The sequence below is a fragment of the Erythrobacter sp. CCH5-A1 genome, assembly GCF_001557115.1.
In the GTDB taxonomy this organism is placed as follows: domain Bacteria; phylum Pseudomonadota; class Alphaproteobacteria; order Sphingomonadales; family Sphingomonadaceae; genus Erythrobacter.
Map to the genome: position 1 here is coordinate 1 of NZ_LSKQ01000203.1, position 57,671 is coordinate 57,671.

At 67.4% G+C, this 57,671-nt stretch carries 46 protein-coding genes (1 of these 46 running past the window's edge); 16 read left to right on the plus strand and 30 right to left on the minus strand.

All coding sequences use genetic code 11. The features are described from left to right. The 7 genes from AX708_RS12285 to AX708_RS12315 all read left to right on the plus strand — a co-directional run. Window positions 1-695 (plus strand): MFS transporter (locus tag AX708_RS12285; RefSeq protein WP_156454572.1); only part of this gene is annotated, 695 nt, incomplete at its 5' end. Window positions 696-786: 91 nt separating this feature from the next. Further along, on the plus strand, window positions 787-1,875 hold the full coding sequence (locus AX708_RS12290; protein ID WP_066531123.1) for a YeiH family protein: 1,089 nt from the start codon (window positions 787-789) through the stop codon (window positions 1,873-1,875). Beyond that, complete coding sequence (locus tag AX708_RS12295) at window positions 1,875-3,365, plus strand: glycerol-3-phosphate dehydrogenase (RefSeq protein ID WP_082745642.1); 1,491 nt, start codon at window positions 1,875-1,877, stop codon at window positions 3,363-3,365. The genes AX708_RS12290 and AX708_RS12295 overlap by 1 nt, the downstream gene beginning before the upstream one ends. Then, window positions 3,362-3,937, plus strand: coding sequence for an NADPH-dependent FMN reductase (locus tag AX708_RS12300; RefSeq protein WP_066531124.1), 576 nt, complete (start codon window positions 3,362-3,364; stop codon window positions 3,935-3,937). Before AX708_RS12295 ends, AX708_RS12300 begins: the two co-directional genes overlap by 4 nt. Beyond that, window positions 3,934-4,557: a 3,4-dihydroxy-2-butanone-4-phosphate synthase gene (locus AX708_RS12305; protein WP_066531126.1), complete on the plus strand. Its 624-nt coding sequence runs from the start codon at window positions 3,934-3,936 to the stop codon at window positions 4,555-4,557. The genes AX708_RS12300 and AX708_RS12305 overlap by 4 nt, the downstream gene beginning before the upstream one ends. After that, window positions 4,554-5,762: a molybdopterin-dependent oxidoreductase gene (locus AX708_RS12310; RefSeq protein WP_066531129.1), complete on the plus strand. Its 1,209-nt coding sequence runs from the start codon at window positions 4,554-4,556 to the stop codon at window positions 5,760-5,762. The genes AX708_RS12305 and AX708_RS12310 overlap by 4 nt, the downstream gene beginning before the upstream one ends. Then, complete coding sequence (locus AX708_RS12315) at window positions 5,759-6,085, plus strand: hypothetical protein (protein WP_066531130.1); 327 nt, start codon at window positions 5,759-5,761, stop codon at window positions 6,083-6,085. The genes AX708_RS12310 and AX708_RS12315 overlap by 4 nt, the downstream gene beginning before the upstream one ends. 56 nt (window positions 6,086-6,141) lie before the next feature. Here AX708_RS12315 and AX708_RS12320 read toward each other — a convergent pair whose 3' ends face one another. The 8 genes from AX708_RS12320 to AX708_RS12355 all read right to left on the minus strand — a co-directional run bounded on the left by AX708_RS12320 (window position 6,142) and on the right by AX708_RS12355 (window position 18,077). After that, window positions 6,142-9,294, minus strand: coding sequence for an autotransporter outer membrane beta-barrel domain-containing protein (locus tag AX708_RS12320; RefSeq protein WP_197426173.1), 3,153 nt, complete (start codon window positions 9,292-9,294; stop codon window positions 6,142-6,144). Window positions 9,295-9,366: 72 nt separating this feature from the next. Beyond that, a complete protein-coding gene (locus AX708_RS12325; RefSeq protein WP_066531135.1) occupies window positions 9,367-11,874 on the minus strand; it encodes a TonB-dependent receptor in 2,508 nt (835 codons plus the stop codon). An 8-nt stretch (window positions 11,875-11,882) separates the two neighbouring features. Beyond that, entirely contained in the window at window positions 11,883-12,818 is a 936-nt protein-coding gene (locus tag AX708_RS12330; RefSeq protein WP_066531137.1) for a FecR domain-containing protein, read from the minus strand. 46 nt (window positions 12,819-12,864) lie between these two features. Then, the gene (locus AX708_RS12335) at window positions 12,865-13,377 is read right to left on the minus strand and encodes an RNA polymerase sigma factor (protein ID WP_066531138.1); all 513 of its coding nucleotides are present in this window, start codon (window positions 13,375-13,377) and stop codon (window positions 12,865-12,867) included. Between the two features lie 108 nt (window positions 13,378-13,485). Next, window positions 13,486-14,394 carry a helix-turn-helix domain-containing protein gene (locus AX708_RS12340; RefSeq protein WP_066531140.1) on the minus strand — a complete coding sequence of 303 codons (909 nt, stop codon included), beginning with the start codon at window positions 14,392-14,394 and terminating at the stop codon, window positions 13,486-13,488. Window positions 14,395-14,514: 120 nt separating this feature from the next. Beyond that, window positions 14,515-16,698 (minus strand): TonB-dependent receptor, encoded by a 2,184-nt coding sequence (locus tag AX708_RS12345; protein WP_066531142.1) that lies wholly within the window; start codon window positions 16,696-16,698, stop codon window positions 14,515-14,517. 174 nt (window positions 16,699-16,872) lie between these two features. Then, window positions 16,873-17,859, minus strand: coding sequence for a hypothetical protein (locus AX708_RS12350; protein WP_066531143.1), 987 nt, complete (start codon window positions 17,857-17,859; stop codon window positions 16,873-16,875). Continuing rightward, the gene (locus AX708_RS12355; protein WP_066531147.1) at window positions 17,856-18,077 is read right to left on the minus strand and encodes a hypothetical protein; all 222 of its coding nucleotides are present in this window, start codon (window positions 18,075-18,077) and stop codon (window positions 17,856-17,858) included. Before AX708_RS12355 ends, AX708_RS12350 begins: the two co-directional genes overlap by 4 nt. A gap of 230 nt (window positions 18,078-18,307) precedes the next feature. Here AX708_RS12355 and AX708_RS12360 point away from each other — a divergent pair, with 230 nt between their 5' ends. From AX708_RS12360 to AX708_RS12370, 3 genes are all read left to right on the plus strand, one after another. Further along, a complete protein-coding gene (locus AX708_RS12360) occupies window positions 18,308-18,667 on the plus strand; it encodes a hypothetical protein (RefSeq protein ID WP_067490172.1) in 360 nt (119 codons plus the stop codon). Between the two features lie 175 nt (window positions 18,668-18,842). Then, complete coding sequence (locus AX708_RS12365; protein WP_066531152.1) at window positions 18,843-19,772, plus strand: AraC family transcriptional regulator; 930 nt, start codon at window positions 18,843-18,845, stop codon at window positions 19,770-19,772. A gap of 192 nt (window positions 19,773-19,964) precedes the next feature. After that, window positions 19,965-20,936 (plus strand): hypothetical protein, encoded by a 972-nt coding sequence (locus AX708_RS12370; protein ID WP_066531154.1) that lies wholly within the window; start codon window positions 19,965-19,967, stop codon window positions 20,934-20,936. 21 nt (window positions 20,937-20,957) lie between these two features. On the opposite strand, the gene AX708_RS12375 is transcribed toward AX708_RS12370, so the two are convergent. Further along, window positions 20,958-21,821 carry an AraC family transcriptional regulator gene (locus tag AX708_RS12375; RefSeq protein WP_066531156.1) on the minus strand — a complete coding sequence of 288 codons (864 nt, stop codon included), beginning with the start codon at window positions 21,819-21,821 and terminating at the stop codon, window positions 20,958-20,960. A 212-nt stretch (window positions 21,822-22,033) separates the two neighbouring features. Here AX708_RS12375 and AX708_RS12380 point away from each other — a divergent pair, with 212 nt between their 5' ends. Further along, entirely contained in the window at window positions 22,034-22,315 is a 282-nt protein-coding gene (locus AX708_RS12380) for a DUF427 domain-containing protein (RefSeq protein WP_066531323.1), read from the plus strand. Window positions 22,316-22,324: 9 nt separating this feature from the next. On the opposite strand, the gene AX708_RS12385 is transcribed toward AX708_RS12380, so the two are convergent. The 12 genes from AX708_RS12385 to AX708_RS12440 all read right to left on the minus strand — a co-directional run bounded on the left by AX708_RS12385 (window position 22,325) and on the right by AX708_RS12440 (window position 36,841). Then, on the minus strand, window positions 22,325-23,998 hold the full coding sequence (locus AX708_RS12385; RefSeq protein ID WP_066531159.1) for a sulfatase-like hydrolase/transferase: 1,674 nt from the start codon (window positions 23,996-23,998) through the stop codon (window positions 22,325-22,327). Beyond that, window positions 23,995-24,408 carry a DUF1330 domain-containing protein gene (locus AX708_RS12390; RefSeq protein WP_066531161.1) on the minus strand — a complete coding sequence of 138 codons (414 nt, stop codon included), beginning with the start codon at window positions 24,406-24,408 and terminating at the stop codon, window positions 23,995-23,997. Before AX708_RS12390 ends, AX708_RS12385 begins: the two co-directional genes overlap by 4 nt. Continuing rightward, window positions 24,405-25,313, minus strand: a complete 909-nt coding sequence (locus tag AX708_RS12395; RefSeq protein ID WP_066531163.1) for a haloalkane dehalogenase — start codon at window positions 25,311-25,313, stop codon at window positions 24,405-24,407. Before AX708_RS12395 ends, AX708_RS12390 begins: the two co-directional genes overlap by 4 nt. A 53-nt stretch (window positions 25,314-25,366) precedes the next feature. Further along, window positions 25,367-26,296 carry a formylglycine-generating enzyme family protein gene (locus tag AX708_RS12400; protein ID WP_066531168.1) on the minus strand — a complete coding sequence of 310 codons (930 nt, stop codon included), beginning with the start codon at window positions 26,294-26,296 and terminating at the stop codon, window positions 25,367-25,369. After that, on the minus strand, window positions 26,296-26,910 hold the full coding sequence (locus AX708_RS12405) for a TetR/AcrR family transcriptional regulator (protein WP_197426174.1): 615 nt from the start codon (window positions 26,908-26,910) through the stop codon (window positions 26,296-26,298). The genes AX708_RS12400 and AX708_RS12405 overlap by 1 nt, the downstream gene beginning before the upstream one ends. Before the next feature lie 64 nt (window positions 26,911-26,974). After that, on the minus strand, window positions 26,975-27,787 hold the full coding sequence (locus AX708_RS12410) for a triacylglycerol lipase (RefSeq protein WP_066531332.1): 813 nt from the start codon (window positions 27,785-27,787) through the stop codon (window positions 26,975-26,977). Between the two features lie 35 nt (window positions 27,788-27,822). Then, window positions 27,823-29,346 carry a wax ester/triacylglycerol synthase family O-acyltransferase gene (locus tag AX708_RS12415; protein WP_082745643.1) on the minus strand — a complete coding sequence of 508 codons (1,524 nt, stop codon included), beginning with the start codon at window positions 29,344-29,346 and terminating at the stop codon, window positions 27,823-27,825. Between the two features lie 118 nt (window positions 29,347-29,464). Continuing rightward, complete coding sequence (locus tag AX708_RS12420; RefSeq protein WP_066531171.1) at window positions 29,465-30,451, minus strand: DUF2891 domain-containing protein; 987 nt, start codon at window positions 30,449-30,451, stop codon at window positions 29,465-29,467. After that, window positions 30,442-31,392 (minus strand): DUF979 domain-containing protein, encoded by a 951-nt coding sequence (locus tag AX708_RS12425; RefSeq protein WP_066531172.1) that lies wholly within the window; start codon window positions 31,390-31,392, stop codon window positions 30,442-30,444. The genes AX708_RS12420 and AX708_RS12425 overlap by 10 nt, the downstream gene beginning before the upstream one ends. Beyond that, window positions 31,389-32,060 carry a DUF969 domain-containing protein gene (locus tag AX708_RS12430; RefSeq protein ID WP_066531174.1) on the minus strand — a complete coding sequence of 224 codons (672 nt, stop codon included), beginning with the start codon at window positions 32,058-32,060 and terminating at the stop codon, window positions 31,389-31,391. The genes AX708_RS12425 and AX708_RS12430 overlap by 4 nt, the downstream gene beginning before the upstream one ends. Further along, a complete protein-coding gene (locus AX708_RS12435) occupies window positions 32,057-35,608 on the minus strand; it encodes a hydantoinase B/oxoprolinase family protein (protein WP_066531176.1) in 3,552 nt (1,183 codons plus the stop codon). Before AX708_RS12435 ends, AX708_RS12430 begins: the two co-directional genes overlap by 4 nt. A 45-nt stretch (window positions 35,609-35,653) precedes the next feature. Next, on the minus strand, window positions 35,654-36,841 hold the full coding sequence (locus AX708_RS12440) for an acyl-CoA dehydrogenase family protein (protein WP_066531177.1): 1,188 nt from the start codon (window positions 36,839-36,841) through the stop codon (window positions 35,654-35,656). Between the two features lie 229 nt (window positions 36,842-37,070). Between AX708_RS12440 and AX708_RS12445 the strand changes: the two genes are divergently transcribed. Beyond that, entirely contained in the window at window positions 37,071-38,891 is a 1,821-nt protein-coding gene (locus AX708_RS12445) for a DUF1800 family protein (RefSeq protein WP_066531178.1), read from the plus strand. A gap of 14 nt (window positions 38,892-38,905) precedes the next feature. Continuing rightward, window positions 38,906-40,357: a DUF1501 domain-containing protein gene (locus AX708_RS12450; RefSeq protein WP_066531179.1), complete on the plus strand. Its 1,452-nt coding sequence runs from the start codon at window positions 38,906-38,908 to the stop codon at window positions 40,355-40,357. Here the strand turns inward: AX708_RS12450 and AX708_RS12455 are convergent. The 4 genes from AX708_RS12455 to AX708_RS12470 all read right to left on the minus strand — a co-directional run bounded on the left by AX708_RS12455 (window position 40,354) and on the right by AX708_RS12470 (window position 45,859). After that, window positions 40,354-41,631, minus strand: a complete 1,278-nt coding sequence (locus tag AX708_RS12455; protein ID WP_082745644.1) for an amidohydrolase family protein — start codon at window positions 41,629-41,631, stop codon at window positions 40,354-40,356. The two genes, AX708_RS12450 and AX708_RS12455, sit on opposite strands and share 4 nt — an antisense overlap. After that, entirely contained in the window at window positions 41,628-43,022 is a 1,395-nt protein-coding gene (locus AX708_RS12460) for a M20/M25/M40 family metallo-hydrolase (protein ID WP_066531181.1), read from the minus strand. The genes AX708_RS12455 and AX708_RS12460 overlap by 4 nt, the downstream gene beginning before the upstream one ends. A gap of 69 nt (window positions 43,023-43,091) precedes the next feature. Continuing rightward, complete coding sequence (locus AX708_RS12465; RefSeq protein ID WP_066531334.1) at window positions 43,092-44,699, minus strand: NAD(P)/FAD-dependent oxidoreductase; 1,608 nt, start codon at window positions 44,697-44,699, stop codon at window positions 43,092-43,094. Continuing rightward, window positions 44,696-45,859 (minus strand): aromatic ring-hydroxylating dioxygenase subunit alpha, encoded by a 1,164-nt coding sequence (locus AX708_RS12470; RefSeq protein WP_066531182.1) that lies wholly within the window; start codon window positions 45,857-45,859, stop codon window positions 44,696-44,698. The genes AX708_RS12465 and AX708_RS12470 overlap by 4 nt, the downstream gene beginning before the upstream one ends. 39 nt (window positions 45,860-45,898) lie before the next feature. Here AX708_RS12470 and AX708_RS12475 point away from each other — a divergent pair, with 39 nt between their 5' ends. Beyond that, a complete protein-coding gene (locus AX708_RS12475; RefSeq protein ID WP_066531184.1) occupies window positions 45,899-46,495 on the plus strand; it encodes a TetR family transcriptional regulator C-terminal domain-containing protein in 597 nt (198 codons plus the stop codon). Here the strand turns inward: AX708_RS12475 and AX708_RS12480 are convergent. The 3 genes from AX708_RS12480 to AX708_RS12490 form a co-directional block, all read right to left on the minus strand. Next, the gene (locus AX708_RS12480) at window positions 46,492-47,775 is read right to left on the minus strand and encodes an amino acid permease (protein ID WP_066531187.1); all 1,284 of its coding nucleotides are present in this window, start codon (window positions 47,773-47,775) and stop codon (window positions 46,492-46,494) included. The two genes, AX708_RS12475 and AX708_RS12480, sit on opposite strands and share 4 nt — an antisense overlap. Window positions 47,776-47,788: 13 nt before the next feature. Further along, on the minus strand, window positions 47,789-50,158 hold the full coding sequence (locus AX708_RS12485) for a TonB-dependent receptor (protein WP_233999655.1): 2,370 nt from the start codon (window positions 50,156-50,158) through the stop codon (window positions 47,789-47,791). A 171-nt stretch (window positions 50,159-50,329) separates the two neighbouring features. Continuing rightward, the gene (locus AX708_RS12490) at window positions 50,330-52,147 is read right to left on the minus strand and encodes a tetratricopeptide repeat-containing sulfotransferase family protein (RefSeq protein ID WP_197426176.1); all 1,818 of its coding nucleotides are present in this window, start codon (window positions 52,145-52,147) and stop codon (window positions 50,330-50,332) included. A gap of 84 nt (window positions 52,148-52,231) precedes the next feature. On the opposite strand from AX708_RS12490, the gene fghA reads away from it, so the two are divergent. After that, window positions 52,232-53,068 carry an S-formylglutathione hydrolase gene (fghA, locus tag AX708_RS12495; RefSeq protein ID WP_066531193.1) on the plus strand — a complete coding sequence of 279 codons (837 nt, stop codon included), beginning with the start codon at window positions 52,232-52,234 and terminating at the stop codon, window positions 53,066-53,068. A gap of 15 nt (window positions 53,069-53,083) precedes the next feature. Here the strand turns inward: fghA and AX708_RS12500 are convergent, their stop codons facing one another. Both AX708_RS12500 and AX708_RS12505 read right to left on the minus strand, forming a co-directional pair. After that, window positions 53,084-54,214, minus strand: a complete 1,131-nt coding sequence (locus AX708_RS12500; protein ID WP_066531194.1) for a histidinol-phosphate transaminase — start codon at window positions 54,212-54,214, stop codon at window positions 53,084-53,086. 33 nt (window positions 54,215-54,247) lie between these two features. Then, complete coding sequence (locus AX708_RS12505; protein ID WP_066531196.1) at window positions 54,248-55,066, minus strand: sulfite exporter TauE/SafE family protein; 819 nt, start codon at window positions 55,064-55,066, stop codon at window positions 54,248-54,250. A 286-nt stretch (window positions 55,067-55,352) separates the two neighbouring features. On the opposite strand from AX708_RS12505, the gene AX708_RS12510 reads away from it, so the two are divergent. Beyond that, window positions 55,353-57,671, plus strand: the 5' portion of a protein-coding gene (locus AX708_RS12510) for a TonB-dependent siderophore receptor (protein WP_066531198.1). The gene runs 468 nt beyond the window's last position; only the first 2,319 of its 2,787 coding nucleotides appear in the window; the start codon lies at window positions 55,353-55,355; its stop codon lies off the right edge, out of view.

A 57,671-nucleotide genomic window follows, 5' to 3' on the forward strand; every position in this document is an offset into this window, starting at 1 on the left:
CGCGCGGGGTCGCGGGGCTGAATGCGGCCGCTGGCGCCGGGGCGACTGCCGCCGGGGCAGGAGGCGCGCCTTACGGCGCGATCCTCGCCAATCGCCAGACCTGGGCGATCGTGGTCGCCAAGGCATTGAGCGACATGACCTGGTGGTTCATCAACTTCTGGCTCGCCGATTACTACCGCAAGCAATTCGGCCTTTCGACGCTGGAACTGGCCGTCCCGCTGGCGATCGCCTTTGCCGGATCGGGGCTCGGCGCGCTGCTCGCCGGGTGGGTTTCGACACGACTGCTCGAGGCGGGCTTCAGCCCCAACCGCGTGAGGAAGGGCGTGATGCTGGTGTGCGCGCTCATCGTCGCGCCGCTACCGCTGGTGCTGGCGCTGGACAGCTTCTGGCCGGTCGCAGTTATGATCGGGGTGGTGATGGCCGGGCATCAGGGCTTCTCGCTTTCGCTGTTCTCGACCATCACCGACGTGGTGCCGGGCGAGAAGGTCGGGCGGGTGACGGCTTTCGGCGCCTTCATGGGCAATATGGGCGGGGTGGCGATCAGCCTCGTGGCGGGCCGCGTTCTCGATGCGGGGCTCGGCTACGGCCCGCTCTTCGCCTTTGCCGCCGCCTCCTATCTGGTGGCGCTGGCGTGGTTCCACCTGCTCCTCCCCGAGATTCGCCGCCCGGTGAGCGAGGCCGAGTTGTTCGACTGACACCCTCGCGCGGTTGCATTGCGGGGGGCGGCGCGGTAGGATGTGACACCGTAAGACAGGGCGCAGGACAGAAGGGCGGGACAGCAGGGCAATGAAGCGCGGGTCCACCCCGGATTTCGAGGCTTACGCGGGCGACCTGTTCGGCGAGATCATGCTCGCCGACAGCACCGCCGCGGTGAAGCCCGAGCGCAAACCGCTCTCGCGCTTCGTCCCCGGCCTTGCGATCAGCGCCATCGCGGGTGCGGCGGCGGCGTGGCTGGCGCAGAATTACGGGGTGCCGATCATCCTTGCGGGCCTCCTCATCGGCCTTGCAGTGAACTTCGCCGCCGCCGATCCGCGCACGCATGATGGGCTCGACGCCGCCAGCCGCCACGGGCTGCGCGCGGGAATCGTGCTCCTCGGCTTCCAGGTGACCGCGATGCAGGTGATGGCGATGGGCATCGTCCCCTTCGCAGGCCTCGCGCTCGTCATGGCCGCGGCCCTCGTCGCCGCCCTCGCCGCCGCGCGCGCGACCGGGCAGAGCCCCGCCATCGGTCTGCTCGGAGGCGGAGCGACCGCGATCTGCGGAGCTTCCGCAGCGCTCGCGCTTTACGGCGTGATCGGGCGCGAGCGGATCGATCAGGCGCTCTTCACCCTCACGCTCGTGATCCTCGCTGCGGCGAGCGCCATCGCGCTCGTCACCTACCCCCCGCTTACCACGATGCTGGGCTTCACCGACGCGCAGGCGGGCTTCCTCGTCGGTGCCTCGATCCATGACGTCGCGCAGGCGATCGGCGCTGGGTTCGCTGTGTCCGACGCAGCCGGTGCACAGGCGACGGTCGTAAAACTCACCCGCGTTGCGCTGCTCGCCCCGCTGGTGACGCTCGCGGCCCTGTGGATCGCGCGGGTCGAGCCGCTCCCCGCTGGCGTCGGCAAAGCGCGGGTGCCGGTGTTACCGGGCTTCATCCTTGCCTTCCTCGCGCTGGTGGGCGTCAACTCGCTCGTCACCCTGCCCGCCCCTCTCGCCGCCCACGCGCTGACTTTGTCGAAGACTTTGCTGCTGCTCGCGGTTACGGCAACGGCGATGCGCACCCGCACCGATCTGCTGCTGGGCCTCGGCTGGCGGGCGGTGATGCCGGTGCTGGCGGCGACCATCGCCAGCCTCGCGGTGGCGCTCGCCTATGCGCAGTGGGTGATCTGATGGAGCAGGTGTTCGACCTTGCGGTGATCGGCGGCGGCGTCAACGGCGCCGGGATCGCGCGCGATGCGGCGGGCCGGGGCGCGAAGGTGCTGCTGCTCGAACGCGGGGATCTGGCGGAGGGCACCTCGTCGAACTCCACCAAGCTGATCCACGGCGGGCTCAGATATCTCGAGCATTACGAATTCGCCCTCGTGCGCGAGGCCCTGTCCGAGCGCGAGGTGCTGTGGGGCATCGCCCCGCACATCATCTGGCCGCTGCGCTTCATCCTCCCCCACCGCCCCGGCCTGCGCCCGCGCTGGCTGCTGCGGCTCGGGCTGTTCCTTTACGACCATATCGGCGGGAGAAAGCGGCTTCCGGCGGCCGAGAGTGTCGACCTGACGCGCCACGAAGCTGGAGCGCCGCTCAAGCCCGAATACACCCGCGCCTTCGCCTATTCGGATGGCTGGGTGGACGATGCGCGGCTGGTCGTCCTCAACGCCCGCGACGCGGCGGATCGCGGCGCGCAGGTGCTCACCCGCTGCGAAGTGACCGCGCTGGCCCGGGAGGGGGACCTCTGGCGGATCGAGGCAGGCGGCGAAACCTTCCACGCCCGCGCCGTGGTCAACGCCGCTGGCCCCCGCGTCCTCGACCTGCTCGGCCGCGCGGGCGAGCCGACGTCGCAGCGGATGCGCCTCGTGCGCGGCTCGCACATTGTCGTGAAGAAGCTCTTCGACCACGACTATGCCTATTTCTTCCAGCTGCCCGACGGGCGGATCTTCTTTGCCATACCCTACGAGCGCGACTTCACCCTGATCGGCACCACCGATGTCGACCACAAGGCGGGGCTCGACGAGGTCAAGGCCAGCCCCGAAGAGATCGCCTATCTGTGCGAAGGCGCCTCCGAATATTTCCGCACCCCCGTCACCCCCGCCGATGTCGTCTGGACCTATTCCGGGGTGCGCCCGCTGGTCGATGACGGCTCGGGCAAGCCCGAGGCTGCAACGCGCGGCTATCGCTTCGAGATCGACGGCGGGGCGGATGGAACCGCGCCGCTGCTTTCGGTGTTCGGCGGCAAGATCACCACCTACCGGCACTTGGCGGCCGAAGCGGTCGAGCAGCTCGCCCCCTTCCTGCCTGTGCTCTCGGCCAAGGACTGGACCGGCGGCGCGTTCCTTCCCGGCGGCGATTTCGGCATGACAGAGGCGGGCGCCAAGATCGCCGAGCTGGGCGAGCGCTACCCCTTCCTCTCCCCGCGCGAGGCCGAACGGCTGATCCGCCTCTACGGCACGCGGGCTTTCGGTTTCCTGGGCGGGGCAAAGACCCGCGCCGATCTTGGCGAGGACTTCGGCCACGGGTTGACCGCTGCCGAAGCCGATTACCTTGCCCAACACGAATGGGCGCGCACTGCCGAGGACATCCTGTGGCGCCGCACCAAGCTGGGCCTGCATTTCACCCCCGAACAGACCGCGCGCCTCGCCGCCTATCTCGCTGAAAGGATCACCCCCCAATGACCCGAATCGTAGCCCTCGGTGGCACGGTCAATCCCGGCTCCTCGACCGAGCAGGCGCTGCGCCTCGCCGGGGCTATCGCGGCGGGCGAAGGGGCCGAGGTGACGGTCTTCGGCGGCGAATATTGCGCGGCGCTCCCCCATTATCGCGGCCCCGGATACACCACTGCAATGGGGGCGGAGCTGGTGGAGGCGGTGCGCGCGGCCGATGGCCTGCTGATCGCTGCCCCCGGCTATCACGGAACGATCTCGGGCGTCGTCAAGAACGCGCTCGATTACCTCGAAGATCTCGCACGTGACGAGCGGCCCTATCTTGATGGTCGTGCGGTGGGCCTGATCGCTACGGCTTTCGGCGATCAGGCGTCGATGAGCACCCTGCTCACCATGCGCGCGATCACCCATGCCCTGCGCGGCTGGCCGACCCCGATGGGCGCGACGATCCGCACCTATCAGGGCATGTTCTCCCCCGACGGCGAATGCCTCGACGAGCGCGCGCGCGGGCAGATCGAGCTGGTCGGCAAGCAGGTGGTGCTGGGCGCGAAGAGCTTTGCGGCCGGAAGGAACCTTGCGCGATGAGCGCCCAAGTCGACAACCGGCTTGATGCGGCGCTCGAGGCGATTGCCGCAGGGCGGATCGTCGTGATCGCGGGCGACCGGCTGCGGGGCGGCGACATCGACCTGATGATTGCCGCCAGCCACGTCACCCCCGAGGCGATCAACTTCATGGCCACACATGGCCGGGGCCTCATCTGCCTCGCGGTGACGCCCGGGCGGGCCGAACAGCTGGGGCTGTCGCTGGTCAACCCCGGCACCGCGCGCCAGACCGGGCGGCCCTTCGCCCGCTCGATCGAGGCAGCGGAAGGCGTCTCGACCGGCATCTCCGCCGCCGACCGCGCGCATACCGTTCGCGTCGCCATCACCGAGGGCGCGACTTCGGCGCACATCCATTCCCCCGGCCACGTCTTCCCGCTGATCGCGCGCCCCGGCGGCGTGCTGGAGCGCGCCTCGGCCTGCGAGGCCTCGATCGATCTGGCGCGTCTGGCGGGTGCAGGCGATGCGGCGGTGATCTGCTCGATCATGCGCGACGATGGCGAAATGGCGCGGATCGACGATATCGGCGATCTGATCGTGGCGCACGGCCTTGAAGTGGCGGACATCGCAGCACTGATCGAACGGCTGGAGGGGGTGAAGGCATGAGCGCCCCGCGCCTCTCCCGCCGCGCGCTGATCGCGGGTGCGGGCACGGTCGCGCTCGCCGCGCCGGTGCTGGCGAAGCTCGGCGGAATGATCGACCTCGGCCTGCCCGGCGGGCCGAGCCTGCGTCCGACCACCCCGGACTTCCCCGGCAAGGGCGAGATGATCGTCCAGCGCATCCGCCCGCCGCTGCTCGAAACCCCGATGGACGCCTTCGCCACGGGCACGATCACCCCCAATGATCGGATGTTCGTGCGCTGGAACTGGCCGATGCCGACCGAGGTCAAGGCCGCCGATCACCGTGTGGCGATTGGCGGGGCGGTAAAGCAGCCCATGTCGCTGAGCCTCGAGGAGATTGCGGGCGCGGGCGAGCCAGTCTCGGTCGTTGCGATAAACCAGTGCGCCGGCAATGGCCGGGGCCTGTCGGAGCCGCGCGTCACCGGCACCCAGTGGGGCAACGGCGCGATGGGCTGCGCCAAGTGGACCGGGGTGCGCTTGCGCGACGTGCTGGCCAAGGCCGGCGGGGTCGCCGAGGGCGCCAAAAGGGTGCGCTACGCGGGTCTCGATGTGACCTTAACCGAGGGCGCGCCGCAGTTCATCAAGTCGCTCCCTATGGACACAGCGATGCGCGACGATGTGCTGGTGGCCTGGGCGATGAACGACGAGCCCCTGCCGATCCTCCACGGCTTCCCCCTGCGGATCGTGGTGCCCGGCTGGTTCTCGACCTACTGGGTCAAGATGCTCTCCACCATCGAGGTGCTGACCGGCGAGGACGAGAGCCACTACGTTGCCGAAACCTACCGCTGGCCGGCCGTCCCGGTGACCCCCGAGAGCAAGGACTTCCCCACCGTCCCCATCACCGCCATGCCGCCGCGCAGCTTCATCACCAGCCACGCCGATGGCGACACGGTGGCACTCGGCAAGCCGCTCACGCTGGAGGGCATCGCCATGGGCGGCGATGCGGCGCTCGAGCGGGTCGATCTTGTCGGCAAGGGCTGGGCGATCCCCTGCGACCTCGGCCCGGATGAACACGGCCCCTATGCCTTCCGCCGATGGTCGGTGAGCCTGCCGCAAGTGGCAGGCGACTTCGAAAACCTTGGCGTCAGGGCGAGGAACGTGAACGGCGCGGTGCAGCCCGAGACGCTGGTCTGGAACCCTTCCGGCTATGCCCGCAATGTCATCGAACGCATCACCCTGAGGGCGCAATGAGAGCCGCCGCCCTCATCCTCGCGCTGGCCCTCACCGCCTGCGACCGCGCACCCGAGGTCGTCTTCAAGGACGCGAGCGTCACCCTGCCCGACGATCCGGTCGACCTGCCCGACGGCCCCGGACGCGATGCGGTGATCGCAAATTGCACCGCATGCCACTCGCCCTCGACCATGCTCCAGCAGCCCAGAGTGCCGCGAAAGAAGTGGGAGTCGATCGTGGGCAAGATGAAGAAGCTCTACAAGGCCCCGATTGACGATGCCGCAGTGCCGGAGATCGTCGACTACATGGTGCACCTGCAGAGCCAGCCCGAGGCCAACCGTTAGAGATTGGGTGCCGGCCGGACGCGCTGGGGGGCTGGGCCGGCCGGCACCCGCGCGCATCACCAGCCGATGCGGATGGATGCGCGCAAGGAGTAGCCGATGTTGCCGAACTGCTCTTCCAGCCCGACCTCGCCGGCGATCTTGTAGCTGCCGTCCCCGCCCAGCGCCCGCGCCCGCGCGAACCAGCCGCTGTCGCGCCCTTCGGGGGTGAGGGTGAACTGCTGGCCGGTGTTGTAGCGCGCAACGGTCGCGCCAAGGTCGCTGGTCAGCAGCTCGCGCCAGCCGCCTTCGCCCTCGATGCGCAGCCAGCCGCGGTCGCGCGACTGCATCCCGAACAGGTCGGCGCCGACGGCAACCGCGCCGTTGATGCCGACTTCCTTGCTCGCCCGGCCCTCGACCGTGAGATTGAGCGCGTTGCCGCCGCCGGTTTCGGTGTAGCCGTCTTCCTTCAGGCGCAGGTAATCAATCACCACCGAGGGGCGGAAGAAGAAGAACTGGCTGCCGCCCTCGATCGATGCGCCGCCGGTCGCGGTGACGAAGTCGCCCTTCCAGTCACGGGAGATGGTGTAATTGGCAGCGTTGGTGCCCGAGCCGGCAAACACCCGGCTGCCCGAGAAGTCGGCCTTGCCCGCACCGACGCGGGCAAAAGCGATCACGGGTCCGAACTTGCCCCGCCAGTGCGCGCCGGCCTCGTAGCTGTCGGACAGCACGGAATTGTCGAAGGGGCCGTTCTTGTGCTTGTTCCACAGCCAGCTGCCGGTCACCCCGAAAGCGCCCACTGACGTAAGGTACTCCGCCCCGCCGCGGAAGCCGAGACCGGAAAGGTCGAAAGCGGCGGACTGGCCGCGGTCCTTCTCGACGTTCCAGTTGGCAAAATCGGCGATGATCCGGAACTTGCCCTCCTGATCGAAGGGAGAGTTGGGATCCATGAAATGCCGGTCAAAGGCGCGCAGGCCCTGGCTGAGGCCCTCGAAGCTGCCGCCCGCGTGGTCGGGGAGGGTCTGGGCGACATAGGCCTGGAAGACGTCGGCCGTATTGATGCCGAGGAACAGGTCGGCGACCTTGGTGTCCTTGGAAAGCGCAGCGAACAGCGGATCGAAGGCGGCCGCTTCGGAGGCATTGAGGCCCAGATCGCTGGTCGCCTTGCGGCTGATCGCGACGTTGATGGTGTTGCCGCTCACCGCCAGCGCCGCCTTGTAGAGGAAGGGCACCAGCGCGGAATCGGCCGTGAGATTGCTCGCCCCGGTCAGGCTTCCGGCCGAGATGACAGTGTAGGTGCCGACCGCCGTGTTGATGTCGGCGAGCCGGACGCGGATCTTGGAGCCGGTGCCGAAGTTCGCCCCGCCGCTGACGGTGATCGCGGTGCTGGTGCCCGCCGCCCCGCCGAGCGTCGCGCCGATCACGCCGTTCGCGCCGACATCGAGGCTGGCGATGCTGGTCGGCCCGTTCAAGACCAGTGTACCGGCGCCGAGGGTAACGGCGACGTTCTGCGAATTGAGAAGCTTGCCCGAGAAGGCCGAGGTGCCCGCGAGGCTGAAAATCCCCTCGCCGCCGCCGAAATCGGCATTGCCGACCATGACCGCGTCGCCGCTCATGACCAGCCGGTTGGTGCCCGCGCCAAAGCTCACATTGCCCGCAAAACCCCCGTCGGCGAGCTCGAGCAGGTCCGAGCCGCTGCCGAAGCGGATGTCGCCGGTGATGGTCGGCGCGGTGACGCCGGCAGCGACGACGGTCTGGCGCACGATGCTGTCACCGTTGCGCGCCGAGAGGTCGATCGCGACATTGCGGGTCGATCCGGCCTCGGCCCCGCTCGCGGCAATCGCACCGCTGTTCTCGATCAGGCCGAGCGTGCCGGAAAGGTCGCGGATCGCAAAGGCGGTGCCGTCCTTGATGGTGGTGGCGGTGATGTTGCGCGAATTGCGCAAGGTCGGCAGGCTGGCGTTCTGCCCGACCAGCACGCCGGTCGCCGTCCCGGTGCCGGTGGTGCCGCTGACGGTGGCGGCGATTGTGCCGGCATTGTTCAAGGCCGGCGTGGTCGTGCCCGCGGCCAGCTCAAGCGCGGTCGCATTGCCGCCGCGCGAGGCACCGCCGATCTGGCCGTTGATCTGGATGCCGTTGGCGATGGTCACCGCCCCGCCGCGCCCGCCGATCCTCATGCCGGTGCCGTTGATGCCCTGATAGACCCCGTCGCCGAGGATCGTCCCGGCCATCACGATGCCGAATTGGTTCGCGGTCCCCTGCGTCGCGCCGATGGCAATGTCCGCCGCGCCGCCGATCTGCACCGCCGGCGCCGCGCCATAGGCGAGGATGCGGGTCGTGCCTTCCTTGGCGTCCTCGATCCCGTCCTTGTCCTCGTCATTGTCGGAGGCGACGGCATCGGGCGGGGCGATCTCGAAGATGATGCCGCGCGCCACGTTGCCCTCGATCACCAGCGCGCTGCCGCCTTGCAGCAGGTCGTCGGCATCGAGCTTGGAGGTGTCGGCGGGCAAGGTGGTGTTGCGGTAGCCGGTCACGGTGATCGCGCTCTGGACGCGCAGCGCGCTGCCATAGTCGCCGCTCAGCACCGCGCCTTGCGCACCGCTGCCGCGCACGGTGATCTCTCCCGCCAGCCGGACATTGCCCGATGCGCCCGCCAGCCCCACGCCCAGCGTGTTGTTGCCGGTGACGGTGGTCTTGCCCTCGATGGTGACCGTGCCGGTGATCGGCGCGTTCACCCGTATACCGGCCGAATTGTTGCCCTCGACCACGATCGTCCCGGTGTGGACGAGATTGCCGGTCAGCGGGCCATCGATGCGGATCGCGGTGCGCCCGGTGCCGAGCGCGAACAGCCCGTCGAGATCGCCGTCATTGTCGGTGTCGGTGGGCGTGTAGGTCTCGTCGATGGTGATCGTGCCCGAATTGGTGATGTTGGCGGTGCGCGCGCCCGTCACCAGAATGCCGGTCGCATTGTCGGCATTGCTGATCGTGATGGTGCCCGCGTTGGTCACAGAATTGTTGCTGTCGACCGTCACCGCCGTGCCGCTGGTGACGGTGACCGAGCCTGCGGTTTCGATGCGCACATCGGCGGGCTGGCCGCCGTTCACCGTTGAGGTGACCACCGGCGTGGTGCGCGCGGTGTTGATTACGGTCTGCGCGGAAAGCTTCGAGGCCAGAAACGGCGTGACGATGGTGGCGAGCGCAGTTCCGGCAAAAAGCAAACGGGGGTTGATCAAGGGGGTCCTCCTGGTCTTTCGAACAGGAGACGGAGCCCGCACGGCAGCACCTTGGCTGCGGGGCAAAAAAATTCAGAAAGCCGCGTCGAAACCGATCCGGATGGTGCGCGGCTGCAGCGGGGTGATCTGCGCGCGACCCGTGGCAAACGGCGTGCCGAGCGCGAAGCGGTTGCCTTCCTCGCCCGCGATATTGGTGACTGTCAGCGTTAGTCCCACGTTCTCGCGCCCCCAGCGGATAATCACCCCGCTGTCGAGATAATCGCCCTGCAAATCACCCAGCTCCGGCCCGATCCCCAGCCGCGATGTGCCGACATAGCTCACCCAGCCATCGGCCGAGAGCGCGGTGCCGTTGGCGAAGTCGCGCCGCCATTGCAGCCCCGCCCGTCCCGAAAAGCGCGCGATGTTGGGAATGCGGGTGAGGCGCGGGGCGGCAAGGAAGCGCGCGCCTGCGTCGGCCCCGGCAGGCGCGACGATATCGAAGCCTGCCAGCGACAGGGAGGTAGGGGCGAAGAACACCGGCTCGTCGACCTTGCTGTCATTGAGAGTCGCTCCGGCCTCGGCGCGAAGGCCGGGGGCAAGCCGCACGCTTCCCGAAACGCTTGCCGCCCACAGATCGCCATTGCCGATATTGGCGGTCGACGGCAGCCCGCCCACGTCAATGAAATCGGCCTGAATGTCGCGCCAGCGGGTGTAGGAGACGCTCGCCGCAATGTCGAAATCCCCGCGCCCGGGCTCGCCCCACCCGCCGCCCAGTTCCACCGTGCGCGCGTGGTCCGAGCGGAACTGGCGCACGAAATCGCCGTCCACGGCAAGGCCCCCGGGGCGGAAGCCCTCCTGATAACGCAGGTAGGCGCGGCCCTTCTCGCCAATGTCGAGCAGCGCCGAGGCCGAGGGCAGGTATGCGGTCTCGCGCCGCTTGGCGGTGATGGCGCGGGCCGATGCGGCGAGGGCAAAGGCGGGCAGGACGTCCTCACCCGCCCCGCCGAGTTCGACATTGGTGACGCGCAGGCCCGCAGCGAGCGTCAGCCGGGGCGCGATGCGGTAGCTCGCCTCGCCATAGCCGGTGATCTCGAACACGGTGTTGCGCACGCCGGTGCTGGTCGGCAGCGCGGCGATCAGCGCGGGCGCGTCGTCCCCAGCCGCGACCCCCGCCACTGCACGCGCGGCCTCGATATCGCCGAGCCTGCGGGTGACGGTGTTGCGGTTGTCGATGATGCTGGTGCCCAGCACCCAGCCGAAGCCCGTCTCGCTCACGGACTGCCACAGCCGCGTCTCGTTGGCGATCATGCGCATCTGGTTGCGCTGACGGAACAGCCGCGCCGGGCCGCCGGGAGCGGTCGCATCGTAGCGTTCGGTCAGGTCCTGCGCGCCGATCCCGGTCGAGGACCTAATGCGCACCGCGCCGATCCGCCCGCTCACCACCAGCTGCGCCTGCCCGTATTGCGCCGCAGAACCCTCGGTCACCGCCGCCGAGCTTTCGAGTTTGCGACCAGCGCGGTCGGCATATTGGCTGTCGTCCGCGCGGGTGTCTTGCCCGAGCAGGATCACGTCCGCCTGCCAATCGGGTGCGAAGTCCACACGCAGCGCCGCGCGGCCCGACAGGATCGCGGTGCGGTTGACGTCGCGCCGACCGATCGCGGGCTTGTCGATATAGCCACCGAGGCTCGCCGCATCGAGGTTGAGCCTGAGCGTCGCGGTCTCGCCCGCGAGCGGGAGGTTCATCGTCGCATGGGCATCGCCGCCGGGCTCCCCCCGCATGGTCGCGCTCGCCCCGCCCGAGACGGCGAGACTGGTCTCGCCGGGTTCGGGGGCGCGAGGGACGAGGCGGATGATCCCGCCCAGCGAGCCTGCACCATAAAGCGTCCCCTGCGGCCCTTCGAGGATCTCGACCCGCTCCATGTCGGACAGGCGAAGGTCGGGATCGGGGGCGTTGTAGGAGAGGCGCAGGTCGCCGAAATACTGGCCGACGGTCGCCTGCGTCGGGCCCGTGAAGCTCGAATCCGCGATGCCGCGGATGAACAGCTTGTTGCGCCCGCTGCCGAGATAGGTCGAGCTGACCGTGGCCGCGCGCTGCATGATCTTCTCGGTGCCCCCAACCCCGCCCGCTTCGAGCCGCGCGCCATCGAGCAGGGTGACCTGCCCCGGCACCTCGGCAAAAGTCAGGTCGCGCTTGGAGGCGGTGACGATGATCGGGGGGCCCTCGCCTGGCGGTTCGGGAGAGGGCACGGGCCGCGCCTCTGCCTTGGGATGTGCCGGACGCGGGCGGGCCAGCAGCGGCGCACTGCGCGGGGCGGCGACCAGCCGCCATGCGCCCGGCCCTACCCGCACGGCCTTCATGCCGCCCGCCCGCGCCAACCGCTTGACCGCGCTGTCGGCGTCCATCCGCCCCCTGATCCCGGCAACAGTCCTGCGCCCCAAGGCCGGATCGGCGATGACGATGCTCGTTCCCGTTGCCCGCGCCAGCGCGATCGCGACCTCGGAGACCGTCCCCGCCGGGATCGCCAACTCGACACTGCGCGCCGCCAGCGGCGATGCCGCGGCGAGGGTTGCAACAGCAACGAGAGGGGCAAGCGGTCTCATCGCGCGCGCTACCTTGCGGCGATGGCCCAGCTATCGCCCGCGCGCGTGACCTGCACTGCCAGCAGCGGCCCGAGGGCCTGCGGATCGGCACGCACCGCATCCACCGCGATGCTGCCCGACAGGCGCGTGGCGGTGTCAGTGCTGGTGAAGCGCGTGCCGGTCGCGCGGGTGAGTTCTGCGGCGATCTCGGCGAGGCTCGCGGCCTCGAAGCTGATCCGCCCGCGGCGCCATTCACCGACGGCCGCGCCATCGACATCAGCAAGGCGGAAGCGCCCGTCGCGCCGCACCGCCCGCTCGCCCGGATCGAGGCGGATCGCCTGCCCTTGCGGGTCGACGATCACCGCGCCCTCGGCCACGGCGACGTCGAGTGTCTCGCCAGCGAGCCGGACGTCGAACACCGTCCCCGCGTCCACCAGCCGCTCCCCGCCCGCGACGAGGACGAAGGGATCGGCGGCGTCGTGGCGGATGGTGAACAGCGCCTGACCCGCCTCGAGCCGCGCCGCGCGCGGTCCTTCGAGCGCAAGCGCGCTGCCACCGGCGAGTTCCACCGTGCTGCCATCGCCCAGCGCGATCAGCCGCGTCTCGCCCGGCGCGGTGCGGTAGAGCTTCTCGCTTCCCGGCGCCATCCAGAGCACCGAAGTCAGCGCCGCCACCAGCGAGGCCGCGATCGCGCCGCCAAGCCACGCGCGCCGCCCGGCGAACCATCCGGGCGGGTTGTCGTTGGCGGCGACCGGTTCGGGCTCGGACGCAGGAGCGGGCTCGGGCAGCGCCGCCAGCACCGCATCCGCCTCTTCCAGCGCATATTGCACGGCGTCATAGGTCGCCGCGTGCGCAGGGTCCGCCTCAAGCCAGGCGGCAAAGCCGTCCCAGTCCGCAAAATCGGGCGCGCGGGTCGCCATCGCCCAGGCGAGAGCAGCATCGCGGATCGTCGGGTCGGTGGTCATCGGACAGGTTCTCCTGCCTGCAAGACGGAGCCGGACGCCATTTGCCTCATTCCTCCCCCTCCCGAACCGCGAGGATCGCTGCATAGGCGCGGCGCAGATCGCTTTCGACCGTGCTGAGGCTGACGCCGAATTCGGCGGCGACCTCGCGCTGGGTGAAGCCGTCGATGCGGTGGCGACGCAGAATCGCCGCGGCGCGCGGGCCCAGCCCGGCAAGCACCCGTTCGATCCGCGCCACCTCCTGCCGCGCGGCGATTTCGCGCTCGGGACCAGGGACCGGCGCGATGCCTACGGCCACGCCGGGCTGCGCCTCGGCCCAGGCCTTTTCGCGCAAAGCCGCCTGACGCTCCGAGCGGTACCGGTCGATCATCAGTCGGTCGGCGGCGCGCATCATGTAGCCGAGCCCGGATGCTGCCGCCGGATCGGGCGCAGCCGCAAGGCGCAGCCACAACTCCTGCAACAGATCCTCCGCCGCCTCACCGCCGCCGCGTGCGCGCAGGAAGCGCAGCAGCCGCTCGCGGTGCGCGAGATAGGCCTCTTCGAGAGGAGCGGTGGCGGACATGGGCGGATCGTTCGGTGTTTCGGGGCAGGCGGGGGCAAGTGCTTGTCGGCCCCTAGCATGAACGCGGCCCGAACGGGAATGCTCTGGCGCTTGCCCGCCGCAGGCCGCCTAAAGCGCGAAGTATGCGCGAAAGGCGCTCGGCGACATGCCGCGCGCGCGGGTGAAGGCGGCGCTGAAATTGGCATGGCGCGGAAAGCCGCAGGCCAAGGCAATGTCCTGTACCGACATCTCGGGCGACATAAGAAGGCGCTGGGCGCGCAGCAGCCGCCGCTCGCTGACAAAGCGGTAGGGGCTGAAGCCCGTCGCCTGCCGGAACACCCGCGCGAAGTGGAACACCGAAAGCCCGGCGACATGCGCCAGCAGGTCGAGCGCCAGCGGCTGTTCCAGATTCGCTTCGATGAAATCGACCACCCGCCGCAATCGCACGGGCGGCAGGCTGATCCGGTCGCTTTCGGCGATGAAGCCGTTGGGATCGATGCCTGACAGGATCAGCGCCATCGAGCGCATCGCCTGTTCGGCGACGAGGTCGGTGGCAAGGCCGGGGCGGAACATCTCGAGCTCGATCAGACTGATGAGGCCGATCAGCGCGGGGTTGTCGGTGAACAGCAGCGGTGCCGAGGCGTGGCCAGCGCGGTCCTCGATCAGACTGGCCAGAAAGCCCTTGGGGAAGACCAGATTGACGCTCTTGGCCGAGGTGCCGAATTCGATCTGCGAATCCGCCCCGCTCGGCACAAAGCTGGCGCGCAGCTCGCGGTTGGGGGCAACAGTGTAGCGGTGGCCGGCCATGCAACCATAGGCCGGGCGGCCCGATCCGCGGGTAAGCAACAGCAGCTCGTTATCGTCCGCCGGCCGGTCGGCGCTGGTGACGCGCGAAGGGCCGTAGTCGACGATGCGGTAGAGCATCACGTCGCGCGGGGCAGCGGCGAGCGACAGGGATGCGGGCGCGTGCCGGTAGGCGACGACATCGATCGCCTGGTAGCCCGTATGCGTGTGCTGCACCTGACCGGCTGCGGTCATCGCCCCCTCCCGCTGTTCGTCCCGCCTGACCTTTCCCGCCGCGCAATCTGCCCGAAGCCGCGGCGCGGGGTTTTCGAATTCTTGCGTTTTCGTAGCATTCGCTACATCGCTCGGCAACGCTCAGAAGGCGACCCGCGCCCGCAACCTGATGTCGCGCCCGGCGTTGGGGGCAAAGTCCTTCAGGAAGCTGGCGTGGCGGCGCACGGTGTCGTCAAAAATGTTGTTGGCGGCGATCCCGATGGTGAGGTCGGGGCGATCGGCGAAAGGCCGCCAGTCGAGGCTCGCATTGGCCAGCACAAAGCCCTCGGTTGGGGTCTCGAAGTCGCCCGTCCGCTCCATCCGGTCGGCCCATTCGACCTCGATCCGTGCATCGAAGGCCAAGGCCCGCGCGCTCACGCCGCCCAGCACCCGCAACGGCGGGATGCGCGGCACCGGGGTGCCGTCCGCCAGCGTGGCGCGGGTGTAATCCATCAGCGCGTCGACCCCGATGGTGACGCTTCCGAGAACGACCAGGTCGGCTTTGCCCTGCACCTCGAAGCCGTAATACTCCGCCTCGCTGGCAAGGAAGCGGAATACCGGCAGGCCGTCCTGCACAGCGCCGGTGTCGGCGGTGTAGATGTAGTCGGGAAAGCGGTTGTAATAGGCCGACGCCTCAAGGCTCCACTTCGCGCTGAAGCCGCGCAGCACGCCTTCGAAGCCCCACGCTGTTTCCTGCGGCAAATCGGGATTGCCGAGCAGCACCCCCTGCGTGCCCGGATCGGTTCCCTGAGTGTAGAGCTCCTCGACGACAGGCGCGCGGCGCGAAAAGAAGCCACTGCCCGCGATCACCAATCCCGGTGCAGCAGTGTAACTTGCCCCGAGCGAGCCCGAGAGTCCCGAAAAGTCGCGATCTTCAGCGACGTTGTTGAGCACGAGGTCACGGCGCGCCGCAATCGCGGTCGTTTCCCAGCGCAGCGCGGCCTCGATCCGCACCGGGGCGAGGTTGAATTCATGGCTTGAAAACACGGCGAACTGGCTGGTCTGCGTGGGCGGCAGCAGCGGCGCTTCGGCGAGCACGCTGAAGTCTCGACTGACGAACTGCACCCCCGCGGTCGCCCGCCAGATGCCGCGCTGGGCACCGACCACTTCTGCGCGCCCCTCGAAAGCCTGATTGAGGAAGGTCGCAGAAAGCTCGCCCGTGTCGAGCACCTCGTCGTGGGAATAGTCCGCCCAGCCGAAGCGGAAACGCAGCGCCTCGACCCAGTCTCCGTTGAGCCCGATCTCGGAAGCAAAGTCTACCCGGGTCTGCTGCAGATCGATCAGGGTGTTGGGCACGGGAGCGGCCGGATCGAAGGAGAAGCGGGTGGGCAGGCCGTAGCGGCTTTCCGATTGGGTGACCGCGAGGCCGAAATGGGCATCGTCAAGCACGAAGGACGCCCCACCCGCGATGTCCCAGGTCTGCGCCGCGCTGTTCGGTAACCGCCCCGCAAGGCTTGCAAGCGCCCGGATGTCGGCGTCGGACGAGGCCTGCGCGAGGCGGCGTTGGTCGGGCGAAAGCACGAAGCCGCCGACATCGAGGCCGCCGGTGTCGAGCCAATGCCCATCGAGGTGCCAGGCGAGCTTGCCGCCGCCGCCGTCAAGCGCGGCGCCCAGCACAACCTCGTCAGAGGCCGACCCGTAGCTGGCTGATGCGCGGCCGGTGATCGCGGCCGAGGGAAGCCGGTCGGGCACCCGCGCAACCTTGGTGTTGACCACGCCCCCCACAAGGCCTGAGCCGTATAGCAGCGCCGAAGGCCCGCGCAGCACCTCGATCCGCTCGGCGACCAGGGGGTTGATCGCGACCGCGTGATCGGGGCTGGTGTTGGAAACATCGAGGCTCTGGATGCCGTCCACCAGCAGCCGCGTGCGCTCGCCCTGCAGCCCGCGCAGCACCGGGCGCGAGACGCCGGGACCGAAGGCGGTGGAGGAGACCCCGGGCAGGCTCGCCAGCGTCTCCCCCAATGTGGCCCGCGAGGCGCGGGCCAGATCGTCACCCGAAAGCACCGCACCCGAGACCGGCGCGGTGACGCGCGCGCGGCGGCGGGTGCCGGTGACGATGATCTCGGTGATCATCTCCGCGCCCGGGGCACCGGCGTCCATCGCATCCTCTCCGTCGAGCATGGACATGAGTTCCATCGCATCGTCAGGGGGTGCCTCGCCGTCATCCATCATGACCGGCGGGTCTGCCTCCTCTGCCTGCGCAAGGTTCTGCGCCGAGGCCGACGAAGCGAGCGCCACGCCCCCCCATCCGAGGGCGAGAGCATAGGTGACGTGGTTCGGGCGCATGGCAGGTTCCAGATTGCTAGGCCCGAGCTTGCCGTGCTCAGAGGCGATCGCGAGAAAAAGGATCGCGCCGGGAAGGGGTGTGCTTTCCTTCCCGGCGCGAAGTTGGGGTCATGCTGGAGGGGGCGTCACTGGGACCTTTGCATGACCCGTGGGGACTGGAGAGACCCTCCCCCCTCAGTTGATGCGGTAGACCACCGGACAGTTGACGATGAAGCCGACCGCACGGAACTCGCCGCCGTCGAGGCTCTTGATGTAGCCGCGGTGCGCCATCTCGGCCATCTGCAGCGCGCTGGTGATGCGATAGCGATAGCCCTTCTGGATCGCCTCGTCGGTCCATACCGCCGGGAACAGACGCCACATCGGCGAATAGTCGAGGTTGATGGTCGGGATGCCGCCTAGCACGTTGAGCGGACCGCCTTCGCCCGACAGCGCGCTGACGAGGCCCTGGCGGTGCGGATTGTCCTTGCCGGTTGGGCCGTTGACCACCACCACGATGCGCTCCGCGCTCTCGCCGGGCGAGGCGTCCTCGAGCGCGAAGGGCATGTCCTTCATCGCAGGGGTGAAGGTCGCGTTCTCGAGGCTGGCGACGAGCGGATCGTTGGCTTCGGTCGAAAGGTACATGATCGGCTTGTCGAAGGTGAAGCCCAAGGTCATCTTGATCGTCACCGTCCCGTCGCGCGGGCAGATCGCGGCGACCTTGTCGTGGACCTTGGTGTAATCGACCTTGCCCGCGCACATCGCGTTCAATTCCGCCTCGCTCGCCTGGCTGACGACGGGGGCGTTGTAGATGATCGACTTGGCCGAGTTCTCGACATAGACCAGCGGGGTGTAGTCGGCATCGCCGACCGAGCCGGGTTGGAAGGCCTTGGGCGGGAAAGGCGCATTGGCCGGCCCCGGTGTAACGCTGAGCGCGGGCTTGAAGTCGACGCTTCCGGCCGCGAAGGTGAAGGTGCCGTTGTTCTCGATCCGGGCGCGGCGGGTTGCCTTGCCGGTCAGCGCGAAGGCGAGCTTGGGCGAATAGGCGAGGCCCTGGAGGTCCGAGATGTTCTCGTCGGTGGAATCGGTGATGATGAACCACACCGGCGTACCGTTGGGCAGCTGACCCCTGCGCAGCGGCAGGGTGGCGGTGCCCTTCTCAAGATCGATATGCGCCGACTTCATCGCAACACCGGACCCAAAAAGGACGGATTGACCTCTGAAGGCGAAGGCTGGGCAACGATCGTCTTGAGGTCGTTGGCGATCGAGGCCGGTGCCTCGCGGACTTCGTCCAGCGGCTTGCCTTCCTTGCCGCGCACGACGACGTCGGCATGTCCGATCGACGGCAGACCCAGGGCCAGCACGGCCCCCGCCGCCATCATCGCGTTTCTGAACTTGCGCATCACTTGCTCCTTGTGTCCGGCAGGAACTGGCGCCTGCCGATCGCCGCAAGAGCATTGATGCGCTTTGCCTCCCGCAGCTTCTTTCGCGATGGCCCGCGTTTTTCGGTTTCTCGCTGTCATCGAAGATTGACAGGAGGGTATGTCGCAATCACGGACGGCCGGGCGCAAGATTTCGAAAGCCGCCCCAACCGGGACGGGATTAAGCCGAGTGCGAAAGGTAGCCCGCGACTATGCCCTGGCTGAGGTGGATCGAGTGGTTTTCCGGGCGCCCCAGCGGACTGCTCGCGCCGAACATGGCGATCACGCTCGTCACCTTGCGGATCGCGCCGGCGGCGGGCACGGACGAGGTTACTTTCTACCGCAGCGCCGAGTATGACGCCCTGCTCGACTGGGCGAGAATGGGCCGCTTCGTCCTTGCCCTGGCAAGTACGGACCGGGACGAGCTGACATTGCTGTGCATCCAGTCGCCCGACGAAATGCGTGCCGCCATCTCGGAACTTCCTCTGGTGGCAGCGGGGCTGGCGACTGTCGACATCCGGCCGGCCATGTCTTTGAGAATGGACGATTACGACGCCGGTATTCTCCAGTAAGTCTCGGAATTTCCAACAAGTGGCTAATCCATCTAACCGCGCGAGGGGAGTTTCGATATCTTGCGCTTTTCTCACTTCGGCTGCCCCGTTACCTGTCAATGTGTCACATCCAGACGTATGATTGCACTGTCTCAGGGATCGGACACTTTGCATCGATAGCGTTTGGAGCACGATCATGGCGGCGGGCGGAGAACCGAGTTTTCACATCGGGACAGGCAACGAACCCGGCTTTCTCCGCCACATTCACTGGTCGGACCAGCCCGATCTCACCATCTTCGACACGGGCTCGCTGCCCGTGTTCGCGATGCGCCACCACCGCACTCTGGCGCGCGGCACGGTCGAGATCGTGGCCGATGCGCCGGAGGCCGAGGATTGGGACGCGCTGCTTGTCAATCGCAACGGATCGGGCACCTTCGGGATAGACTTCTGCGGGACGCACAAGTCCCTGCCGCTGCACCGTGATCTGTGCGTCTTCCTGCCGGCGGGCGCCGACAGCCGCTTCCAGTTCGACGGCCAGGCCGGCTCCTTCGCGCTCTATTTCCGTCCCGGAGTGATTGCCTCGCTGCTGGAAAGCGAGGGCAAGGGCGCGGATGCCCTCGCCCCGATCGTCGGACGGCACCTGCCACGGGTCGCGCATCTCCTTGGCCTCATCGAAAGCGAGCTGCGCCGCCCAAGCCTCGGCTCAAGGCTGATGATCGACGGGCTGCTGCGCGCCATCGCCGGTCTGCTGGTCAGCAATGACGCCCTGCCCGCAGCCGAGCCGACCGAGCGGATCTATCTCTCCCCGCCCAAGCTCAAGCGGGTAATCGAATTCATCGAGGCGAACCTGCAGGAGAGCATTGGGCTCGACGATCTGGCACAAGCGGCGGGGCTTTCGGCTAACCACTTCCTGCGCGTTTTCAAACTGGCGACGGGCGAGACGCCCTACCATTTCCTGCGCGCGCGGCGGCTCGAACGGGCCCGGCAGCTGCTGGCCGACAACGCCATGCCGCTGGCCGAGCTGGCGCTAGAATGCGGCTTTGCCAACCAGGCGCATTTCACCGCCGCCTTCAGCCGCGAAGTGGGCATCTCGCCCGGCCGTTACCGCCGCGCCGTGCGCGCCTAGGCACACGAATTCCCTCTTTCTATCAGAGATTTACTGTCAGTGCTGTGTCTTCAATGACACAGCGCTGACAGCACGTTTGCACGGATTGCAAGACGGCGCGCATTCTCGAAAAAGCGCTCGCCTTCTGAAAAGAAGGCCCGCCTTGCCGAGCGCATGGATAGCTCCCCTCACCAAAGCAAGGAGCCATGTTCAATGTCGCGCATCATCCCCCGTATCAACCTCTTGCTCGCCGTCGGGTCGGCCTGCGGGATGGCCTCCGCCCCGGCGCTTGCCGCAGAAAACGAGTCTGTCGAAGCCGCGCCCACCCCGCGCGCGCCGATCATGCTGACCACCACCAGTGCCGCGGCTGCGGCCGATGCTGCCACGATGGACGCCGCAGCAGCAGCGGCGGCGGCACAGGACGACGAGGACCTGGGCGGCTGGACCCCGCTCGGCTCCGAACCCTTCGGCAAGGAGCTCTTCGGCAAGTGGGTGCCCGTCCCCAATGGCGACAGCGGGGCACCGCGCCAAGGCTGGCTCGGCACCGCGGACGGCTTCTTCACCCGCGAAGCCCACCTCGCCTACACCTATGTCGATGGCGACGGCACCGACTTCCATCAGGGTCTTGCGCGGCTGCACTACCCCTTTACCCGCCGCCTGTGGGCCGGGCTTGAGGTGCCGTTCTATCAGGATCTCGGCGGTTCGTCGGACTTTGGTGACATCACGCTCAACACCCAGCTGATGCTGGTCGAAAAGCGCAATGTCTCCCTTAACGCCGGGATCGGCTGGCGTCTGCCCACCGGATCGTCGAGCTTCGGCAACGAAATCTTCGCCGCGCAACCGCAGCTGAACCTGTTCACCGATGTGGGCGGCGGGTTCTCGTTCCGCGGTCGGGTCGCCTATGAGTTCCCCGACAGCGGCGTGCCCGAAAGCTTCATCCTCAACGCCGCGATCGGCCAGACCGTGACCGACCACGACAAGGCCCCGATCGGCGATCTCACCTGGTATGTGGCAAGCACCTGGCGCGAGTTCAGCAACGGTCCGACGTTCGTCTCGGTGACGCCGGGTGTGCGCACCCATCTGGGCGGGAACCTGTTCCTGCTGGCAGGGATCGAGATACCGCTGGCCAACTCCTCCAGCTTCTTCAACGAAGGCTTCACCGTTCAGCTGGTGCAGGGCTTCTAGGCCTGCCTCACCCGATTTCCCTCAGCGCATGATCTTGCGATAGGCGCTGGGGGAAATCCCCGTCAGCTGGCGGAAGCGGCTGGCAAATTGCGGATGCGAGGCGAAGCCCGCCGCATCGCCGACCGCGTTGACAGGCAGGCGCGCCTCGTCAAGCAGCCGGCACGCCAGCGCGATCCGCGCGCGCAGGATATAGGCATAGGGCGGAAGGCCCGTCGCCGCGCGGAAACCCCGGGCGAAGTGGAAGCGGCTGTATCCGGCCAGCCCCGCCAGGTCATCGAGCGCGATCGGCTCGCGCAGATTGGCGCCGATGTAATCGCGGACCCGCACCACGCTGGCGGGCGAGATGATGATCTTGTTGTCCTTCGCCGAGCTGGCGGACTGGCGTTCGAACAAGCGGTGCAGCGCTGCTTCGAGCTGGCATTCCTGCTCCATCAGCGCCAGATCGTCGCTTTCCGAGGCGCGCACCAGCGCTGTCAGCAGGCGGCTCAGGAGCGGGTCGAACTCGCCGAAAGTCTCGTGGAGCTGGACCTTGCCGGGATCGCATTCGAACTGCTCAGCAATAGTCTGCGCGTAGAAGCCGGGTTCGAGATAGATGTGCCCGAAAGCGATCGGCCCTTCGGTCAGCCAGCTGTAGGAACTGCCCGCCTCTATGGCCGAGAGCGCCCTGTCCTGGGTCTCGCGCACCAGCGTTTCGGTGCGACGGCGACGGGTGATGCGCTTGGGCCCGCCCATATGGACGACGAGGTAGTGGTGATCGAGCGGCGGCTGCACCATGCGTCGCGCGCTCTTCTCCCAGCGCTGGACGATCGCGCCGCGGATCTGCCGGGGCGCGCTCGAAATGCTGCGCGAAGGCGTCGCCCAGTCGCGCCAGGCGAGCGGGTGCAAGATGCCCGGTTGGGCAAGAGGGGGATCGACGTGGACCATGCCGCCCGAGGTTAGACAGGATGGCGGGCCGCTTGTCCATCGGCGGTTGTGCTTTGCAGCAATCGCGGTTTGTCTGAAATCCGCGCGACCGCGCAGTTTTCCCCCATTGAGATGCAGAACCTGCTATGCTCGGCGCGACGCCCCCGGGCGGGCAAAGGCAGGAGCTGCACGGCATGGTCAAGGCGAAATGGAACGGCGCGGTCATCGCCGAGAGTGACGAGACCGTGGTGGTCGAAGGCAACCACTATTTCCCGCGCGGACACGTCAATACCGCCTACCTTGCGCCCAGCAGCACGCAAACGCGCTGCCCGTGGAAGGGCACGGCTTCCTACCATTCGCTGGTGGTGGATGGCAAAACCAACCCCGATGCGGCCTGGTACTACCCCGAACCGCTCCCCGCCGCAGCCGAGATCAGGGACCGGATCGCCTTCTGGAAGGGTGTCGAGGTCGGTTAGCACCCCGGCCTAGTTCGGCCAGTAGATGAATTCATCGCCCTTGCGGTAAGGCTCGGCCAGCGTCTTGTCGATCGAGACCGGCGTCTCGAAGGTGCTGGCATAGAGCGGCGGCTTACGGCCGCGCTCGTGTGCAGCAAGCACGGCCAAGAGCCGCTTGCGGACTGCGGGCTCCCTATCGGCGAGGTTGACCTTCTCGGTCGGATCGGCAGCGAGGTTGTAGAGCCAAACCTTGCCCTGCTTGCCATTCACTTGCAGCTTCCAATCACCCGTGCGCACGGCCTTGTAATAGCCGCTGGACCAGAACAGCGGGGCCTGCGGGTCGAGCGCGGGGCCATTGCCGGTCAGCGCGGCAAGCAGGTTGCGCCCGTCGATCATCACGTCCCCCGGTAGCGACGCGCCCGCGACCGCGGCGAAGGTCGGCATCAGATCGACCTGGCCGACGGGGAGCGCAATCCGCGATCCGGCCGCGACCTGCGCCGGCCAGCGTGCCAGCAGCGGCACGCGGATACCGCCCTCGAAGAAGCTCCCCTTGCCGCCGCGGAACGGCGCATTGAGGCCTTGCAGGCCGACATAGCCGGGCGCGCCGTTGTCGGAGGAGATCACCACCAAAGTGTTCTCGGCCAGCCCCTGTTCCTCGAGCTTCGCCATGATCCGCCCCACGCTGCGATCCAGCGCGCGGATCATCGCCGCATAGACCCTGAGGCGCTCCGGACCGCCGATATCGCCCACCGCCTCGTAATCCGCTCGCGTGGCCTGGAGCGGCGAATGCACCCCCCATTGGGCCAGATAGAGGAAGAAAGGCCGGTTGCGGTTCGCCTCGATCACCTTGAGGCTCTCGTCGGTCCAGTAATCGGCGAGATAACCGCCCGGCGCGAACTTTTCGCCGCCATTGTAGCTGGTGGCGTAATGCGCCGAGGCCCACAGGAAGCGGTCGATCGGATCGAAATCGACATGGGCGTTGACGACGTTGGGATCGTCCTCGGGCAGATGCAGCAGCCCGTCCATGTTGAGGCTCTCGTCGAACCCTTGCGCCTTGGGAAGGAACTTGGGCGCATTGCCGAGGTGCCACTTGCCGATATGCACCGTGTGATAGCCGCGCGTCTTGAGCACCTCGGCGACGGTCACTTCCTCGGGCGGCAGGCCCTGCTCCTCGAAGGGCGGGGCGCTGGCCTCGGCCTCATCGTTGGTGAGGATCGGCGGGCGGTCCGGGTGCATCTGGTTCCAGACCATCGGCACGATCCGCGGGAAGCCCGCGGGCGTCGGCGTGAACTCGAACCCGGTGCGGGTCGCATAGCGCCCGGTCATCAGCTGCGCGCGGCTGGGCGAGCAGGTGGCATTGCCCGCATAGGCCTGGGTGAAGATCGCGCCCTCGGCGGCGAGCTTGTCGATATTGGGGGTCTTGACCTTGCCGCCCGCCACCCCGCCGCCGAAGGTCGAGAGGTCGTTCATCCCCAGATCGTCGAACAGGATGAAGACGATGTTGGGCGGGCGCTCGGACGGCCTCTGCGCCGCCTGCGCTGGCCCCTGCTGCCACGGCACGGGGCGGTTGGGCGCGACCGGCTGCGAACTGCTGCGCCAGCGCACGAGCGCGAGCGCGATGTCGGTGCGGAACATCCAAGCGCCGCCCGCCGCCAGTGCCAGCCCGCCGAGCGTGCCCAGCAGCGCCTTGTGCCAGCGTTTCATCCGAGGCTCGCCCGCGTGCAGATATTGAGCTGGCCCGCCAGCCCCGCCTCGCGGTGCTTGGTGATCGCCTGGTATTCGGGCGATTGCACCATCGCCATCATCGCCTTGCGCGACGGATATTCGGCGATCGCCACCATGTCCCACAGCTCCTCGACCTCGCCGAGCAGGAGCCCCGTCACCGCCCCGCTGAAGCACACCTTGCCGCCGACCGCGGCAAGGCAGGCCTGCACGCCGGCAGCATAGCGGGCATAGGCCTCGCGCCCCGACAGTTCGGGCTCCGAGCCGTCGGCATAGGTCGCCTTGTCCTTGAACTTGAGGAGGTTGACCATGCACATCGGCGCACCGTCATCGGCGGCGAAGAAGGCCATCGCCTGTTCGGGCTTGGGGTGCTGCGCATTGGTGACGATCATGACTGGCCTCCCTTGGCGGCGACATCGAGAATGGCGGCAACGAAGCCCTGCGGGTCGTCCTCCTGAATGAAGTGCCCGCCCGTGAGGGTGCGGTGCGCCTGCCCCGCCGTGCCGGGGACACGGCCGATGAAGCGCGTCTCGCCGGTGCGGGTGATCGGGTCGCCATCGGAAAAGGCGCAGAGGAACGGCTTGTCCCATTGGTCGAGCACCTTCCACGCTTCCTTCTGGTCGGGCACGGCGGGGTTGCCCTCGAAGGGCACGAAGCTCGGGAAAATACGCGCGCCCGCCTTGTAGCGCGCATCGGGGAAGGGGGCGTCGTAGGCGGCGATCTCTTCCGGCGAGAGCGGCCGCTTGGTGCCCTTGGCGATGATCTTGCCGATCGGGAAGAGCGGGCTGTATTTCGAAAAGGCCCGCCAGATCGCGAAGGCGCGCGGCGCCGGACCGCCTTCGGGCAGGCCGCCGTTGGAGAGCGCCACCGCGCGGAACCGCTCCGGCATTGCGGCGACCAGCCTCAGCCCGATCAGCGAGCCCCAGTCCTGGCACGCGAGCGTGATGTCCCTGAGGCCCAGCCCCTCGAGCCATTGGCGCATCCACCTGACGTGAGCGGCGTAGGAGTAGTCCGACTTTTCAGCGGGCTTGTCGGACTTGCCGAAGCCGACGAGATCGGGGGCGAGGACGCGGTATCCTGCCGCGACAACGGGCCCGATCATATGGCGGTAGAGATAGCACCAGGTTGGCTCGCCGTGCATCATCAGCACGGCCGGCGCGTCGCGGGGGCCTTCGTCGATGTAGTGGATACGCAAGGATGTGCCGCTCGCCGGGTCGCGCACCTCGGCGAAGTGGGGCGCGAAAGGGAAGTCCGCGATGGCGGAGAACGCCTCATCCGGCGTGCGCAGGACCTTCACTGTCTAACTCTCCCCTCTTTTGGCATTAGGAATGTCATTAGTGGCGCTGCGCGTCAATCCTCGGAAGACGGCGGTGGGCGGCGCGTGTCGATCAGGCGGAAGCCGATGTGGTCGGTGCCCAGCCCACGCTCCTGAAACTGGCGCGCCGCGGGGCGGTAGCGGGCGCAGTAATTGGCCGCGCACAGGAACGAGCCGCCCTTGATCACGCCGACCGGCTCGGCAGCGTCTGCGCGCTCGCCCGCCGTGCTGGTCCATTCCCAGACATTGCCGATCATGTCGTGGAGGCCGAAGGCGTTGGCGGCAAAGCACCCGACGGGAGCGCGCCCCGTGAAACCATCCTCACCAAGGTCTTTGGCCGGGAACACACCCTGATAGTAATTCGCCTGCGGGTCGCCCTCGCCGTCCACCGGCTCGGGCAAAGCACGGGCGCCGGCGCGGGCGGCATATTCCCACTGCGCCTCATCGGGGAGCTGCTTGCCCGCCCACTTGGCGTAGGCCGCCGCGTCCTCGTAGGCGATCTGGACGACCGGGTGACGCTCCTGCCCGGTGATCGCCGATCCTTCGCCAGTCGGCCTGCGCCACTGCGCGCCGACCGCCCAGCGCCACCATGCGCGGTTCTCGGGCGTCGGCACGCGGAACACGGCCGAGCCGGGGCGCATCATCTCGGGCGGGGCGCCGGGAAGCGCGGGCGGGGTCCGCTCGGCCAAGGTGACATAGCCCGTCGCCGCGACGAAGGCGGCGAACTGGGCATTGGTGACCTCGTGCGCATCCATCCAGAAGCCCTCGACCTTGACCGCGCGCGGGGGGCCTTCCTCGGGGTAATTCGGGTCTTCGCCCATGGTGAAGGAGCCGCCCGGGATCCAGACCATCGCGTCGTCCGCAAGCCCCTTGCAGGTGCTCGACCCGGGAGCGTCAGGGGCCTCGGCTGCGCCACACGCGGCGAGCAGCGCGCAGGCGAAGAGGAGTGCCAGCCAGCGCGCCATCACCCTTGCGGCCAGCGCGCCAAAGCATCGTCCAACATCCGCCGCACCACCGCCGCCGCCTCCTGCGGGGCGAGGTTCTGGTCATGACGCAGCAGCCGCCAGGTGGAGAAGCTGAGGATCACGTTGAGGCCCCGCGCCCCTTCGGCATCGGCGCGCACCGCTTGCGGGAGATACGCCGCCAGCGCCTCGCTCTCCAGCCGCAGCTGGCGGCGGTATCCCTCCATCAGGAAGGCGGAGTCGAAGCGCCGGACATTGGCCGAGATGCGGTAGGGCATGATCGTCTCGAAGATCGCCGCGCGCCGGTCGGCAATGTCAAACAGGCGCTGCTGCCAGGTCGCCCCCTCGGGCGGGCGCATCAGGATCGGGAGGATCTGGCTCTCGATCGCCTCGGCCATCTCGCGGTAGAGCGCATCCATGTCGCGGAAATGGCGGAATACCGAACGCAGACCTACGCCGGCCACCTCGGCGACCTGCGCAGCGCTCGGACTGACATCGCCGCCGGCGACCAGATCGAGCATCGCCGAAACGATCTTCGCCCGGCTCGACCGGCTGCGCGCGCGGCGGCCGTCCGAAACGATGGCAGGCGGGGTGCGCGTGACGTCCGGAAGTGCCATAGCCAGTTAGATTAGAATTTGGCACTCGTGCTGTCAATTCTGCGCTCGAATGCGCGGGGAGTGCTCATTCGAGGGCGGTGCGCGGGAATAACCAATGCGCGACGAGCGGCGGCTCGAACGGCGCCCACGTGCCTTCGGGCTGGGCCAGCCGGTCGGCAATCGCCATCATCACGGCCGGATTGACCCCGAGCCCGCAATGGCTGGCATAGACCTCGATATTCTCGGTCAGCGTCGGGCCGGGCTGCTGCACCGATCCGCGCCAGTGCACGATGCCATCGGTCTTGGTGAAGATCGAGGTGGTCGGCACAGGCGGCGCCTCGCCCAGCGCGCGAAAGCGCCCGCCCTGCATCGCCTCGGGCTCCTTGCCGTTGAGCATCTCGAACAGACGCGCGGCGCTGGTGTGGTTGCGGTCGTCCGAGATCGGGCTACCGAGGCTGATTACCAGCCGCACCCGATCCGGGTGCAGCTTGGCAAGCTCGCGCGCCAGCACCCCGCCGAGGCTCCAGCCCACCAGCGAGACCTTGCGACCCGTATCGTCATTGAGGCGCTGGAGCTGGGTTTCCAGCCGCTTGATCAGCGCATTGTCGACCCGGACATTGCGCCCGCTGTTCCAGCCATGCGCGTCGTAACCCAGATCCCGCAGCAGGCGCCGCATCGGGCTGGTCGAGGTGTTGCTGGCCATGAAGCCGGGCAGCACCTGCACCGCGTGCCCGTCACCCTTGGGCAGAGCGGACAGGAACGGGCGGCTCATGTAGAAGGCGCCAAGTTCGAACATCGCGCGCCCTTCGACGAGCGTCCAGAAGCGGTGCGGCGGCTTGGCGACCGGCTGGAACTCGGCAGATTTGCGCGGGGCGGCGAGGGTTGCCGATGCGGCCATGGTGTTATCCTTTTCGGGTTCGGTCTTGCGGCCGGTCATGCAGGCTTGGCTTTTGCAGCGGCACGTGCCGGCTTGGGCCTTGACGCCGGTTTGGCCTTGGGAGCGGGCTTTGCCTTGAGCGCGGGTTTCGCCTTGGCCGCAGGTTTCGGCGCGGCGGCAGCCTTGATAGCAGCAAGCAGCTCGGAGAAACTATCCTCGATGCACTTCACGTAGAAATCGGGATCGGGGAGCAATTCGCGGTCGGCAGTGAAGGCGATGGTCGCCTCGTCGCAGTAGCTTTGCACCACGTGGCCGAGGCCGAGGCCGTCGGTGAGGCACAGGAGCCCCATCATGCTTTCGAGCCGCGCGCCGGTGAAGTGGATCGGCACCGGCGGGCCGGGTACGTTGGTCACTACGGTCGTGAACGGCGGCGCGACCCCGCGATTGGCGAGGCCGAGGCGGGTGTAGAGCTGCGCGCCCAGCGCCATGAACAGCGCAGGGCTGACCTTGCTCATCTCGGTCATGTTGCGCGCGCCGATGGCGTCGGACATGGCCTTGGAATTGGCGGTCTGCGAGAAGACGAAGGCGAGGCGCTCGGCAGGGTCCTCGATATGCGTGCCGAGCGGCGCGATCATGGCGGCGACCTGATTGCCCATGTCACCCTTCTCGCCGCTCGATCGCACCGAGATCGGGGCCATCGCGGTCAGCGTCTTCTTGGGCAGGTCGTCCTTGGCGAGGAGGTATTTGCGCATCGCCCCGCCGATGATGGCGAGGAACACGTCATTAACCTTCGCCCCTTCCGCCAGCGCGCGGATCGCCTTGATGTCGGCGAGCTTGAAGCTTCTCCCCTCAACCACGCGGTGCGGGCTGATCTTGCGGTTGAAGCGCGATTTCGGCGCGAGCATGTCGGCGCTGACAGTGAAGTCCTTGACCACCAGGCCCTTGATCGCCTTCGCCAGCCCCGGCGCGGCCTTGGCGGCGACCTCGAGCTGCTTCAGCGGATTGGTGACCGCGTTGAGGTAGCTCTTGCCGAGCAGTTCGATGGGGTTGGGGATGCGCTCGGGCTTCCAGGTGTCGGGCTGGTTCGGGGGCGGATCGCCGGGGCGCAGGGTGTGGAGCGCCTCCATCAGGTCGATCCCGCTCATCCCGTCGATCGCGGCGTGGTGGACCTTCGTGACCATCGCGAAGCTGCCGGGCGCGACCCCGGGGATGTTGTCGAGCCCCTCGACCACGGTGAACTCCCACGGCGGGCGGTCAAGATCCAAGGGCCGCGCAAAGATCCGTGCCGCCTGAATGCACAGCTGCCGCCAGTCCCCCGGACGCGGCAGCGCGACGTGGCGGACGTGATATTCGAGATCGAAGTCAGGGTCCTCGACCCAGTAGGGATAGTCGAGATCGAACGGCACCCGCACCAGCCGCTGGCGCATGGTGCGGCTCAGCTGCGCGCGCGCACCGATGAAGCCCAGAATGTCTTTGAAGCGCACGAACTGGCCGGGCGCGGTTTCGGGATTGTAGATGAGGATCGAGCCGATGTGCATCGGCGAATTGCGCGTCTCGAGCGCCACGAAGGACGCGTCCATTCCCTGCAATTGGCGCAAGGTTCTCTCCCCATTGCCACCCTTTTGTGGGTGTTTGTTGCGCGAGAGGCTAACAGACCCCGGGGCGCGGTCAACTTGCCGCCTCCGTCAACAGCTTCCGCTAGGGGCGCAACAGCGCCAGCAGGGCGAAGCTAGCGAGCCAGTGTTCGCCCATGTAGTCGCCCGCGACATGGGGGAGCGCGGCGGCGAGGTGCTCTTCCGCGAGGCGCTGCAAGGAGTCTTGCGGATCGGTCCGGCCCAACGCCCGGGCGATGTCGCGCAGGCACCAGGCGCGGCTGAGGTTCAGCCCGTCGAGATGCGCGATCTTGCCGTCGGTGCGGTCGGAGACCGTGACGGGACGGCATTCGCGCGCGAGCCAGCCGTTGGCTTCGACCAGCGCCTCGAACCACGGCGCGAAGACGAGGTGCGGGGTGACTTCGCTCATCAACAGCGCAGCGGTGAGGACGGGGGAGAGGAATTCGTCCCCGCCCGGCTCCCACCCGGCATAATCGCGGCGGTGGGCGAAGGCGCGGCTTGCCCAGTCGTCGATCAGGATAACGAGACCAGGGTCGCGGGCGAGGGCCCAGCGCCGCGCCAGCACCAGCGCGAAGGCGGTGTTGAAGTGGGTGCCGACGGTGATGGGATAGGTGAGGATGCCTAGGTAATCGCGAAACCGCGACGCGAAGGCGCGAGCGAGCGGTTCGAGCTGCGCGCCCCATTCTTGATCCCCATGCCGCGCGGCCTCGTGGTGCAGATACATCAGCCAGCCCCAGCCATAGGGCCGCTCGAACCCGCGCGCCGAGGGGCGTTCGAGATAGGCGAGCTCGGTCGCCAGCTTCTCGGGCGTGAAGGTCGTCTCTGCCAGCGCCGCGATCTGCACAGCCTCGGGCATGTCGGGAAACAGCCGTCGCAGCGTCAGCAGGGTCCACCAGCCGTGGACGCAGGAATGCCAGTCGAAGCTGCCGAAGAACACCGGGTGCGCGATCTGCGGCAGTCGCAAGTCGTCCGGCCCGGAGAAAACGTGGTCGTCCTTGTACGGGAAGGCCCGCGTCACATGGCCAAGCGCCACGCGGGCAAAGTTGCGGGCGGTACCCTCGGTCAGTTCCACAGCAGGAAGGCTCCCGCATAGATGATGAACACGTTGACCGCCCACAGCGGCACTGCTGTTCCCACCTGCTGGCGGATCACCGCGTTCTGGTCTTTGAGTTCGAGCAACGCGGCGGGCACGATGTTGAAATTGGCCGCCATCGGGGTGAGCAGCGTGCCGCAGAAGCCTGCCAGCATCCCCACCGCTCCGATCACGGCGGGGTTGCCGCCGTAGGTCTGGATCAGCAGCGGAATGCCGATCGCGGTCGCCATCACCGGGAAGGCGGCAAAGGCGTTGCCCATGATCATCGTGAAAAGCGCCATGCCCGCCGCGAAGACGACGACGGTAAGGAACACGCTGCCTTCGGGGATCACCCCGCGCGCCACGCCGCCGATGATGTCGCCCACCCCGGCAGCTGCGAAGACCGCGCCAAGGGCGGCGAGCATCTGCGGCAGGATTGCCGCCCAGCCGATGGAATCGATCAGGCGGCGGCCCTCCTCAGCGGGTGCCATCAGCGGCGGGCGGAGCCAGGCCATCGCGCCGACCAACGCAGCGAGCACGCCGATGCCGAACAGGATCAGCGTCTCGCGCCTTGCCTCGAACAGGCCGGTCTCGCCCAGCGGGGTGTAGTTATAGAGCAGCGTCCCCGCGACCGCCGTCAGCGGCACGACCAGCGCGGGGAGGAACAGGCGGTTGCCGAGCCGCGCGGCCAGCGCCCGCCTCTCCTCGGGCGAGGTGGTCGGTGGATCGCTGCGCTTGAGCCCGCCGAGCCCGGCAATCGCTACCAACGCGAGCACCAGCACGCCATTGGCGAAGTCGGACAGGTAGCTGCCGAAGAAGAAGCTCGCCGCCAGCAGCGCCCAGAAGGCGGCGTTACCCCAGCGTCCGTCCTTGGCCGAAAGCCCCGCCCAGACCGCGAAGGCCGCCCCCGCGAGGACATAGAGCCAGTCGTAGGTGATCATTGGCCCGCCCTCCCCAGCCGCCGGTCGAAGGCCAGCACCCGCCACGCATGGATGGCAAAGGCGGCAATCGCGGTCGGGATCGCCCAGACCGAGAGTTCGAGCGGCGTCAGCGGATAGCCAGCCGCCTCGAACACGCCCTGGATCAGCAGGATCGAGGCAATGGCGAAGAAGATGTCCTCGCCGAAGAACAGCCCGACATTGTCGGTCGCTGCCGCCATCGCCTTGACTTCGTCGCGGGCGGCATTGTCGAGGTCGCCATGGGTCTTGACCGCCGCCGCCTCGGCCATCGGCGCGACCAGCGGGCGCACGGCCTGCGCGTGCCCGCCTATGTCCTTCATCCCAAACGCCGAGGCCAGTTGGCGGAAAGCGAGATAGGCGACCAGCAGCCGGCCCATCGTCGCCCCGCGCATCCCCTCGATAAGGCTGCGGGCGCGCTGCTGGAGGCCGTAGCGCTCAAGCAGGCCGATCACGGGCAGGATGATCCACGTGACCGAGATGTACCGGTTGTCGTTGAAGGCTCTGCCGAGCGCCTCGATCACTGCGAGGAGATCGAGCCCCGCCAGCACGCCGGTCGCCAGCGCGGCGCTGACCACCACCAGCAGCGGATTGAAGCGCAGGGCAAAGCCCAGGACAACGATGGCGATCCCCGCCAGCGGCCAGTAGTTCATTGGCCGAAGCCCCCTCCTCCGGGTGTCAGGATCACGAAACTGTCGCCCGGCTGCATTTCGGCCGAGCCAGTCGCTCCGAGATGTTCGACCGTGCCATCGGCGCGTTCGACCCAGTTCTGTCCGGGGAGCGCATCGCCCCCGCCCGCGAGACCGCGCGGGGGCACCTTGCGGCGGTTCGCGAGCATGTTCGCGCGCATCGGCTCGAGGAAGGTCACGCGGCGCACCACCCCTTCGCCGCCGCGCTGCCGCCCGGCCCCGCCTGACCCATGCCGGATCGAAAATTCCTCCAGCCGCACCGGCAGGCGCGTCTCGAGAATTTCGGGATCAGTGAGGCGGCTGTTGGTCATGTGGGTCTGCACCGCGCTGGTGCCCGGGTGATCCGGCCCCGCGCCCGAGCCGCCGCAGACCGTCTCGTAATATTGGTGCGCTTCGTTGCCGAAGGTGAAGTTGTTCATCGTCCCCTGTGAAGGCGCTAGGCGGCCCGTGGCGGCGAACAGCGCGTCGGTCACCACTTGCGAAGTCTCGACATTCCCCGCCACCACCGCCGCGCCGGGGCGGGGGTTCAGCATCGAGCCCTCCGGCACGATCAGCGTGACGGGCCTGAGGCACCCGTCGTTCATCGGGATCGCATCGTCGATCAGCGTGCGCAGCACATAGAGCGCGGCGGCGCGGGTGATTGAACGCGGGGCGTTGAAGTTATCGGGCAGCTGGTCGCTCGTGCCGGTGAAGTCGAACACCGCCGAGCGGCTCTCGCGGTCGATCCGGATTGCCACCTGCACCACCGCGCTGTTGTCCATCGGATAGGCGAAGCCGCCGTCCTCCAGCCCGCCGATCAGCCGGCGCACGCTTTCCTCGGCATTGGCCAGGACGTGGCCCATGTAGGCAGCGAGCACATCGGAACCATGCTCGCGCGCCGCGCCCGCCAGCAGCTCCGCGCCGCGCGTGCAGGCGGCAAGCTGTGCACGCAGGTCGGAGAGATTGCGGTCGGGGTTGCGTGCGGGATATGCAGCCGCCGCTAGCGCCGCGCGCAATTCCGCCTCGCAAAAGCGCCCTTCGTCCACCAGCAGCACATTGTCGAGCAGCACGCCCTCTTCTGCGATGGTGCGGCTTTCGGGCGGCATCGATCCGGGCGCAATCCCGCCGATATCGGCATGGTGCCCACGCGCGGCGACGAAGGCGTCGGGCTCGGCACCCTCGGGGGAGTAGAAGACGGGCACGATCACCGTGATGTCTGGCAGGTGCGTCCCGCCGCGATAGGGATCGTTGAGGACATAGGCATCGCCCCGCTGGAAGCCCCTCCCGTCGCGGCCCTTGCCTCTGGCTTCGATCACTCGCGCGATGGAGTCGCCCATGCTCCCCAGATGCACCGGGATATGCGGTGCATTGGCGATCAGTGCGCCGCCCGCGTCGAACAGCGCGCAGGAGAAATCGAGCCGCTCCTTGATGTTCACCGAGGTCGCGGTCGATTGCAGCACCACGCCCATTTCCTCGGCGATCGCCATGAAGAGGTTGTTGAAGATCTCGAGCCGCACCGGATCGGCGGTTGTACCTGCCGCACGCTTGCGCTGAAGCGGAGCAGTGCGGGTGAGGATCAGGCTGCCCTCCTCCGCCAGCCGCGCTTGCCAGCCCGCCTCGACCACCGTCGTCGAGCCCGGGTCGATCACCAGCGCCGGGCCGGAGACGCGCTCGCCGACACGCATGGCTGCGCGGGTCACGGTCGGCCAGCGGCCCGAAGCCTCGCCCGGGAGGGCGACCGGCTCTGGCATCACAGCGGCGAGCCCGCCTGCCTGCCCAAGCGCCTCAACACTCAAAGCCTCGACGATGATCGCGCCTTCGGCATCGGAATAGCCGAAGCGCTCGCGGTGCAGGCGGCGGAAGGCGGCGTCCATGCCCTGCGGGTCGCCGCAGGGGATCGTGAGCAGGCTGTCGCTCCCTGCAAAGCGCAGGCGGGCGGCGGGGGCGAGGCAGATCGCCTCGGCGGGGATGCTCTGCGCGAGCAGGTCGCCCCGCGCCTGCGCTTCGAGTGCGGCGCGTTCCTCGGCGAAGCTCTCTCCCAGCGGGCGTAGCAAGCTGACCTCGCGGATGGCCTTCACCGGCGCAAGACCGATGCCATAGGCCGAGAGCATCCCCGCGAGCGGGTGGACCAGCACGGTCTCCATCCCCAGCGCATCGGCCACGCGGCAGGCATGCTGGCCACCTGCCCCGCCGAAGCAGGCGAGCGCATAGGTCGTCACGTCGTGCCCGCGCGCGACCGAAATCTTGCGGATTGCCGCAGCCATGTTGTCGACGGCGATGGCGAGGAAGCCCTCGGCAATGTCTTCGAGCGGGCGCGGCTCGGGCAGCGCGGCGGCCACCTCGCCCAGCCTTGCGCGCGCGGCTTCGGCGTCGAGCGGCTCATCGCCATCGGGGCCGAACACGGCAGGGAAGAACGCCGGGTCAATCCTTTCGAGGAACAGGTTGCAGTCGGTCACCGTCAGCGGCCCGCCCTTGCGATAACAGGCAGGACCGGGGTCCGCCCCCGCGCTCCCGGGACCGACGCGGAAGCGCGACCCATCGAAGCGGCAGATCGAGCCGCCGCCCGCCGCGACGGTGTGTATCTGCATCATCGGCGCGGCGACCCTGACGCCTGCAACCACGCTGTCGCCGGTCAGTTCCACTTCGCCCGCGTAATGCGCGACATCGGTGCTGGTCCCACCCATGTCGAACCCGATCAGCCGCGTGTGGCCGAGCGGCGTTGAGGCCGCGACCATCCCGACAACGCCGCCCGCCGGGCCGGAGAGGATTGCGTCCTTACCCCGAAACGCGCCGACCTCGGCAAGCCCGCCGTTCGATTGCATGAATCTCAGCGCACCCGTCGCCGGAAGGCTCGCGGCGAGCTGGTTGGTGTAGCGGCGCAAGACGGGGGAGAGATAGGCGTCCACCACCGTCGTATCCCCGCGCGGGATCATGCGGATCAGCGGGGCGACCTCGTGGCTGACGCTGACCTGCGCGAAGCCGATATCGCGCGCGATGGCGGCGAGCCGCGCCTCATGCGCGCGGTGCTGCCAGCCGTGCATCAGCACGATGGCGAGCGCATCGAAGCCCTCGGCGCGAAGCTGCCTGAAGTCTGCGCGGGCGGCGTCTTCGTCCAGAGGCCGAAGCACGCTGCCATCCACGGCCACGCGCTCCTCGATCTCGATGACTTTTTCGGAAAGCTGTTCGGGCAGCACGATATGGCGCGCAAAGATCTGGGGCCGCGCCTGTGTGCCGATCCTGAGCGCATCGCCAAAGCCGCGCGTGATCGCCAGCGCCAGCCGCTCGCCCTTGCGCTCCAGCAACGCATTGGTGGCGACCGTGGTGCCGATCCTGAGCTCGGCGATGGGAGCCTCACCATGCTCCGCCATCAGCCGCCGCACCGCCTCGCTGGCGGCGTCGGCATAGTGGCCGGGGTTCTCGGAGAGGAGCTTGGCGGTGACCACGCGGCCATCGGGCGTGGTGGCGACGACATCGGTGAAGGTCCCGCCGCGATCGACCGCGAAGCGCCATGCCGGAGATTGTGCCACACTCATGCGGCCCCTGTGTCGTCCAGCGCGCGCGACAAAGCAACCGCGCTGCTATGCCCCGTGCGCCGCCTTCCAGTCGCGCCGCAGCTTCTTGGCGAGGCTCCACTTGTGGACCTCGGTCGGCCCGTCATAGATGCGGAAGGCGCGGATTTCGCGGAACATCGTCTCGACGATGGTCTTGTCGGTCACGCCCGTGCCGCCCATCACCTGCACGCATTTGTCGGCGACCCGCATCAGCGCCTCGGACACGGCGACCTTTGTCATAGAGCTTTCGGCCGTGCCGAGCGATCCCGTGTCGAGCACACCCGCGCACCAGTCGATCATCAGTTCGCACTGCTTCAGGTCGATCATGTTCTCGGCGAGCATGAAGCCCACGCCCTCGTGGTCGATCAGGGGCTTGCCGAAGGCCAAGCGGCGGTTGGCGTAATCGGTCGCGATCTCCTGCGCGCGGATGCAGCCGCCGAGCCAGCGCATGCAGTGCGACAGGCGCGCCGGACTGAGGCGGATCTGGGCATATTTGAACCCCTCCCCCGCATCGCCCAGCATCTGATCGGCGGGGATGCGCAGGTTGTCGATGGTAATCTCGGCGTGGCTGCCGGGCATCGAGCTGTCGATGGTGTTGGGAACGCCGGTGATCTGAATGGCGGGATCGGGCAGGTCGACGAGGAACATGCAGGCCCCGCCCGCACTGTCGGGGTCTTCGGACTTCGCCATCACGATCCCGACCTTGGCGCCCTCTGCCCCGGTGATGAAGCACTTCCTGCCGTTCACCACCCAATGGTTGCCGTCCTTGCGGCAGGTGGTGATCATCATCGAAGGGTCGGCGCCCGCGCCGTTCAAGTCAGCGGGCTCGGTCATGAAGAAAGCCGAGCGCGCCCGGCCCGAGACCAGCGGCGTCAGGAAACGCTCCTTCAGATCGGGGCTGCCGACCTTGCCGATCAGGTACATGTTGCCCTCGTCCGGGGCCTGGGTGTTGCAGGCCAGCATCCCCAAGGGCGTCAGGCCCGACTTGATGAGGATGACGGCCGTCTCGCGCTGGTTGAAATGGCTGCCATCGGGGCGAATGTGCGGGGTGAGCACACCGGCCGCGCGCGCCAGCTCGCGCATTTCCATCACCAGTTCGTCAGTCGGCGCACCGTGGTGGTCGCGGCGCGGGTCCTGCTCGTAGGGAAAAATCCGCTCCCGCACGAATGCTTCGACCCGCGCGGCCATCTCCAGCGCTTCGGTGCTGATCGTCATGCGTGTACTCTCCCCCCTCGTAATGCTCTGTGCCGCGCTCATGCAGGTAGCGGCACACCATGCCAAGGCCGAGCGTCCGACGCGCCTAGTGATTTGGGGCGGGCAGCCTGTCCGCCACGCCCGCGAGGTTAATGCGGATTGCTTTGAGCGGAAGGATGAAATTTAATCCGACATCAACGAAGGGTAAGCCAGTTCTGCCGCGTTGGGGCACAAAACGGGGAGCGCAGCGATGTACCGTCCGGGCGATGACGAAAATGCCATGCCAGCTACCGAGCACGCGGAGAGCCCGCAGCCGGAGGCGACTCCGGAACCTTCCCTTCCCGGCATCAGGCCTGTAGCGGCGAGCGCGCTGGCTCTTGCGGCCGCAGCCTGCGGCGGGGGCGGCTCCGGCGGTGGCGGAGGCGGCGGCACCGGCGGCGGCGGTCCGCCGGTTGCCACTGTGCGCAAACCCCAGAACGATGCCGAGGCCGCGCGGTTTCTCCTCCAGGCCTCGCTCTCGGTCTCGACCGGCGCGATCACCGAACTGCGCAGCGAAGGCTACGGGCCGTGGCTCGACCGCCAGTTCGCCGCGAACAACGACCAGACCGGCGCCGAATTCCTGTCGGCACGCGGGTTCGACCAGGTGACCGCCGCCCAGTTCTACAACGGCACCATCACCGGCGACTACATGATCTGGTCGCAGCTGCTGACGGGCGGCAATGCGGTGCGCAAGCGCATCGCCTTTGCCCTGTCCGAGTTCTTCGTCGTCTCGCTGACCGGCATCGACATGGTGTGGCGTGCCCCCGGGATCGCTGCCTATTGGGACACGCTCAACGCCCGCGCCTTCGGCAATTTTCGTGATCTCCTGCAGGACATCACGCTCAACCCGGCGATGGGCGTGTTCCTCAACACCCGCGGCAACCGCCGCGCCGACAGCTCGGGCCGGGTGCCGGACGAAAACTATGCGCGCGAGGTGATGCAGCTGTTCACCATCGGCCTGTTCGAGCTCAACCAGGACGGTACGCTGCGGCTCAACGGCAGCAACCCGATCGAGACCTATATCAGCGCCGACGTGAGCAATCTGGCGCGGGTGTTCACCGGCTATGACTTCGACCTCGCCGGGCTCACCTTCACCACCGAAGTCGGCGGCACGCGGCAGATCATCGACCCGGCCTACACCCGCCGGGCGATGACGGCGGACCCCACCCGGTGGGTGCCGGCACGGACTACCGGTTTCCATTCGCCCGAGGCCAAGACCTTCCTCGGCCTCACCATCCCCGCCAACACCAGCGCGGCCGAAAGCCTGCGGCTGGCGCTCGACCATCTGTTCAACCACGCCAATGTCGGGCCGTTCTTCGCCAAGCAGATGATCCAGCGGTTGGTCACCAGCAATCCCTCGCCGGCCTATGTCGGGCGGGTGGCGGCGGTGTTCGCCAACAACGGGCAAGGGCGTCGCGGCGATCTGGCGGCAGTGTTCAAGGCGATCCTCACCGACGACGAGGCGCTCGACCCGGCCAACGTCAGCAATGCCAATTTCGGCAAGCTGCGCGAACCGGTACTGCGCTTCGTGCAGCTGGCGAGGACCTTCGGGGCGCGGTCGACCAGCGGCAACTGGCTGATCGGCGACCTCACCGATCCCGCCGGTGCGCTTGGCCAGAGCCCGCTGCGCTCGCCCTCTGTGTTCAACTTCTTCCGCCCGGGCTACTTTCCCGCCAACACTGAAATCGCCAATCGGAGCCTGCTCGCGCCGGAATTCCAGCTGGTCAACGAAACCTCGACGGCTGGCTACATCAACTTCCTCGAACGCGCCGTGGCCGGCACCCGGTTCAGCGATATCACGATGGACTACTCCGCCGAAATCGCCATTGCGCAGGACTCAGCCGCCCTGCTCGACCGGCTCGATCTTTTGCTGACCGGCCGCCAGCTCAGTACGGCTGCGCGCGATACCATCCGCGCGGCGATGGAGGACGTGGCCATCACCGCGACCTCGAGCGATGCCGAAAAGCGGCGGCGGGTGCAGATCGGGGTCGCCCTGATCCTCGCCTCGACCGACTATCTGATCCAGAAATAACGGGGACGCGGGACATGTTCATCGGCAAGAGCATCGAGATCGAGCGGCGCGCGTTTCTGAAGCGGTCGGCCCAGCTGGCGATGATGGGGGGCGCGGCCTCCTATGCGCTGGACCTTGCGGGCCTTGCCGAAGCGGCAGCCTTCAGCAATTCGGGCGGCTACAAGGCGCTGGTCTGCGTGTTCCTCTATGGCGGGAACGATTACGGCAACACGCTGATCCCCTACGACAGCGCCAACTATGCGCGCTACCAGACGATTCGCGGCACGACGGGTTCCGAAGCAGCAAACGGCATCGCGCTCGCCCGCGCGGCGCTCGCCAATACCGTGCTGAGCCCGCCGCAGGGCCAGACCCTCACCGACAACATCACCTACGCGATCGCGCCGACCATGCCGCGCCTCAAGGCGCTCTACGATCAAGGGGCGATGGCGCCGCTGCTCAATGTCGGCCCGCTGATCCAGCCGCTGACCCGCGCGCAATACGACGCCAACAGCGTGCCGCGCCCGGCCAAGCTATTCTCGCACAATGACCAGCAATCGACCTGGCAAAGCTCGCAGCCCGAAGGTTCGCGCACCGGATGGGGCGGGCGAATGGGCGATCTGGCGCTGAGTTCGAACACCAATTCGATGTTCACCGCGATCAATGCCACCGGCAACGCGGTGTTCCTGAGCGGCCAGACGGCCGTGCCCTATCAGGTCTCCCCCTTAGGGGCGACGCTCTACAATCCGCTTCAGACCGGGCGGCTGTTCAATTCGACCGCTGCCTCGCAGGCGCTGGGCACCTTGCTGCGCAGCGGATCGGGCAATGTCTTTGCCGCCGATTACGCACGGGTCAACGACCGCTCGATCACCTACGGCGCCTTCGTCAACAACGCGCTCGCCAATGCGAATTTGACCACCAGCTTCGGAACCGGCAACCGCCTTGCCGACCAACTGCGCGTCGTGGCGCGCCTGATCGCCGCGCGCCAGAGCCTCGGGGTGACGCGCCAGGTGTTCCTGGTATCGCTGGGCGGGTTCGATCACCATGACGGACTGATCGGCTCGCATGATGCGCTGCTCGGCCAGGTCGATTTCGCGATGGACGCCTTCTACCGCGCAACGGTGGAGCTGGGCGTTGCGAACAACGTCACCACCTTCACCGCCTCCGATTTCGGGCGCACCCTGTCCTCCAACGGCGACGGGTCCGACCATGGCTGGGGCGCGCACCACTTCATCGTGGGCGGCGGGGTGCAGGGCGGCCGCTTCTACGGCCGCGCGCCGCAGGTTTCGGTGACCAGCACCGACCAGGTCGGGCAAGGCCGGCTGCTGCCGACAACCTCGGTCGACGAATTGTCGTCGACGCTGGCCCTCTGGTTCGGGGTCGCGCCGAGCGAGCTGCCGTCGGTGGCGCCCAATATCGGCCGCTTTGCGTCGCCCGATCTCGGTTTCATGAAGCCGGCGCAGACCACCCTTTCGGCGGCGCGCCCCTAGCGGACGATCTGTGCCCCCTTGATGACCGCTGAGACGCGCTCCAGCACGGCGATCTCGGCGAGCGGATTGCCCTCCACCGCGATCATGTCGGCGAGATAGCCGGGGGCGATCCGGCCCAGTTCGGCATCGCGGCCAAGGACCCGCGCCGCGTTCACGGTCGCAGCCCAGATTGCCTGCAGCGGCGTCATGCCGTTCGCGACCATGTAGCGGAACTGGCGCGCGTTCAGGCCGTGCGGAAAGACTCCGGCATCGGTGCCGTAGGCGAGCGGCACGCCCAATTCGACCGCGCGGCGGAAAGCGTCGCGCTGGACCTGCGTGGTCTCGCGGTTCTTGCGCAGATATTCTTCCGGCCAGCCCTCGGCGCTGCCGACTGTATCGATGTAGTCGCCGTTATAAATGTCCATCACCAGCCAGACGCCCTTTTCGCGCGCGAGCAGCAAGCCCTCTTCGTCGATCAGGCTGGCGTGCTCGATGCTGCGGACGCCTGCGCGGATCGCGGCCTTGATCCCTTCGGCACCGTGGGCATGCGCGGTGGCGAAGGACCCGCGCGCCTTGGCCACTTCGATGGCAGCGCGCATCTCGGCTTCGGTCAGCTCGGGCTCGCCCGGCTCGGTTCCGATCGCCAGCACCGCGCCGGTCGCCATCAGCTTGAGGAAATCGACGCCGTTATCGAACAAGTATGCCGCCCGCGCGGCGGCCTCCCCCGGGCTGGAGAGCACGCCCAGACGCATGTCGGCGGGGAGCTGGTCGTTGGGGACCACCCCGTTCAATTCGCCCCCGCCGCCCGGGTGGGTGAGATAGGCCCCGGCAACGAACATCCGCGGGCCCGGCACCAGCCCCCTGTCGATCGCGTTGCGCAAGGCGACGTCGGTGAGCCCGCGATAGGTGCCGACATCGCGCACCGTGGTGAAGCCTGCCTCGAGCGTCAGGCGCGCATTGCGCGCGCCGATCAGCACCGTTTCGACCGGCGAGGTTTTGAGCGGGTCCGACAGGTCGGCGCTGCTGCCGGTGTCGGAGAGGTGGGTGTGGAGATCGATAAGCCCGGGCAGCACCGTATAGGCTGACCAGTCCACGCGCGTCGTGCCCTCGGGGATGGCGGCGCAGGTCTCGATCCGCACAATGCGCTCGCCGTCGGTGAGGATGCACTGGCCGGTCAGCATCTCGCCGCTTTTCACATCGAGCAGCCGGCCTGCCGCGATGTAGAGCCCCTCGGCGAGCACAGGCGACGGCGCGGCCAGCGCCAGCAGAGCGGCGGCGGCGGCGACCGTCCTCACTTGGAGGAAAGCTCCGTCAGCAGCAGCCGGTAATATGCGAGGCTCTTGCCGATGTTTCCGATCGGCACGCGTTCATCGAGGCCGTGGGAGAAATCGTCGCTTTCGCGCATGAAGGTGCCGCTTGCTCCGTAGCTGGGCACGCCGAGCGCGCGGTACCACATCGAATCCGAGGCGCCGGAAGATTGCGCGGCGATCACGGGGACCTCCCCGAAAGCGCCGCGGATGGCGCGCGTAGCGGCCCCGACGAACACCTCGTCATAGGGGGAAGCGGGCGAGGCGGTGGTGTATTCGGGATCGATCTGGCGGATGGTCAGCGCCGGCTCGGCGGCGACAGCCTTGAGCTCGGCCATCACCTCTTCGGGAGAATGGCCGGGGAAGATGCGGCAGTTGACGAAAGCGGTCGCGCGCTGGGGCAAGGCATTGAGCCCGTGCCCGGCGCTTGCCATCGTCGGCACGCAGGTCGTCGCGATCTTGCCGACCGTGGCCGGGTTGCCGCGCAGCACCGCGATCGCGGCCTTGTCGGCGGGGTCCTTCGCGAAGGCCCGCATTGCCGAGGCGAGCAGCGGGTCGGAGACGAAATCGGCGGCCTTGACGAAGTAATCGCGGGTGATGTCGTTCACTTCCGGCGTGAAGTGATGCGCGCCGATCCGGGTCAGCGCGCCCGAGAGCTGGACGATGGCGTTCTCGGCACGCGGGGCCGAGCTGTGGCCGCCCGGATTGGTCACTTCCAGCGCGAAATCGGCATAGGTCTTCTCGGCGCCCTGCCAGCTCCAGTAGGCGGGCTCGCCGCTTGCCTCTTCGAGCGCGCCCGAGGCGCCGTCGACATTGAGCACCAGCCGGGCGCCCTTCAGCTTTTCGGCGATGATCCGGGAGGTGATCATCGTCGTCTCCTCGTCGCCCGAGAAGGCGAGCACGATGCTGCGTTCGGGTACGAAGCCCCCCTTGCGCAGCTCCATCACCGCGACCATCGCCTGCACGGAATCGAATTTGGTGTCGCTCGCCCCGCGCCCGTAGAGATAGCCGTTCTCGACCACCGGCGTGAAGGGATCGCGCTTCCAGTCCTCGGGCTTGGCGTCGACCACGTCCATGTGCGCGGAGATGACGATGGGGCCTAATGCCGGGTTCTTCCCCTTCCAGGTGGCGATGAAATAGGCGGTGTCGTCCACGGGCACGATTGCGATCTCGGCCGCCTTCCAGCCGGCATCGATCAGCGCCGTGCGGAAGAGCTCGGCGACCTTGCCGGTCTGGTTGCCCTCGCCCCGCACCGAGCGCAGCGCGATGGCCTGGCTCGAGAGGTCGACGACCTGCCTTTCGGCCGGGGTCGTCTGGGCCAGCGCCGGGCCGCAAAGGGCAGCCGCCAGAAGACCGGACAGCAAGAGTTTGGCGCGCATCGACAGGTCCCCCGTTGGTCGTAAGGTGGGCAGGCTATGGCAATCGTCGGCCTGCGGCAACCGCGTCGCCTAGACTGCGGAAAAGCGTCGGAAGCTGCCGCCGTCGGCGAGCACCTCGTGCGCGCAATTGTGCCCCGGAGCGCCGGTCACGCCGCCGCCCGGGTGATTGCCCGCGCCGCACATGTAGAGCCCCTTCACCGGCCCGCGATAGGCCCCGTTGCCGAGCACCGGCCGCGCGCTCCACAGCTGGTCGAGGCTCATGTGGCCGTGCATGATGTCCCCGCCGACCAGCCCGAACTTGCGGTAAAGCCCCTTGGGGCTCAGCACCTGCCGCCCGAGGATCGAGGCGCGGAAGCCCGGCGCGTGGGCTTCGACCGTGTCGATGATGGTGTCGGCGGCGGCGTCTTCCTCGTCGTCCCAGTCACGCCCGTCGGGCAGCTCGGGAGCGAATTGCTGGCAGAACAGGCTGGCGACGTGCTGGCCCGGAGGGGCGAGGCTGTCATCCACTGTCGAGGGGATCAGCATCTCGACGATCGGCCGCTTCGACCAGCCATGCCCCTTGGCGTCGAGGAACGCCTTGTCCATGTAATCGAGCGTCGGCGCGATGATGATGCCGCTCTGGTGATGCTCGCCGGGTTCGGGCAGGCAGGTGAAGCGCGGCAGCTCGGAGAGCGCCACGTTCATGCGGAAGGTGCCCCCACCCGCCTTGTAACCGCGCATCCGGCGGCGGAAATCTGCGGGCTGATGCTGCTCGGCGAGCATCTTCCCGTAAAGCAGCTTCGGCCCGACATTGGCGATCACGCGCTTGGCCGCGATCTCCTCGCCGCTTTCGAGCTTCACGCCCGCGACGGTGTCGCCATCGACCAGCACCTCGGCGACCGGAGCCTCGAGGCTGATCTCGACCCCCGCCTTGCGGCACACCTCGGCCATGATCTGGGTGATCGTGCCCATCCCGCCGATGCAGTGGCCCCAGGCGCCCTTCTTGCCGTTCACCTCGCCGAAGACGTGGTGGAGCAGCACGTAGGCGCTCCCCGGCGTGTCCGGGCTGGCATAGTTGCCGACCACCGCGTCGAAGCCGAAAGCGGCCTTCACCGCCTCGCTCTCGAACCATTGGCCGAGGAAGCTGGTGGCGGACTTGACGAACAGGTCGAGGACATCGCGCTTGGCCTCGAGGCCGAGCTTGGACAGGCCCCAGCCCTGCGATGCGCCCGCAATCAGCGTGCGCAGGCCCTCGCCGACATTGGGCGGGGACTTGAGCGCGAGGCTGCGCAGCACTTCGGCGACGCCCTCAAGCGCGTCGTAATAGGCGGGCAGCGTCGCCGCATCGGCCTTAGAGAACCGCGCAAACTCGGCCTGCGTCCGCTCCAGCCCGCCGCCCAGTTTCAGGTAGCCGCCATCCTCCTGCGGCAGGAAGTTGCTGATCGGCCGCTCGATCACGCGGTAGCCGTGCTCGGCGAGGCGCATGTCGCGGATCACCTTGGGCTGGAGCAGGCTGACGGTGTAGCTGGCCACCGAATTGCGGAAGCCCGGGTGGAATTCCTCGGTCACCGCCGCCCCGCCGACGATATCGCGCCGCTCGACAATCCGAACCTTCAATCCGGCCTGCGCAAGATAGAAGGCACAGGTGAGGCCATTGTGGCCCGCGCCGATGATCACGGCGTCGTATTTCTGGGTCATGCGCGGCGGCTCCATCCGGCTGCGGGTTGGCGTTCGAGGCGGGCCTCGGGGATCAGGTCGCGGATGCGGCGGCAGAAGTGGCGGAGGCACACCTCCTTGTCGCTCAGCGGACCCATAGAGAAACTGCGGCTCGCCATGCCCTGCTGGACGCGGGTGATGAGCGCGGTGTCCTCGGCATTGACCTGGCGGTTGATGCGCCAGTTGAGGTAGCGCGCGGCGCGCATCTCCCGCCTGTCGTCGGGCAGGACATAGCTGATCTCGCGGATCAGGCAGGTGGTGGGGCCGGTCGGCAGCCACTGCATGAAGTCGATCTGGTCGGGATAGATGTCGAAGGCGACATTGGGCCAGAGCTTGAAATAGAGCCAGAAGCGCTGCCTTTCTTCCGGCAGGTGCGGCACGGGCGGGAGCAGCTTCTGGTACATGCGTTCGGACCAGTTGGCGCTCTCCCGGTCGACCATCGCGCCCCACATGCGGTCGACATGCGCCTCGGCCTCGATCCCGTAGCCCTTGCCGAACAGGCGCGTCAGGCCCGGGTGGGCGACGGGGATGTGGAGGCCATCGGAATAGTTGTCGCCGACATTCTTCCAGTTCACTTCCCGAGGGCGCAGGGTGACGCGGCCGAGGGCTTCCAGTTCCTCGAAACGGTAGGGCGCCACCATCGCCTCGTAAGGTGCCATCTGCTGCGCCACGGCGGGCCCGCCGTCGTCCTGCAGGCGCACGAAGATGAAGCCGCGCCACACTTCGAGCTCGACCGCGACGAGGCCCGCTTGGCTGCGGTCGAGCGTCGGATAGCTGGCGCTGTCGGGGACGCCCGTGAGCGTGCCGTCGAGATCATAGGTCCAGGCGTGATAGGGGCACACCAGCTTCTTCGCACACCCGCTCGCCCCGTCGACGAGGCGCGAGCCGCGGTGGCGGCAGACATTGGTGAAGGCGCGCAGCACCGAATCCTGCCCGCGCACCACGATCACGCTCTCGCCGCAGTAGTCGAGCGTGTGCCAGTCGCCCGCAGCGGGAATGTCACTGGTGTGGCAGACCACCTGCCAGCTCGGGCGGAACACGCGGTCGAGCTCCACTGCATGGAATTCGGCATCGTGATAGGTCCAGCTCGGCAGGCTCCAGCCCTCGAGCGGATCGGTGTCGTGGACGGGCTGTGTTGCCATCTGCTTTTCCTTGCTTTACGTTCGTATAACAAGCAGAGAATGACCGCACAACCCGCCTTTACCCGCGCCGATCCCGACGCGCGCCGCCAGAGCCTGATCGAAGCGACCGCGCGCGTGCTCGCGGCGCGCGGTGCGGCGGGCGTCTCGGTGCGCACGATCTGCGCCGAGGCGGGCGTTTCGGCGGGGCTGCTGCGGCATTATTTCGTCAGCCTCTCCGAGGCGATTGCCGAGACCTATCGCTGGACTGGGGCGGAGATCGACCGGGCGCTGGAGGAGGCCGTGGCGGCGGCCGGCCCCAATCCGCGCGCGCGCCTGATCGCCTACCTCACCGCCAATTTCCGCCCGCCGATCGCCACTCCTGACCTCCTCGCCACCTATGTCGCCTTCTGGAGCCTCACCCGCAGCGATTCCGCCGTCGCGGCGGTGCGCGCCGAGGTTTACGGGAGCTTCCGCCATGCGCTGGAGGGGCTGCTCATCGCCTATCGCCCCGATCTCGCCGATGTGCGGGTGACCGCGGTAGCGCTTACCGCGCTGATCGACGGGCTGTGGCTCGAACTCTCGCTCGGGCAGGCGCCGTTCAGTGCCGAGGAAGCGGAGGCGCTTGCTGCGCAGTGGCTCGACGCGCTGACGGCCTAATCCGTCGCCCCTCGCTGCGCCCACAGGTAGAGCGGCACGCCCGCCGCCATCAGCGCGAGGCTCCATGCGCTCGCCTCAATCCCTGCGCCCCACAGCGTCCACAGCGCATAGCCCGCGCCCACCAGTGCAAAGCCGCGCGACACCCTCATCCGCCACGCCGCCAGCGCGCAGGCGAGGTAGAGCCACAAGGCCGCGCTGGTCGAAAGCAGCAGCACGAATTCGTAGATGCCCTGCATGTCCTTGCTGGCGTTGAAGATGAGGCAGAGCGTGGCGATCACGCTCGAGACCAGCAGCGCGCGGCGCGGGGTGCCGTGGCGGTCGGTCGCGGCGAACCAGCGCGGCAGCATGCCCCGCGCCGCCATCGCGCGCGGCAGCTCGCCTTGCAGCAGCACCCAGCCATTGATCGCGCCGACGCAGCTGACGATGGCGAAGAGCGTCACCAGCGCGGCCGGGCCGGGGCTCCAGTAGCGCTCGACGAAGGTGGCGAAGGGCGCAGGGCTGGTCGCCGCGACCGCCTCGGGCAACATCAGGGCAATGGCCGAGCATACCAGCAGATAGAGCACGCCCGTCAGACCGGTGCCCCACATCGTGGCGCGCGGCACGTTGACCGCGGGGTTCTCGACCCGCGCCGCGGCGATGCTCGCGCATTCGAAGCCGAGCAGCGCGAACAGCGTCAGCGCCGCCGCGCCGCGAAGATCCGTACCGTTGAGTTCGGCCATTACAAAGGGCCGGATCTCGCCCTCCCCGCTGCCGAGCACGACCGCTGCAATCACGATCACCGCCACCAGCGGAACGAGCTTCAGCAGCACCGTCACGATCTGGAAATTGCCCGCCGCCCGCACGCCGCCGAGGTTCACCAGCGTCATGGCCCAAACCAGCGCGATGGCGCACAGCGCCGGGGCCATGGGGGTGCTGCCGATCGCGGGGATGAAGGCCGAAAGGTAACTCACCGCCGCCACCGCGATCGAGACCACCGCGGTCCACACCGAGACCCAATAGACCCAGCCCACCAGAAAGGCCGGAATCTCGCCAAAGGCCTCTGCGACGAAGCCCGCCGGATCGCTCGCCCCCGGCCGCGCGCGGGTGAGCGCAGCGAGCACCCATGCCAGCACCAGCGTTCCGGCGGTGGTGACGATCCAGCCCGCCACCGCGTTCCAGCCGAAGGGGGCCAGGCTCGCCGGGAGCAGGAACACCCCCGATCCGATCATGTTGCCCATGACGAGGGCAATGGCAGCAAAAAGGCCGAGCTTGTGGCCCGGCCTTTCGCTTGTGTCGGACACTCGGGTCACAGGCTCAGAAATCGAAGCCGGCCTTGATCCCGATGATGCGCGGGCGAGTGATGACGTCGTAGAACGCCCCGCCGGTGTTGCTGATCCCGGTCGGATCGCCGCACACGGTCTCCACACACTGCACCCCGCTGTTGATCACCCCGTTCGAATTGAACAGGTTGGTGGCGTAGAGTTCGAAACGCAGGTTGTCCTTCTCCATGCCGATGCTGAAGTCGGCCACCGCATAGGGATCGAAGAAGCCCTTGATCGCGTTCTCTTCGGTGCGCAGGTCGCTGCGGCGGCGGCCGATGTAGGATACAGCGCCCTGCACGTGCGCATCCCAGCCGCCGACCGGAAATTCATAGCGGGCGATCGCGTTGCCCTTGAATTTCGCGGTGACCGGCAGCTGCGTGCCCGCAGGTGCAAGCAGCGCATTGATGCGCCCGTCACCGGGATTGAGCGTGCAATCGAAGGTCGGGTTGGCGATCCGGCAGAAGTCGCGCCGAATCGTCGCATCGTTGTAGCTGCCCGAAGCCGAGAGCGTCAGACCGCCTGCGCGGTAGGTGAGATCGGCTTCCACCCCCCTGATCCGGGCAATCCCGGCGTTGCGGATCTCGGTCAGCCCGTTGGCGCCCAGGAAGGACAACTGGATATCGTTCCAGTCCTCCTGATAGACCGCGCCGTTGAAGGTGACGTTGCCGAACTGCGTCTTCCAGCCGAGCTCGTAATTGTCGAGCGTGTCGGGCAGGTAAGGCGGCAACGTGCCGCGCCGGTTGACGCCGCCCGGACGGAAGCCCTGCGACCAGGTGGCATAAACGAGGATGTCGGGCGTGATCTTGTAGGTCGCATTGAGCTTGTAGATCGCGTCGGTATCAGAGGTGGTCTTGTCGAGGTTGGTGCAGGGCGAACCCGATACGATCGCCGGGCCGAAGCACGCCGCCTCGCCCGTGCGGCTCGAATAGCCGTCGCTGAAGCCGAAGAAGCCGGCAAGCGAGTTCTTGTAGTTATAAAGCCGCGCGCCCCCGGTAACTGTCAGCTGGTCGGTGATGTCGTAGCTCAGTTCGCCGAAGGCGGCATAGTCGCGGTCGACACGCTCCTGCCGGGTGAGCCAGATGTTGCTTTCCGTCCCTGTCACCGTGATCGCATCGGCGATGTTGTCGATGATGTAGTTCTGGGTGATCCGGTGATACTGGCGCTGCGCGAAAACGCCCCCGATGAAGCGCAGCGGCGCATCCTGCGGGCTCGAGATGCGCAGTTCCCCGAAGACGCGGCGGTAACGGTCGTTGCCCTGGATGTACTGGTTGGGATTGACCAGATTGCCGGCATTGTCGGTGAAATAAGCCCCATAGCCCGCCAGCGCATCGTAGAAATAGGCATAGTCGGAATAGTCCGACGCCGTATCGGTGGTACGCCACAGGTGGCCGGCGGCCGCGACGAGATCCCAGTTGCCGATCTTGCCTTCGATGGTCAGCGCGGCCTGGAGCCACTTGTCCTTCGAAAATTCGGGATTGTACTGCACGGTCTGGAGCGAGCGGGTGACGGCCGAGCTGCGCTCCTGCGCGAAGCTGCCGTCGGCGTTCTGGACCTGACCCATGACGGTCGGGCGCAGCGTCCAGCTGTCGTTCAGTTCGATCCCCAGCGCGAGCCGCGCACCATAGGTGTCGACATCGTTGTAATCGTCCTCGACCAGCGCGGCATTGTTCTGGGTTATGCCCGAGGAGGCGTAGGTGCGGCTGCCGGGGATGTTGTCGATGAAGCCGCCGTCGCGGCGATACCACGCCACCAGACGCACCGCCGCAGTGTCCGAGATCCTGGCATTGTAGAAGGCCTGCGCGATCCCGCCGAAATCGCCGCGGTTGACGCTGTTGAGCTCGAAGTCCGCGGCGCCGTAGCTGTCTTTGTAGTCGGGCGCATTGGTGACCATCTTGATGGTGCCTGCCATTGAGCTCGCCCCGTAGAGCGTGCCCTGCGGCCCGGCCAGCGCCTCGACCCGGGCAAGGTCATAGGCATGGATGTCGAGCGCGCCTTGAATGGTGGTGATCGGCATTTCATCGAGATAGATGCCGACCGTTGGCAGCGAGGCCGAGTGGTTGGCGTTCTCCCCGCTGGCAACGCCGCGGAAATAGACCTGGCTGAAGCCGGGGCCGCCGGTCTGCACCGTTACCGAAGGCAGGAACTTGGCGATGTCGCGCAGCTCGTTGATCTGCAAATCTTCAAGCGTCTCGGTTCCCAGCGCGGTGATCGCGATCGGCACGTCCTGAAGGTTCTGCGAGCGCTTCTGCGCGGTGACGATGATGACGTTTTCGTCCTTGTCATCGACAGTGTCCTGCGCGGCAAGCGGTGCAGCGACCGTCATCGCGGTGCCGGCAAGAAGCGATGCGGTGATAGCCCGCATCCTGTTGGTTTCCATGCGTATCAATGCCGCCTCCCTCTGGCAGTCTGTTCGATCCCCGCAACAAACCGCCACAGCAAGTGCCGCTTGCCAAGCGGTTGCTTATCTTCAAGGTCCGGAGGATGAACTTTGCTTGCGCGCTATGACAAATTTGTCACATCATTGCGCAGCGCGTCAGCGCGGCCGGTCGGCGTAGGTTTCGACCAGCTCGCCCAGCGCAGCGCGCAGCGGGCCAAGCCATTGGGCATAGGGCTCCCATTGCCCCATCCCGTCGCGGTTGATCGGCCGGCGGACCTGCTCGGACGAGGCGGTCCGCACCGCACGAGTGTTGCGGTGGAACTCCATGCACGCCTCCTCGAAGGGCAAGCCAAGATAGGCGAGCATCGCGCGCACCTCGCCTTCGGGATCGTCGAGCAGGCGCTCGTGGATCACTCGGTGGATGCGCCCCGGCAGCACGCGGTCGTAATGGTCCATCGCGCGCACGTAATCGGCGTAATAGCGACCGATGTGATCCAGCGAATAGGTGAAGGCCTGCCCCTTGGCGAAGTGCTGGCGGAAGTTGGAGAAGCAGCAGTCCAGCGGATTGCGCCGCGCGTCGATGATCTTCGCGTTGGGCAGGATCAGGTGGATCAGCCCGGCATAGCTCCAGTTGTTGGGCAGCTTGTCGATGTAGAAGGGCTTGCCGGTCTTGCGCTGGACACGGGTGCGCTCGAGGAATTCGGCGCCCAGTTCGGCGAAGCGCTCGGGCGGCATGGCCGCCACCGCCCCCGGCCAGTCGCGCGGATCACCGCCCGCCGCTTTCGACTCGCGCATGGCAATGGCGGGGATGTCGGGCAGCTCCATCGTGCCCTCGACCGCCGAATGGCTCGACAGGATCTGCTCGAGCAGCGTCGAGCCTGCGCGCGGCAGGCCGAGGATGAAGACCGGATCGGGCGCGGGATCGCCCACGCCCTGCCGCGCGGCGAGGAATTCGGGGGTGAGGACTTCTATCACCCGGTCGACCTGCCGCGTGGTGGTTTCGGGATCATAGGCCAGCTCGCGGCTGCGCAGGTCGTTGCCGGCGGCGTAGTGGCGGAAGCTGTCCGCCGCCGCCTTGCGGTCGCCGTAAGCCTTGCCGAGCGCAAAGTGGAGGTGGAAGGCGTCCTCGTCCGACACCTCGTCCGATACCTCTGCCGTCAGCGCGGCCTCCATCGCGGTTATGTCGGCGTCATCGAAGGTGACGGTCTTGAGGTTGGCAAGGCTCCACCACACCTCGCCCAGATGGGGCTCGGCCGCCAGCGCACGGCGGTATGCGGCGATGCTCTCCTCCAGCCGCCCGACGGTCTTGAGCAGGTGGCCGTAGCTCATCCACAGCTTGGCATGATCTGGGAAGGTTCCGGTCAGCTCGCCGTAGAGCGCCAGCGCCTCGTCATAATCCCCAATCCGCCCAAGCGTGGCGGCGAGCAGGTTGCGGCTGCTGACATTGGCCGGGTCCTGCGCCAGCACCGCTTCGAGCACCTCGCCCGCCTCGGCAAAGCGGTTCTGCTTGTAGAGCACGATGGCAAGGTTTGCTCGGGCCGCGGTAAAGCCGGGGGCCAGTTCGATCGCGCGGCGCAGCAGGCTTTCGGCATCCTTCAAGCGCCCGATCCGGCCGGCCAGCTCGGCCATCATGCGGATCGCGGCGACATCGGTCGGCTGGACGGCGAGGCGCTCGCGCAGTCCGGCCTCGGCGGCGGAGAGGTCATTGGCGAGCAGCGCCTGCGCGATGGCGATCATCCGCGGATCGTGCGCGGCAGCGCGGACCGCATCCATCTCCGCGCGCGCCGCCTCCTCGTCGCGCCCCAGCTGGCGCAGCAGGCGCCCGAGCATGCGGTGCGCCCCCGCGTCGGCGGGATTGCGCGCGGTGATGATGCGCAGCTCGGCAGCGGCGGCGGCAGGATCGCGGCGCGCCAGCTCGACGATGGGCGATACCTGTCTTGCCTCGCTCTTGCTCATGCGCGTGACGCGTATCATGCGCCTGCGCGAGTGGGTAGTGGCCTTGCCCTCGCCATCACCAAGCCGTAACCCGCCCCCGCCCACAGATCGGAGACTGCCCCCATGGAGACCCTGTCCGAAACCCGCAGCCACGGCGGCACGCAAGGCGTCTACCGCCATGCCTCCAGCGCGACCGGGACCGACATGACCTTCGCCGTCTTCGTCCCCGACCACGCCCCCGGCGAGCGGTTGCCGGTGCTGTGGTATCTCTCGGGCCTCACCTGCACCCATGCCAATGTGATGGAGAAGGGCGAATACCGCGCTGCTTGCGCCGCGCACCGCCTCATCCTCGTCGCCCCCGACACCTCGCCGCGGGGCGACGACGTGCCCGACGCGCCCGAGGAATACGACTTCGGCAAGGGCGCGGGCTTCTATGTCGATGCCACTGAAGAGCCGTGGGCACAGCACTACCGGATGCGTTCCTACATCGAGGACGAACTGCCCGCTCTGGTGGACGACAACTTCCCCGCCGACATGGCGCGGCAGGGGATCACCGGGCATTCGATGGGAGGGCACGGCGCGCTCACCATCGCCCTGCGCAACCCCGGCCGGTTCCGCTCGGTCAGCGCCTTCGCGCCGATCTGTGCGCCCGCGCAGGTGCTGTGGGGCGAGAAGGCGCTGGGCCGCTATCTGGGCGAGGACCGCACCGCGTGGGCGCAGCATGACGCGGTCGCCCTGATCGAATCCGGCGCGCGCCTGCCCGAGCTGCTGGTCGATCAGGGCAGCGCCGACAATTTCCTCGACAGCCAGCTACGCACCCCGCTGCTCGAGGCCGCCTGCGCCGCGGCCGGCATCCCGGCGACGATACGGATGCAGGAGGGGTACGACCACTCCTACTTCTTCATCTCGACCTTCATGGCCGAGCACGTCGCCTGGCATGCCGCGCGGCTTGGCGGCTGAGCCTTTGGGGGCGCCTCAGGCCCACAGCTTGGCGGAAAGCTCCGGCAGGGCGGCGGCATAGCGGGCGACATCCTCCATCTTGCCGGTGCTGACCCGCGAATAGCCGTTGAGCTTGCCATAGGCACCGCGGATCAGGATCCCCTTGCTTGCCATCGCATCGCGCAGCGCATTGGCATCGGGCACCTTCACGAAGACGAAATTGGTCTGCGAAGGCAGCGCCGTCAGCCCGGCCTTGGCGACCGCGGCGTTGATCATTTCGCGCCCTTCGAGCACGGCCGCGCGCGACTGCTCGAGGAACGGCGTGTCGTTGAGGCTGGCGATCGCCGCTGCGAGCCCGGCAAGGTTGCCGCCGAAGCTCATCTGGTGCGAACGGATCTTGGCCGCGTTCTCTTCGCTGGCGATGGCATAGCCGACGCGCAAGCCAGCCATGCCGTAGATCTTCGAGAAAGTGCGGCACACGATCACGTCGGCTCCGGCCTTGACGAGATCGATCATGGCATTGTCTTCGGGCTTGTCGGTCAGTTCGTTATAGGCCTCGTCCACCAGCACCGTCGCCTTGGGCGAGACCTTGCCGATGAAGGCGCGCAGGTCCGCGGAAGGGATCAGCATGCCGGTGGGGTTGTTGGGGTTGCAGATGTGGACCATCGACACCGTGTCGTCGAGCGCGGCGGCCATGCCGCCAAGGTCGACGCCCATGTCGGCCATCAGCGGCACGCGGATCGCCTTGATGCCCTGGCGCTCGGCATATTGGACGGTGGTGTCCCAGAACAGCTCGGGCGCAAGGATCGCGCCCTTGCGGCCCCATGCGAGCGCGGCGGCGCTCAGCACCTCGGTCGAACCTTCGCCGATCACCACCTGGGTCGGCTTCACGCCGAACCGCTCGGCGATCATCGCGGTCAGCTTGGCGTGGCCGCGGTCATTGTAATAGCAGCCCATCTTGGAGGTGTCGGCGATTGCGCGCAGCGCGCTCGGGGCCGGACCATAGGGGTTCTCGTTGCGGCTCAGCAGCGCCTGACCGAGCTTGGGCCCGAAATCGGGTTCCGCCGCTGCGGCCGCCGTAGCGGCGCTGAGGGTGGGGAGCGGAAGCGCGCCAAGTCCGGTGGCAACGCCTGCTCCGGCGAGGAAAGAACGGCGGTTGGTCAACATGAGGCAGGTCCTCTCTGCATGGGTGGACAAGGTTCAGAAACGAGTGATCATAACGATGCCGATGATGGCAAGATATAAGCCGAAGAACGCACGCAGGATGTTGGCGGGAAGGTAGTGGGCGGCGGCAACGCCGTGGGGCGCGAAGAACACGGAAGTCGCGATCAGTGCAGCGGCAGCGGGCAGGTTGACATAGCCGAGCGATCCCCAGCCGACGCCGTGGGCGCCGAAACCAATGATCATGAAGCCGATGGTCGAGGGCAGCGCGATGATCGCGCCCATGCCCGCCGCGGTGCCGATGGCACGGTGAATCGGCGCGCCGCACACCGTCATCGTCACGGTCGTCACCGTGCCCCCGCCGATGCCGAGCAAGGTCGAAAAGGCGCCGAGCGAGGTCGCGATGCCGACGCGGGAAAGTCCTGTGGGTAGCCCCGCGAAAAGAGGCGCACCCTTGCGGGCGGGCAGCAGGAAATAGACCGCAAAGCCGAGCACGCCGCAGCCGAAGATCAAGGCGAGTTGGCGGCTCGAGACCATACCTGCGACCATCGTTCCCACCGCCGTTCCGAGCACAACCCACAGCGCCCAGCTGCGCAGGAAATCGAAGTCGACCGCTCCGCGCGCCGCATGGCTGCGGGTCGAGCGGATGGAGGTGAAGATGATCGACGCGAGCGACGTCCCGACCGCGACGTGGGCGATCTCCTGCGGCACGACGCCAAGCAGCGGCAGCAGAAACATCAGCGCGGGCACGACGACGAACCCGCCGCCGATGCCGAACAGGCCGCCTGCAAAACCCGCAGCGGCACCGGCAAATAGAAGCGCCGGGACGGCGACGTACAAAGTGGAAGCGGTGGACACGACAAGCGTGATAATCCTGCCCGCGCATTAGCCAAGCACTTTATTGCGACGCACAATCTGCATTTATCAGAAAAATTCGCATGTTTGCGGAAAAATGACATATAGTTACGATTTCTCGCAATTTTCTACGCAAAATTGTCACGAATTCGTCTCAAAAATACATCTGTTTGTAACTTTGCGAAATTTTACGTCATTTAGCCACCCTCGGCGCGCATAATTGTTGCGATTTGAAGGCTCCGTTTTGCTACCGCTGCATTGCAGCAATAACAAAAAGGGGCCCTCTCACATGCGTCTTCGTCACCTTCTTCTTGCTTCGCTTGTCATTCCCGCAGCACCTGTTTTCGCCGAGGACAATACCCTTGGCCTCGCCGCCGAATCGGTTGATGTCGCACTGGCGGACGATGTCGCCCAAAGCGACGAACAGGGTCCGCCGATCGTCGTCACCGGCACGCGCCGCACCGACCGCACCGTGCTCGAAAGCTCCGCCCCGGTCGACGTCTTCTCGGCTGACGACTTCAAGGCCCAGCCTTCGCCGCAGCTCCAGACCATCCTGCAGACCCTCGTTCCGTCCTTCAACCAGCAGCGCAACCTGCTCGGTGACGCTTCGGCGTTCATCCGCCCGCCGACGCTGCGCGGCCTTCCCTCCGACCAGATCCTCGTGCTGCTCAACGGCAAGCGCGTCCACCGCTCGGCGCTGGTCCAGCTTCAGGGCGGCGCGCTCAACGCCGGGGCGCAGGGCGTCGACCTTTCGCAGATCTCCAGCGCCGCCATCGGCCGGGTGGAAGTGCTGCGTGACGGTGCGGCCGCGCAATATGGCTCCGACGCGATCGCGGGCGTGATCAACATCGGCCTGCGCCGCGACACCGGCTACGAAGTGACCGCGCGCTACGGCCAGTCCTATCAGGGCGACGGTCAGGACACGCAGATCACCGGCTTCTATGGCACCGACCTCGGCGACAATGGCGGCTTCTTCAATCTGTCGCTGGAATTCATCGACCAGAACGTCTTCGATCGCTCGGTCGAGCGCCCCGCCATCGCGCCGCTCCGGGCGCTTGGCATCACCCCCGACCAGCCCACCGGCAACCGGCTCGGCGGTCCGGAAAACCGCGCCTACCGCGCGACCGTGAACACCGAAATCCCGGCTGGCGATGCGACGTTCTATGCCTTCGCCAACTACGGCTGGCAGCGTCAGGGCAACGATTTCAACTACCGCTCGCCGCGCACCGTCACCCACTTGCCGATCCCGGGGCGCCCCGGCACCAACAGCACCGGCCGCGCGGTGCCGATCAACTACCTCACCCAAATCGGCTTCGACGCGCAAGGAAGACCCATGTGGGATTTGAACGGCGCGACCTTCGACATCTTCAATGACAGTCGCTTCCCGCAATTGCAAAACGGCTTCATTCCCTTCTTCGAACAAACCAACGAAGACATTGGCATCGTCGGCGGGTTCAAGGGCGACACCTCGGGTATCAACTACGACTTCTCTCTGATGTATGGTGTCAATCAGGTGCGCTATTTCATGAGCGACACCATCAACGCCTCGCTTGGTCCGACGACGCCGACCGAATTCTACATGGGCAAGTTTGCTCAGCGCGAATTCAACTTCAACGGCGATTTCAACACTGAAGTCGAAATCGGCTTTGCAGAGCCGCTGTTCATCGCCTGGGGTGTGGAGGTGCGGCGCGAGGCCTTCGAGGTCGGTCTGGGCGACACGCCCTCGTGGCAGATCGGCCCCTATGCCTCGCAGCGCCTTTTCCAGTGCACCCTCAATGCCGCACCCGTACCGTGTTCGACCCCTGGCGCCTCGGCCCCGGCCTTCGTACGCACGCAGGTCGCGCTGCCGGGCTCCAACGGCTTCCAGGGCTTCGGCCCGGCCTCGGTGATCGAAGGCGGCCGCAACAACTATTCGGGCTACATCGATCTTGACGCTACGCTGGTCGAAGGGCTCGATATCGGGGTCGCGGCACGCTACGACTACTTCGACGACTTCGGCGACACCTTCAACGGCAAGTTCTCGGTGCGCTACGAAATCACCGATGCCATCGCGCTGCGCGGTACGGCCTCGACCGGTTTCCGGGCGCCGACGCCGGGCCAGCAGTTCACCCAGAACCTCACCACCGGCTTCCCCTTCGGTTCGACCACGCCGCTCGGCACACTCGTGGCGCGGCCGGACAGCGAAATCGGCCAGTTCTACCTCGCCGAATCGCTCACGCCCGAAGAGTCGGTCAGCTTCTCGGGCGGGTTGGTCATCCAGCCCGGCGGCGGGTTCGACATCACCATCGATTACTACAACATCAAGGTCACCGACCGCATCGGCCTGTCGGGGCAGATCAACCCCAACATCGTCAACGCGAACGGCCAGACCGACGCGCAATTCCTGCTCGCGCAGGGCGTGGCCGAAGCGGCGGAACTGGGCGCGGTGCGTTACTTCACCAACGCCTTCGACACCCGCACCCAGGGCTTCGATGTGGTCATCTCGCACGAGGCCGACACCGGCATCGGGCGGTTCAACACCAACCTCGCCGTCAACTACAACACGACCGAGGTAACCGACCGCAAGGTCATCAACGGCACGCTGGCGAGCGGGCGGGTGCTCAGCAAC

What these genes read in the sequence shown, in the direction of transcription:
- AX708_RS12490 (WP_197426176.1), bottom strand. Translation starts at nt 52,147, where the DNA reads ATGATACGCGTCACGCGCATGAGCAAGAGCGAGGCAAGACAGGTATCG.
- AX708_RS12485 (WP_233999655.1), bottom strand. Translation starts at nt 50,158, where the DNA reads ATGCGGGCTATCACCGCATCGCTTCTTGCCGGCACCGCGATGACGGTC.
- AX708_RS12335 (WP_066531138.1), bottom strand. Translation starts at nt 13,377, where the DNA reads ATGTCCGCCACCGCTCCTCTCGAAGAGGCCTATCTCGCGCACCGCGAG.
- AX708_RS12355 (WP_066531147.1), bottom strand. Translation starts at nt 18,077, where the DNA reads ATGCGCAAGTTCAGAAACGCGATGATGGCGGCGGGGGCCGTGCTGGCC.
- AX708_RS12295 (WP_082745642.1), top strand. Translation starts at nt 1,875, where the DNA reads ATGGAGCAGGTGTTCGACCTTGCGGTGATCGGCGGCGGCGTCAACGGC.
- AX708_RS12385 (WP_066531159.1), bottom strand. Translation starts at nt 23,998, where the DNA reads ATGAAACGCTGGCACAAGGCGCTGCTGGGCACGCTCGGCGGGCTGGCA.
- AX708_RS12365 (WP_066531152.1), top strand. Translation starts at nt 18,843, where the DNA reads ATGGCGGCGGGCGGAGAACCGAGTTTTCACATCGGGACAGGCAACGAA.
- AX708_RS12305 (WP_066531126.1), top strand. Translation starts at nt 3,934, where the DNA reads ATGAGCGCCCAAGTCGACAACCGGCTTGATGCGGCGCTCGAGGCGATT.
- AX708_RS12345 (WP_066531142.1), bottom strand. Translation starts at nt 16,698, where the DNA reads ATGCGCCCGAACCACGTCACCTATGCTCTCGCCCTCGGATGGGGGGGC.
- fghA (WP_066531193.1), top strand. Translation starts at nt 52,232, where the DNA reads ATGGAGACCCTGTCCGAAACCCGCAGCCACGGCGGCACGCAAGGCGTC.
- AX708_RS12390 (WP_066531161.1), bottom strand. Translation starts at nt 24,408, where the DNA reads ATGATCGTCACCAATGCGCAGCACCCCAAGCCCGAACAGGCGATGGCC.
- AX708_RS12325 (WP_066531135.1), bottom strand. Translation starts at nt 11,874, where the DNA reads ATGAGACCGCTTGCCCCTCTCGTTGCTGTTGCAACCCTCGCCGCGGCA.
- AX708_RS12470 (WP_066531182.1), bottom strand. Translation starts at nt 45,859, where the DNA reads ATGGCAACACAGCCCGTCCACGACACCGATCCGCTCGAGGGCTGGAGC.
- AX708_RS12300 (WP_066531124.1), top strand. Translation starts at nt 3,362, where the DNA reads ATGACCCGAATCGTAGCCCTCGGTGGCACGGTCAATCCCGGCTCCTCG.
- AX708_RS12460 (WP_066531181.1), bottom strand. Translation starts at nt 43,022, where the DNA reads ATGCGCGCCAAACTCTTGCTGTCCGGTCTTCTGGCGGCTGCCCTTTGC.
- AX708_RS12435 (WP_066531176.1), bottom strand. Translation starts at nt 35,608, where the DNA reads ATGAGTGTGGCACAATCTCCGGCATGGCGCTTCGCGGTCGATCGCGGC.
- AX708_RS12315 (WP_066531130.1), top strand. Translation starts at nt 5,759, where the DNA reads ATGAGAGCCGCCGCCCTCATCCTCGCGCTGGCCCTCACCGCCTGCGAC.
- AX708_RS12430 (WP_066531174.1), bottom strand. Translation starts at nt 32,060, where the DNA reads ATGAACTACTGGCCGCTGGCGGGGATCGCCATCGTTGTCCTGGGCTTT.
- AX708_RS12340 (WP_066531140.1), bottom strand. Translation starts at nt 14,394, where the DNA reads ATGACCGCAGCCGGTCAGGTGCAGCACACGCATACGGGCTACCAGGCG.
- AX708_RS12475 (WP_066531184.1), top strand. Translation starts at nt 45,899, where the DNA reads ATGACCGCACAACCCGCCTTTACCCGCGCCGATCCCGACGCGCGCCGC.
- AX708_RS12290 (WP_066531123.1), top strand. Translation starts at nt 787, where the DNA reads ATGAAGCGCGGGTCCACCCCGGATTTCGAGGCTTACGCGGGCGACCTG.
- AX708_RS12405 (WP_197426174.1), bottom strand. Translation starts at nt 26,910, where the DNA reads ATGGCACTTCCGGACGTCACGCGCACCCCGCCTGCCATCGTTTCGGAC.
- AX708_RS12450 (WP_066531179.1), top strand. Translation starts at nt 38,906, where the DNA reads ATGTTCATCGGCAAGAGCATCGAGATCGAGCGGCGCGCGTTTCTGAAG.
- AX708_RS12500 (WP_066531194.1), bottom strand. Translation starts at nt 54,214, where the DNA reads ATGTTGACCAACCGCCGTTCTTTCCTCGCCGGAGCAGGCGTTGCCACC.
- AX708_RS12425 (WP_066531172.1), bottom strand. Translation starts at nt 31,392, where the DNA reads ATGATCACCTACGACTGGCTCTATGTCCTCGCGGGGGCGGCCTTCGCG.
- AX708_RS12465 (WP_066531334.1), bottom strand. Translation starts at nt 44,699, where the DNA reads ATGACCCAGAAATACGACGCCGTGATCATCGGCGCGGGCCACAATGGC.
- AX708_RS12440 (WP_066531177.1), bottom strand. Translation starts at nt 36,841, where the DNA reads ATGACGATCAGCACCGAAGCGCTGGAGATGGCCGCGCGGGTCGAAGCA.
- AX708_RS12400 (WP_066531168.1), bottom strand. Translation starts at nt 26,296, where the DNA reads ATGGCGCGCTGGCTGGCACTCCTCTTCGCCTGCGCGCTGCTCGCCGCG.
- AX708_RS12310 (WP_066531129.1), top strand. Translation starts at nt 4,554, where the DNA reads ATGAGCGCCCCGCGCCTCTCCCGCCGCGCGCTGATCGCGGGTGCGGGC.
- AX708_RS12380 (WP_066531323.1), top strand. Translation starts at nt 22,034, where the DNA reads ATGGTCAAGGCGAAATGGAACGGCGCGGTCATCGCCGAGAGTGACGAG.
- AX708_RS12330 (WP_066531137.1), bottom strand. Translation starts at nt 12,818, where the DNA reads ATGACCACCGACCCGACGATCCGCGATGCTGCTCTCGCCTGGGCGATG.
- AX708_RS12445 (WP_066531178.1), top strand. Translation starts at nt 37,071, where the DNA reads ATGTACCGTCCGGGCGATGACGAAAATGCCATGCCAGCTACCGAGCAC.
- AX708_RS12360 (WP_067490172.1), top strand. Translation starts at nt 18,308, where the DNA reads ATGCCCTGGCTGAGGTGGATCGAGTGGTTTTCCGGGCGCCCCAGCGGA.
- AX708_RS12410 (WP_066531332.1), bottom strand. Translation starts at nt 27,787, where the DNA reads ATGGCCGCATCGGCAACCCTCGCCGCCCCGCGCAAATCTGCCGAGTTC.
- AX708_RS12415 (WP_082745643.1), bottom strand. Translation starts at nt 29,346, where the DNA reads ATGGACGCGTCCTTCGTGGCGCTCGAGACGCGCAATTCGCCGATGCAC.
- AX708_RS12350 (WP_066531143.1), bottom strand. Translation starts at nt 17,859, where the DNA reads ATGAAGTCGGCGCATATCGATCTTGAGAAGGGCACCGCCACCCTGCCG.
- AX708_RS12370 (WP_066531154.1), top strand. Translation starts at nt 19,965, where the DNA reads ATGTCGCGCATCATCCCCCGTATCAACCTCTTGCTCGCCGTCGGGTCG.